A 56397-nucleotide genomic window follows, 5' to 3' on the forward strand; every position below is an offset into this window, starting at 1 on the left:
GTTCTTCGGCTAGCCTGCGTCGACCCAAAAGGTCATCGCCATGGCTTCCAATGGGGTTGTCGCTACGCGGCATGTGCTACCTCTTCCATCATTAGCTGCGACAGGAATCGTCACTACTTCCGGCTACTTTTTGAAGTAGTCCAAATACGATTCGACTTCTTGTGATTTCTCGGGAGCACCTAAGGGTCTAGATTGAACCAATCGCTGAAGTGGAGGCCAGCCGGGTCAGCGACCCACTGAGACCCCTGCTCCGCCACGCGCGACCAGTTGCTGCAGCGCCTTGTCGTAGACGTAATCGGTGATCTCGCCGGACATGATCATTGCGACGGCCTTGTTGATGGTCTCCAGCGGAACCACGAACCACTCCGATGGGTCGTAGTCGCGTCCCTTCCGGTCGACCTGCGTCAGGTCCAGACGCACCTCGGCGAACACGCGGTGCAAGAGGTGCTCCAGCCACGACGCACGCACGTTGTAGAGCCGGTAGTCCGCCAGGACCTTCACGGGTGCCATCAGGTAGGTCGGCGACTTCGCCGCGTTTTTGATGCGGGTCTCGACCTTGGTAGTCGAGAAGCCGATCTTGTGGAGATCCTTCATCCCAGCGACAACAGGATCCTTGCTGAGCGACTGCAATACGTAGATGTGGCCGCTCTCCACGTCGGCGTCGAGGGCTTCGGTAGCATCGTGGCCTGTCCGCGCCAGGACCTGGCCCTGTGCTTCGTACATGCGGGTCATGAGGCTCTGTTTGTACATCGCCGATTCAGTGCCGTTTTCGAAGACGAGGCGGAGCCGCTGCTTCTGCCTGGGCTTGCCGCCGACAATCAGGTCCACGTCTTCACCGACCTCAGCGACAAAGCACATAACGCCACTGAGAACGAAGAACGCACCCTCACGGATAAGATCCATGCCGGTGAAAGGCACCAGACTATATGTGCCTTCGGCCAGCTCGGCGTGCTTCGCTTTGAACAAAGGTTCGAACAGGTCGAAGTCCTCGGCCTTTACCCGCTGAGCGACCGAGTCCGGAGACTCGGGCCGTTTGATCACGGGAAGATCCGATACGTCGAGGATGCCACTGTCGTCGCCGAGCAGATCGTCCAGGTCATCGCTGTCAAGAAGCTCGTCCAATGACTCTGGCGCTGCCTCTACAGCCAGGAGTTCGAACTCCGTGTCGAGGTGTTTGAGCGCTGCGATCTTTTCGTCGCTGGCCAGGATGCCCTCCAGGCGGGCCCCAAGCTTCCGCTCGGCGATCTCCCTCGTCGCCGAGCTCGGCAGACGCTCGTGTGTCCGGCGGAACTCTACGATCTCCAGGAAAGCCCGCTCAAGGCGGTCAGACGAGGTGACCTTCTTGGCTTTCTCAGGCACGTTGAGCAGGCCATCGAGGTCGTTGTCGATGAGGTCTTGCAGGGAAGCCGGTGCTTCCTCGAAAATTTCGTCGTTATCGATCATTCGTCCGTTGCCATTTCAGTCGCACGCTTTTGGGCTTCGAGTTTCTGCTTGGCCCGCTGGAGCCAGAGCAGCGCGTCGGCGTATCGTTTCTCAGTCGGTTCCTCGGCACGGGAGTCTGGCCGTCGATTGTTGACCTTGATCCAGTTCTTGATCCGGGGAACAAGAGCCAGAGCCTCTTCCTCAGTGAACTCGACACGGGTAGCCGTGATCTGGTCCTGGATGATCCGCAGTACCGAGGGAGTCACCGACTTGGACATGACCTCAAAGGCGCGCTGGAAGGGGTTCACCGAGTCGATGAGGTTGATGGTGAGCTCGTCGATGTTGACGAACTTCTCGGCCATCTTAATGAACCTTTTGTCTGCGACTTCGCGCACCTCACCGTTCTTGACCACCGAGTCCACGACGACCTGCTGCCGCACCTCCTCGACCTGCGATTCGTCAAGGTCCGGGTACTTTTCCCGGATGATCTTCGGGATCAGGACCTTGTTGGCGGTCTCAGCGTCTATCGAGCCGGCAGCTGCGCGAGCGAAGGTGTCGTCTTGCAAGATCGTAGCTTTCAGATCGTTCAGGTCCGTCTCGACGATCTGCTTGACACGCTCCGTCGAGGGCTCCTTAAAGCCCTTGATCTTCAGCTGACCGGGGATCTTCGAGTCGTCCGAATCGAACTTCTTAGTTTTGAAAGTGAAATTCTGTGCGAGTACCTGCTCCATAAGCAACGATGCCGTAATGGCCTTCAGCATGTTGTTCACCGAGACCTTCACTTCACCCTGAGTGGCGTCGGGCTCAGCGATCAGGTTCGTGAACTGGGCATGCTCCTTGCCGGGGCTGTCGCGGGTAACGCGGCCGATGATCTGGATGACCTCGGTCAGCGAGGCACGGTACCCGACAGTCAGGGCATGTTCGGCAAAAGGCCAGTCGAAGCCCTCCTTGGCCATGCCCAGGGCGATGATGATGTCCACAGCGTGGCGCTCTTTCGAGGCGACATGGGAGAGATAGTGGAGCGTGTCAGCACGCTTCTTCTGGTCTGTGTCGTCCACGAGGTCGGCGACGCGAAGAATCTCACCGGTGTCTTTGTGGCGAATGCTGATGATTCCGGTATCGGGGTCGGTGTCTTCGACGTGGCCGATCGCATCGATGATGAACCCCACTTCTTCGATCTTGTCCTTGGTGGACTCCCCCGAGTTGACGTTCGGAATATGAACGATGGTCTTCTTGTCCAGGTGCAGGACCTCACCGATCGCATCGGTATAGCGGCCTTGGTAGAAGTGATGCCCTATGCCGAGCGAGTGCAGGTGCTCATAACCGTTGAGCTGGTCGTAGTAGTTGAACGTGACCGGTGTGAACTGTGCCTCGTCCTCAGCAGACAGAACCGGCACTGAGTCTCCGCGGAAGTACGAGCCGGTCATTGCGACGATGTGCACATCCGAGCCGTTCATGACTTCGCGCAGCAGCGCGCCGAGGCGGTTGGCTTCAGTATCAGCGGAGACATGGTGGAACTCATCAATCGCCAGCACGGTGCCGTTGAACGCTTCCGGTGCGAGCTTCTCAAAGGCGAACCGCAGCGTTGCGTGCGTGCAAACCAGGGTGGCGTCGGGGCCTTCAAGGAACTTGATGAACGCTCCGACTTTGCCCTGCGAGGAACCAGGGTCACAGAGGTTGTGCTCGTCTTTGATTTCCCAGTCTGCGAAGAACCCGTGCGAGGTGAGGTTCGTTGAGGAGAAGGAGGCTCCGATGGATCGCTCGGGGACGGCGACGATAACCTTTTTCCGGCCCTGGTTATAGAGCTTGTCGAGCGCAACAAACATCAGAGCACGCGATTTGCCTGAGGCCGGCGGAGCCTTGACCAGGAGGTGCTGGGCATCCTTCTTGGCGAAGACGCGCTGCTGCATCTCTCGCATACCTAAGGCATCGGTGTTGACCGACGCCTTGGTGCGGGCATAGGTCACGTCGACGATGTTCATCGGCTTCTTCACTTCTTCTTGTTCCCCTTTGCAGATTCCGCTGCCATCTCTTCATACATGGCAAAGAGGTCCGACAGTCTTTGCTCATCGGTCTCGTATCCGCGCTTGGAGTAGATCGAATCCACCAACGCATCAACTTCGTCATGCGCCGTCCGCAGGTCCTCCGGCATAAAGTCCGGATCGTACAGATCTGCGAAGTTCCTCTCGCAGTGGTACTCACGTACGTCAAGCACACGCAACGCCGCAACGGTCAGCTTCTCCTTTATCGCGTCCGACAGAGGCGGCACCGGGAAGTTGTTGTAGACGATCGTATTCGAGTAGCGGATTCGGGTTTCCAGTTGCCCGCCAACAGCTCGGATCCAAACCATGTGCATCCGAGACATCAACAACGCGAAGACCCAAGGCTTCGCGTCATATACAGCGTTCGCCGAATCTCCGACAACGGTCTCGGGGCCCAGATAGCCAAAGGGTATGTACTTGCGTCGCTCGGAAGAGTGCCTAGGGACAATGATGGATTCCGTCGGTTTGTAGCTAATTTGTACAAATTTATGGGGTTGAGAGGCATACGCGGCCGTGCTGGCCGCTTTGCTCTTGCTTCGTTCCTCCGCCACGCGGGCCAGTCGGCTGGCGATTGGTGCGATGGATAAGGCAGTCGCAGCGAAGCCGTCAGGAATCCAAAGGCAGTAGCGTTCTCCATCGTTGATCACTTCGGACGTTCCCATGAATCGCTTGATGAACTGACCGCTCTGCGGGTCGTTGTCGATCATCTGCTGGCGCTCATCCGGAGACAGCAGGAGACCACCACCGTCACGCGGCATCGAGCCGAAAACCATGTCGGGCAGCTGGGCACTGAGCGGCTTCTTGCGCCGTTCCATGACGACATTGGGTCCGTCAGCGAGATAGCCGTTGATGTTGTCCGCTGAAATCTGAAGGTCTTCTGTATAAAGGTACTTTGGCTCCGTCCGAGCCATTCGCAGGCCGATCACCGCGACGGTGACGCCAGCGTTGCGCTTGGCGTTGTTCTCCCACTTGAAGGACGTGTAGGCGAATCCGATCTCTATACCCTTTGTGAAGATCATCGGGAACATCAGGCCAACGTGTTCGCCCTGAGACACCGAGTTCGTGGTGACGAACGCGAGCTCGGCTCGCGTGCCCTCGATGTAGTCGGCAGCCTTCACGAACCAGAGAGCGATGTAGTCAAGGTTCTTCGAATATGGACGGCGTCCGAACACGAAGTCATAGTCCGCCTTCTGATCCTTGGTCTGGGTCTTCGCCCCGGCGTACGGAGGGTTTCCGATGAGGTAGATCTCCGCCTGACCGTTGTTCGAGCAGACGGTGTTCCAGTCGGTACGTGCGGCGTTGCCAGCCTGGATCTGTCCGGTCTCTTTGAGCGGGATAAGTGGGATGGAAACGTTGAATTTCTCTTTGAACTCGGTGTTCATCTGGTGCTTGGCGATCCATAACGAGAGGATCGCGACCTCGACCGCGAAATCGTCGATCTCGATACCGTAAAAGCTCTCGATATTGATCTTGGACTCGGCGTACAGCACCTGGTGATTGACGTCGATGTCGGCTAGGCGCTCCAAGATCGCGTGCTCCAGACGGCGCAGTTCCTTGTAGGCAATAATGAGGAAATTGCCGGATCCACAGGCAGGGTCGAAAATCTTGATCGCACTGATGCGCTCGAGCAGTGCTTCAAGCTTCTTGACGGAGTCGAATCCCGCATCAAGCTGTTCTTTCAAATCATCCAGGAACAAAGGTTCGATGGTCTTGAGGATGTTCGGCACTGAAGTGTAGTGCTGACCCAGGTCGCTTCGCTTGCCCGGGGTGACAATGGCCTGGAACATCGAGCCGAAAATGTCCGGGTTGATGTCGCGCCAGATCAAGGTGCCGGACTCAATCAGCAGGTCGCGGGCCTTCTTCGTGAAGACCGGAACGATGTGCTCAGAGGACATTGTGAATAGGCGACCGTTGACATACGGGAATGCGGCCAGGTGCTTGGGTTTGTCCTCGACCCGTTCGGTATCGAGGGCTGTGAACAGGTCGGTCAAGAACTCTGCGACGTCTGATCCGTCGGGTTGGGTGTGGGAGCCGACGGCATTGGTGAACGCGCCCTCATCGAAGATTCCGGTGTCTTCGGCGAAGAAGCAGAACAGGAGCCGGGTGAAGAACACATTGAGTGCATGACGCCCGTGCGCCAGGTCGAACATTTCGGGGTTCGCCGCCAGCAGCTCATCGAACAGTTTGCCCATCCGCTCGGCAGCTTTGACGTCCGCGTGCGCCTCAGCGACATATTGCGCTTTCTCCATGCCGGCCCAGGGCAGGAAGAACGTGAAGTGCTGATCAATGTCCCGGATCGGGATCATCAGGTTCTCGCCGGTCTTCGTGTCGATGGCTAGCAGTTCCGTGTAATCGGTAACGATCACGAAGCGGGTGTTGTACCGAACGACCAACGGCGAAGTCTTCAGCTCATCGATGACCGCGAGAGGGTCACCGGTCGTCTCCTTGAAGTAGACGACGTTCTTCTGTGCGACCTCGCTGGCGGGGTCGTGGGCAACGTTGAGTGAGCCATTGCGCAATCTGGTCACGTTGCCCTGAGGCTTGCCGTAAGCCAGCAGCAGGCCGAAAATGAACTCGCGATCATAGGATTCGCGGTTTCCGAGTGGGGCGACACGCTCCTCGACAGCTTTCAGGTTGAGCTTCACCATGGAACGTCTTCTTCTCTCACAAACGTGGTCCCAGCAAGGTTCACCGATAGCCACGGTTCACTCAAGTGGGACTCAAATCATTGGCAGGTTAGCAGTGCTGCCTGCCAGACATTATCAGGGACTGTGCGGTGTGAGGGTTTGTCTCTTCCAGGATGAGCCCGAAGCTCCCAGGAGAGCGCCCCTCCTCCCAGCTGATCAAGCGGTACGAATCGCGATTGGTTTGGATCCTTCGGGGATTTGGGCTTCTGCGGCCGCTTTGGCTGTCTCGTACGTCGTGCTTTCAGCTTCGACCTAGCTGAGCTGCCCGTCGCCGGCCTCTACGGTCATGGTTACTTTCGCTCCCATATTTAGGCAACTGCCCTGGCTAGGGTGCTTTTCAGCGTTGACAGCAGCGCTGCCTGGTGTTGTTTCTGGCGCCGGTCCACGGGGCGTATCCCGTCCAGTGCGTGGCAGGGGGTCATCATCCAAAGGGCGAAGTAGTTGTGAGGGATCCGCAGTTGCATCGCTCGCTGGAACAGGCTCGCGATCACAGGGTTCACTGACCTGTCCGGCTGGAACTGGAATCCAGGGCAAAAGGTGCCTTCGTCGGTGAAGACGCGGACGAGCTGGCGCAGCACCGGTTCCGGATCCGGGAACCTCGTATCGAGCCGTTCCCGGACTTGATCCAGAGTGGGTTGGCCGAACTCGTATCGGATCGTGTCCCACAGCTGGGATGGAATGGGGGAGCGGTATGGGTCAGCCGGCATCGGTGATAGCGTCCAGCAGCCATTGGGTGGAGGCGGGTTCGCGGCGGAGCAGGAAGGTTCGCAGTGCCGAGTTGGACGAGAGCTTGACCTGTACCCGCCAGAATTCGATGTCAACGATGTTCCCGATACCGACAGGCGCGCTGGTACGGGTCTGCCACCAGGAGTCCCGCTCGAACCAGTGCACGGGATCTTCGGTAATCACCCACAGGCGCCCCTCATGCCGGACGGCCAGGGGCCGGCCCGTGGGGCTGAAGCGCACATCGACCGGGACCTTCAGGGATGTTTCATTGGCTGTTGCTGTCACGTTTTACGCGCTCTCCTAGGTTCCTGTTGTTTGCACCGGCGCGGCGGGTAACCGCGGACGCCCAGACCCATGTGCGATAGGTAAGGGGTCCGTCCTGCCATCTGACCTCGACGGCCTTCGCCGTCCAGGCAAACACCTCGCCCTCAACGAGCTCAGCGCAGTTCGGGAACCGAAGCCAGGCCCTGACCGGGATTCCCGGATAGACGTTGTGGACCGGGAAGTGCTTGAAATCAAGCTCTTCCAAGGTGAGCCCGAACGGCTGCGCACGCCTGGAGTACCGCGCGTGCAGCGCCTTGGCCTGCTCGGAACTCACTACCACGCTTACTAGAATATATGTTCGAACGACACCGGAAAATTTTAGCGGCATCCAATGAGTGCCGCTTCCATCAACTATGGGGTGGGGGTACGACAAAAGGCCTCGCACCCGGATACGGAGCGGGTTATGCCCATTGTGGGCAGGTGGAGACCGGAGGATGAATCTCAAAGCTGTCCACACTGGGTATAACCCGCCGCACCGCCGTAATCAGCGGTGCCTGTTGTTCAGTTCAGGGGGAACCCTGACCTCTGCAGGGTCCAGCTCCGGCCTGACACGCTTCCAAGTGACGGGGTGCCGAAAGGACGTGCCGGACCAGGCGACGTCGGCCGAGACCTCGACCACGACTGGTTCGACCAGTGTCAGCCGCACGGGGCCTTTGTCCTTGCTGAATCTGTTCAGGGAGGACTCGCTGATCTCTTCGGGCCAGGGATGCCCGGGCCCGGCCGGGTGGAGGTGCCGGCCCAGTTCACGCCCGGCCATTGTGGACAGGACGGTCGAGCGGGCGACAATCTTCAGTTCGCCGCCCATGGGCAGGCCGGCGATGATGGCCTGTGGTTGGGCCACGGACCCGATCACGGCCGCGCACACCACGTCCCAAAGATCCTTGTGCTTGAGCTTCAACCAAATCCTGGCGGCCTCGTAGGGCTGGGAGCCTTTGAATACGAGACCTTCGATTCCTGTCGCGGGAAGATCCCGCAGCCAGGTCTTTGCCAGGTTCATGTCCGTGGTGATGGGGGAGAGGTGCAATGGTGGGGCCCAGTCCCGGGCGAGCTCCTCGAGCAGCTGCCGGCGCCCGGTGAACGGCACACCCCGGGTGTCCTGCCCTGCAACGGCCAGCACATCGAAGGCCACGAACGAAGCGGGCAACTCATTGGCCACGGCCGGAAGCGCGGCCCTGGAGGTGACCATGCGCTGCTGCAGCGCATCGAAATCCAACCGGTCCCGGTTCCAAATGACGGTTTCACCATCCAGGACCACCCCGGGAGGCACTTGCTCTGCGAGGGCGGCGGCTGCGTCCGGCAGGATTCGGGTAAGTTCCTTGCCCTGTCTGGACCACAGCGTCACCTTGCCGCCGTCATTAAAGGCGGTAGTGCGGAAACCGTCCCATTTGGGTTCGGCCCATAGGCCGCCGGGCAGTGCGTTGGGGCCGGGGAAGGTCTTGACGAGTTTTGCCAGGGCAACCGCGACCGGTGGGTGCAGTGCCGGCGGAAGGGACTCGGCCATGGGCCCAGCCTAAAGGAGAAACCAGTACGAACGTCCGTGCTGGTTTTTACTTGGCTGTAGGACCTTCCGTAGCGGCGTCCTCCGCGTCGACGCGGCGGAGTAATGCCGCCATGCTCCGCACAGCTGCCGGATCTTCCTGCCAGGGCTTGCCGCCTCGTGAGCAGGCATGAAACCCGGTGGCAGCTGATTCTTTCGCTGCCTCGGCGAGTTCGGCCCACGCCGCTTTCAGGTCTGCCGCCTGCTCAGGAGTCAACGGCTCCTGTTCCTTCGGCTCAATGGTCGCTGCGAAGGCGGGGCGACCAGCAGCCGTTGCCGGCTTGCGCCGACGGGCGAACCAGCTCCACAGGCCCATCGGTTTTCCCTTCGTATCAACACTCAAATGACCGTCCAAGGCAAAGCAGAGGGCCGCAACCGGTGGGAATGGGCCCTCTGCCCTGGGTGTAAACATCCTGCTGCTTACGCCTTCGAGCATGCCACATCGGTAAGTGATGGTGCATGCTCGCGGGGCTCGCACCTGTTTGGGCGTCCGCTGGCGCGGCCGGCTGGTGGGTCCAGGTGGCGCCGTCGCAGAGCTCCGGACCCCCTGGCCCTGTGTTGTCTGCGACGCTTTTTGGCTGCTGTCCTGACGGATTGTACGTGTCCGCTCCGGCCGGTCTAGCCCCTCCTTCGTCGGGGCCTGCGGTGCAGGAAATGTCCCTGCGGCGCTCCTTCGTCGCTGATTTCCTCCGGGAATTTCCCGCCCCTTGCCCTCACGGGTAGACAGGCCTCCGTCGGCCACAGCTCCGCAAGCTTCGCCAGCAGCCAAAACAACGGAGGGAGAGGGGACGCTGGCCGGTCACCTAAGCCGCCCCACCCACCAACCCTTTCGGCAAAAAAGGAGCAACACCATGAACACAGTCACTAAGAGGGCCGTGACCACCGTCGACACCGGCGAAACGGTCCACGATGTGCCCGTGCTCGTCGATTACCACATGAACGACGGTTACGACTGGATGGACGTCATCAGCGAACACGGCTGGGCCGTGATCCCCAGCTGGGGGTGTGACGGGTGGGACCTGGGCCAGTGGCCGTACGTCATGGTTGCCGGGATCCGTACCGCCGATGAGATCGGGAACCTGTTCGGCATGGCCACCTACTGCGAAGGCGACGTGCGAACGACCTTCTATCGGACCAAGGCGAGGTTTTGGACTGCGATAAGTGAGCAGGCCTTCTTCCACTGGAAGAACGGGCAGGCCCACGGCCCGGATGACCTGCCGGAGGCCGCCGCCGAACTACCCAGCCGGTACCGGATGCCCTGCACCCTCGCGGACGTGGCCTAACCAGCACTTTCAACCGCTGCACTGCCCGGCCGGAGCCGGGCAGTGCAGCGGCCCAAGGACTTCAAAGGAGCCAGCACATGAGCAACGACACCACGGCCCCCAAGGGCATCACCGCCCTGATCTACCGCGATGCCCTGGGTACGGACTTCTCTAACCGGGGCATCTCGGCCCGCGTCATGGAAGTAACCGTCATTGGCGAGGGCATCGACCCGGTTTTCGAGGCCACCGAGGAACGGCCCGCCGTCCGGCTCGTCAAAAACGAGCACTTCCACTGTGAGACCGTGGTGCACGCCGAGCCGGTCGCCCCGGCCGGTGAACCTGCACCGTGGTTCATGTTCGGCGGCACGTTCATTTTCAGCAGTGACGCCCGGTTCCGCCGCGCCGCCGGACATTACGGAGCCGTCCCGCTGCACGACCGCCGCGAATAGGGCTGAGGGTGGCCGGTCTTTCGGGGCCGGTCACCGCGGGCGGTCCGCCGTCGTGGCCGGCTTGTCCTGGTGGTTGGCGGCGGCGGACCGCCATTTCGCCCGGAGCAGGTGCCGGGCGGCGGCCGACGGCGGCAAGCCAACCGGAGGCGGTGTCGTTGGGTTGTCCGTGGCCCGGGGTGGAAGGCAGGCTCGCGGGGCTCGCCCTGGTTTCCGCTGCGCTGCAACCAGTTGAAGGGCGTCCGCTGGCGCGGCCGGCTGTTGGGTCCAGTGCCGGCTCCGCAGGGCTCCGCCGTCCCTGGCCCTTGTGTTGTCTGCGACGCTTTTTGGCTGCTGTCCTGACGGATTGTACGTGCCCGTTCCGGCCCCTCTAGCCCCTCCTGCGTCGGGGCCTGCGACCCGCAAAAGTCTTCTCCGGCGCTCCTTCGTCGCTTATTTCCTCCGAAGATTTTCCGGGTCTTGCCCTTACGGGTAGACGGGCCTGCACGGGCACAGCTCCGCAAGCTTCGCCAGCAGCCAAAACAACGGGGGGAGAGGGGAAGCTGGCCGGTCACCTGAGCCGCCCCACCCACCAACCCTTTCGGCAAAAAAGGAGCAACACCATGAACGACTTCATCAAATTCACCGGCCCGGCCGACGTCCTGGCTTTCATTCCGCACACGCTGGGACAGACCCCCACGGAGTCCTTTGTCGCACTGACCATGCAGGGCAACAAGATAGGCGCGACCCTGCGCGTGGATGCCCCGTTCGGGCAGGATCCCGTCGGTTACGCCCAAACCATCGTCAGCTACCTGACCGCTGACGAGGCTGCCACCGGCAGCCTGCTGGTCATCTACACCGATGAGAGCACGATCGACGGCAGCAGCCCCTACGCCGGGCACGTGCAGGCACTGCGCTCCGAACTGGAAACCGCCGGAATGCCCCTGCAGGACGCATGGCTGGTGACCTCGGAATTGTGGCGGAACTACCACTGCACGGACACCGGCTGCTGCCCCGATGAGTCGCTGGACAGCATCACCACCAGCAACGGCAACGCCGCCCTGATCTACCGGGGGAGCGCCGTGACCGGCTTCATCGCACCGGCACCCTTCACCGGAGACGAGACGGCCCGCGAGACCATCACCGCGCACAAGCCTGACGGCTGGCCCGAAGACCTCGAAGCCAGCCGTGCTGCCTGGGTCAAGGTCCTGAAGGACCCCAAGAGCCTGACGACCGAGACCGCGCACCAGCTGGCAGGAGCGTTGCAGCACCCCACCATCCGGGACTACATGATGGGCGACATCGTCCCGCACGCGCCCGAGCAGTTCACCTCCGTCATGCTTGGTGTGTTCCCCACCCGCCCCGACTGGGCGCGCGTGGACACGGCACAGGAAGTCGCGTTCGAGCTGATGAAAGCCACCCCGGAAGGGCAGCGCGCCCCCATGTTGTGCCTGATCGGCTGGCTGGAATGGCTCAAAGGACAATCCAGTTTCGCTGCCCGCTACTTCAAGCTCGCACTGGAGGACGTGGCCGGGTATCGGCTGGCGGAACTGCTGGGCGAACTGGTCAACCGCGGCCTGCTGGCTGACTGCAGCCGCGACCCGAAAAGGGCCTATGACCGCCGCCTGAAGCGCTAGCTTCGATGAGGGCCGGACTCCACTACAAAGAGGGGTCCGGCCCTCCCCGCGGGATCTTCGCCAGGTGCGCGGCGGCCTCCCCCGCTTCGCTCCGCCGGCCGCGTAAACGCTGCGCGGGCACCGCGACTTCCAGCCCACGCGCAGGAACTGCCGATACTGTGAAAGGACACCGCCGTCCCGTACAGCCAAGGAGTCCCGAGCGTGGCAGATCAATTCCGCATGACCGAGGACGACACCGTCGCCCCGGACGCGAGCCCCCTTGAAGACATCCTGGAACTGAGCCTGCTCACCGCAGGCCCAGCCACCGGCCCGGTAGACCGGCCCAGGAAAGACCACCGACACTACGAGCTGTAAACCCAAGCAGCACTGACGCTGCATCACAGATTTCCTTATTGCCGAGGGAAACTCAGGAAGGCCGGCACGGACAATGCCGGCCTTCCTTCATGCGCGCAGGGATGCAGCTGTCGACCGGGGAGCGGGTGTTCGCCAGGGCTCACACCGATAAGGGCGTCCGCTGGCGCGGCCGGCTGCGGGGTCCAGGTGGCACCGTCGCAGAGCTCCGGACCCCCTGGCCCTGTCTTGTCTGCGACGCTTTTTGGCTGCTGTCCTGACGGATTGTACGTACCCGCTCCGCCCCCTCTAGCCCCTGTCGTTCCTCCCGGGGCCTGCGCCCCGCAAAAGTCTTCTCCGGCGCTCCTTCGTCGCTTATTTCCTCCGAAGATTTTCCGGGTCTTGCCCTTACGGGTAGACGGGCCTGCACGGGCACAGCTCCGCAAGCTTCGCCAGCAGCCAAAACAACGGGGGAGAGGGGACGCTGGCCGGTCACCTGAGCCGCCCCACCCACCAACCCTTTCGGCAAAAAAGGAGCAACACCATGAACGACCGCATTGCACGCGCAGCCCTGACCCGCCTGTTCGAACCAAACGACACCGTTGGGCGGACCCTCGTTGGCAGGCTCGGCGCGTACGCCGCGCTGCGTCTCGCCACCGGCGCCCAACCCGCCCACACCCTCCCGGACGTGACGGCCGAGGAACTGGCCGACGCGCTGAAGCGCTGGGCACCCCGCGTGCCCGACCTGGACCCGGAAAAGGACCTGGCTACCATCGAACGCCTCGGCGGCGGTTTCCTGATCCCCGGCGATGAGCACTGGCCCACGGGCTTGGACGACCTCCCTGACGCGCCCCTGGGCCTTTGGTACCGGGGCAACATCGGGAACGGGATCCCCGCCCCGTCCAACTGTGCTGCACTGGCAGGGTCACGGGACTGCACGAGCTACGGCGCGGCCGTCACCGGTGACCTCGCCTACAGCCTGGCCCAGCGCGGAATCTGCGTGATCGCAGGCCTCGGCTACGGCATCGATGCCCACGCCCACCGCGCTGCACTGGCTGGAAGCACCGGAGAAGGCCCGGCCACTATCGCCGTCCTGGCCGGGGGACTGGACCGGGACTACCCGTCGGGCAACGCGGACCTCGCGGCCGCGATCCGCGGCAACGGGCTGACGCTTTCCGAGCTGCCCCCGGGAGCCGCCCCTAGCCGGGCAAGATTTTTGTACAGAAATCGCATCATTGCAGCCCTTGCCGGGGTGACGTGCGTAGTGGAGGCCCGCTGGCGCTCCGGGGCCCTGAATATCGCCCACCACGCCGAAACCATAGCCCGTCATGTCGCCGCCGTCCCGGGCAGCGTCCACAGCGCCAACTCCGCAGGGTGCCACCGGCTCCTGAAAGAAGGAGGCGCGGAACTGGTGACCGACGCAGCCGAGCTGACCGAACTGCTCGCCAGCTAAACCCTCCGAGGGTGGCCGGTCCTTCGGGGCCGGTCACCGCGGGCGGTCCGCCGTCGTGGCCGGCTTGCGCTGCTGGTCGCCCCGGCGGACCGCCAAGACCGCAATAACCAGGTGCCGGGCGGCGTCCGCCGGCGGCAAGCCACAGGAGGCGGTGTCGTTGGTTGTCCGTGGCCCGGGGAGAGGCAGGCTCGCGGGGCTCGCCCTGGGTTTGCGCTGCGCTGCAACCAGTTGATGGGCGTCCGCTGGCGCGGCCGGCTGTTGGGTCCAGGTGGCGCCGTCGCAGAGCTCCGGACCCCCTGGCCTTTTGTGTCTGCGACGATGCTCCTATAGTCGTCAAATTGCTGTTGATCGTGCTTTTTAGTGGTTGGCTCGCTCAGCTGGTGCGGACGGTGGGAGGCAGGGGTTGGCTGCGTCGTAGGTGGGCGGCCGTTATTGCCAGCCAGGTCCAAGCGAGGACTACGGCTGCTGTGAAGCTAAGAACGATGACGGCTGACGTTGACCCGCTGGCAATGCCGACGAAGGCGGCGAGAAAGAGGATTCCGGTAGCAAGGGAGAATGCTCCGAGCCTCCGGTTTTCGGATGTGTAGAACCGGCGGGCCATAACGCAGCAGGCAGCGATGAAGGCGGCAAAGCCAATCCCTGCGGTAACGAAGTGAAGAAACCCGTGGAGGGACCCGGAGATAGGGGGTCCGGGAGGTGCGCCTTGAGGGAATCCGTTCATGGGATCGGCGGTGAAAATCCCCGCACCCACTAATCCGGCACCGTAGATTCCGACGAGAACCGGCCCCCAGGTGGCTCCTCGTCCGGGGTTGAGTGCGCGACGGAATCCGACGGCGGTCAGGAGGGTTAGGGCGCCGGTGAGGATCAGGTTTGTGGTTTGCATCCAGCCTAGGTCGCCGTTGGCTAGGACGCTGAGGTCGTTATGTGCCGCGTCGAAGCCCGGGCGAAGAAACGCCTGGGCATAGCTGACCAGAAGGTATAGGGGGCCGGCGGTGATGCCACAGGCCAGCAATACCCGCGTGGCAGAGGAGGCGGGCGGGCGTCGTTGGGATCCCTGATGTTCGGTCTGATAGCTGATTTTGGGCATGGTCTATTCCGGTCTGTGGGCGAAATGAATTTGGTGAGAGTGGTCAACGGGTCAGTTGGTGAAGGACCCGCGGAGTTCGGCTGCCATTGCTGCGTCTGAGACTTGGTGTGTTTGGCCCTCGAGGGTGCGGTGAAGGGCCTGGGGGATCGCGGCGGCTGTTGTTGCTTGAGCTGAGGTCATGACCGGGGCGGCTTTTCCACCGACCATGACAAGGGTCGGCACCGTGATTTTGGCGAACCGGCCGGTGGGTGCGGTGAAGTTGTTGGTAACGGCAATTTCATTGGGGAGGGTGTTGGCGGCGTCCTTTTGGCTCTTCCAGATCTTTGGCATGAGGCGCAGCATGAGGGGCACAAATGCAGGGACGCCGATCATCTTGACCAAGAAGTAGGAGACCATCGCGCCGCGCTTGTTTTGGGCGAGCAGTGAGTTCAGGTGCCCGGCGTGGTCGACGGGCGTTCCGTCGACGTTCCCGATTCCCGTGTAGGGGGCCTCGTAGGTGGCGAGCTTGCGCATCGGGATACCCGCCGCTGCTGCTTCGAGGGCGAGGGCCGCACCGGAGGAGATGCCATAGACGTAGGGGTCTCCGCCCGCATGGGTGATGACGGCGGCTAGGTCTTCGATTTCGCGTTCCACGGAGTAGGGCCGTGTATCACCGCTGTCGCCGCGGCCGCGACGGTCGTAGAAGTACACGGTGAAGGAGTCGGCCAGCGTGGTGGCCAGGGCCCGCGCCGGGCCGAAGGACCGGCCGCAGAAGGCGCCGTCAACCAGGACCAGGGAGGGGCCGGAGCCGATGTGTTCGACGGAGATGGGGGTTCCGTCCGCTGAGGTGATCTGGGTGACCTGGCTTTGGGCGGCGCTGGTTTTCATGCTGTGGGCCTTTCGAGGAGGGTGTCGAGTTTGGTGAAGGACAGTATCCATCCGGCGTGGGTCATGTCCCGGATCTCGTCGGTGAACGGGCCTTGATGGAGGGTCATGCGCGTCCGGTCGCCGTGATCGTGGAACTGAAGCCGCAGCACGACGTCGTCCACGGGCCCAGCCTCGGTCAGCGCTGTCAGTTGAATCTCGAGGGATTCCGGTGCCTGAAAGGCGGTGATGCGCCCCCGGATGGGGTGGCCGGCCCCGGTAGCGTTGTCGACCATGGTCAACTCCCACCGGCCCTGCTCCACGAGCTCCACGATGATGCTGTCCACGGGTACGTGAACTCCTTCAGGCCCGAACCATGAGGCGAGGAGTTGGGGTTCGGTCCAGAACCGCCAGACCGTGTCCCTGGGGGCGGCGAAAGAGCGGGAAATGAAAACATCGTGTTCTGTGACTTCCTGCTGGCGCCCCTCAGACATCTCGGCCCTTTCCCATAGGTGGGGTGTCGCGCTGAAACGAGGCCAGCGCGCCGTCGAGTTTGTCGAAGGACTCACCCCAAAACTTCTTGTACCGCTCCATGTACTCGCTCGCTTCCTTAAGCCGGTCGGGCTCCAGATGACTGAACCGGGCAGTCGCTACCCGGTTCCGGGAGATCAGGCCAGCATTTTCCAATACCTTCAAATGCCTCGAAATCGCCGGTTGGCTGATCCTGAAAGGCGCCGCGAGGTCGGACACCTGCGCGTCACCGTCAGCGAGCCGCTGCAGAATAGCCCGCCGAGTCGGATCGGCCAACGCCGCGAACACTGCACTCAATTCATCAACCATCAAAACCATAACCTTGTCGTTATATAACCTTGTGGTTTTAGAGTAAGTCTGGTTTGAGTAAAGCGTCAAGCCTTGAGTCTCAGCTAACGGCGCCCGGTAACGCATTTGTCCTTGCTGCAGCTGTCGTCGGAGGTGTGCGGCGTGGCATTTCGGCCTGGTCGATGAGCCATTTCCGGTAGGCGCCGGCCAGGGCATCGTTGCGGATATGTCCGCGTTCCAGACGCGAAATGATGGAAACCCATTGACCAAGTTCGCCGGCGACGGTCGTTAAGGTCATGCCGAGGTCTGTCCGCCTGCGGCGGAGGTCGGAGTTGTCGGGTGCGGGCCGGGGATTGGTGATCTGACGGTAGATTTCCCTGGCTGCGTAGCGTTTGAGGCAGCGCATGATTTCGCGTTTGCTCTTTCCCTCTGACGTGCGTTTAGCCACGTACTCCTTGGTCCGTTGGCACGAGCCCATGCGCACCAGAACAACCTGGTGCAAGGCATTATTGGCGCTGCGGTCGCCGCCCCTGCTGAGCCGGTGGCGGGTTGTCTTGCCCGATGAGGCTGGCACCGGGGCGACGCCGACGAGCGAAGCGAACTGGGCCTCGTTCCCCAGACGGTCCGGATTGTCCCCGACGGTGATCAACAACTGGCTGGCCACTTCGGTTCCGACTCCTGGGAGATCACAAAGCATCGGAGCATAGCCGTCCAGGATTTCCTTGAGGGCAGCGTCAGCAGCCGCGATTTCCGTTCCCAGCGCTTGGCATCGGGCTGCCAACGCCTTGAGCGTCAGCAGAGTCACGTACTCGGGGTCAGCCATATGCCCGGAAGGTCTCGTGCGCTGCAGGGCAGGAATCAGCGCTGAGGTGGCCAGCGCCCGGTATTTCGCCCGGATCTTGTCCGGGGCTGAAACGAGGAGCGCCTTGATCTGGTTGATGGCCGCAGTGCGGGCCTTGATGGCTGATGCGCGCCCGGAACGTACGATCCGCAGGCATTCGACGGGGCCGTCTTTGGCCTTAGGGATCGCCTTGGTCCGCCCCTCGAGCACGGACTTGGCGGCCTGGTAGGCATCCAACGGGTCTGACTTCCCTTTGAGACGACGGGCGGCCCGGTTCGGGCGGTTTACCTCCAGCACGGTGAGCCCTTCACCCCGAAGAGTTCGGGCGAGTTCGGCACCGTAGGAGCCTGTTCCTTCGACCCCGACGGCTACGACTGTGCCGTAGGAAGTGATGAAGTCGATGATTTTCCGGTATCCGGATCCCACGGCCAGGAATTCCCTGTCTGCAAGGGGTTTGCCGTGTTCGTTGATCACGGCTACGTGGTGTGTGTCGGCGTGGGTGTCGATACCCGCGATGACTTTTATTGGTTCGCTTGCCAAGATGGAAATTGCCCCTCAGTCGCGTCGAATGCTGATTGATCGGGCGCGGGCCAGGTGGGCAGACAAAACGGTAATGGGACTGGTCGTATCAGGCTCCTATGAGGTCATGTCCGCCTGGCCCGACACCCCTTTTAACGGACCTTGAGCCGGCGGACAGATCGTCGGGAAGACAGTGCCGCCTGGTACGTCAATTTTTGGCTGGGTCACGCCGGCTCAAGGACTGTTCCAGTATTACCGCTTTTTGGCTGCTGTCCTGACGGATTGTACGTGTCCGCTCCGGCCGGTCTAGCCCCTCCTTCGTCGGGGCCTGCGGGGCAGGAAATGTCCCTGCGGCGCTCCTTCGTCGCTGATTTCCTCCGGGAATTTCCCGCCCCTTGCCTTGCGGGTAGACAGGCCTCCGTCGGCCACAGCTTCGCAAGCTTCGCCAGCAGCCAAAAATCAGCGGGGGAGAGGGGATGCTGGCCGGTTACCTGAGCCGCCCCACCCACCAACCCTTTCGGCAAAAGAGGAGCAACACCACATGAACGCAGCACCCACGCTTGAAATGCTCGACCCGGCCACGCTGACGGTCGACGTCAACGTCCGTAAGGACGCCGCCCTGACCGCTGATTTCGTTGCCAGTATCAAGGAACATGGCGTGATGGAACCGGTGATCGGCCACCGCAAGGACGGCGGCGCCGTGCACGTGCTGATGGGGCAGCGCCGCACCCGCGCCGCGGTGGAAGCGCAGCGGCCCCTGATCCCGGTGATGATCATCGATTCCCCGGAGGAGGCCGAACGTATCGTGACGCAGGTGGTGGAGAACATTCAGCGCGCTGAACTGACCGAAGCGGACGAAGCCGACGCCTACCACCAGCTATCCCTGATCGGTGTCTCGGCGGCCGCGATCGCGAAGAAGACCGGGCGTACCAAGACAACGGTGGAGTCCGCATTGAAGGCCAAGTCCTCGGACGCTGGAGCCGCCGCCCTGGACAGGGGATGGAGCATCGAGGAGGCGCTGATCATGGCTGAGTTCTTTCTTATGTGGACACTGCGCGCCTTTCTGTCGAGTGGGCCAAGGGGTGTTGCACTGGAGAGGTGACGCAGATGCGGGTTGTAACGACCAAGTCATCCGGGACGGTTTCAGCCGTCATGCTTCTGGATCCGGATGGCTCAGCGGTGGTCCCAGTCTGCAGGTTTCTGCAACACATCCTGGATTCCGGAGGCAGTCCGAACACTGCTGCTGCCTACGGTTTTGACCTGAAGAACTTGTTTGAATTCCTCGAGGAGACCGGCACGGACTGGGACGATTTCCGTCCCGCTGTGGCTTTGAACTTCTTGGGCTGGTTGAGGAAGCGACCGAGCCGGCGCCCAGCCCAGCGGCTTGGTCTTGCCGTGACCGGCCCTGCGGGGCGGCTACTGGCCGCGGCCACTGTTGCCCGGGTGCTGGCGGCCGTATCGAGCTTTTATGAGTGGGCCATCGTCGCGGAGCTGTTCGACGCTGAGAACCCCATGCGCCGACAACCTGATCGGTCTTTGACCATGGTGAGTGAGCGGCACCACCCCTTTACCGGTGGTGCAAGCCGGCAGCAGCCGATGCGGCGGCAGATCAGGGTCAAGCTGCCGCTGAGACTGCCGCGTCCCTTGGCCGCACCGGAAGTTGAGGCCCTGCTGAACAGCATGACCTGCCTCCGGGATCTGGCCATGGTCTTGCTGATGCTTGACGGAGGACTGCGCCCAGGGGAAGTGTTGAGCCTGCATCTTGAGGACGTTTCGTACGGGCGCCGGCGCGTCACTATCCGCAAACGTGATGACCATCCGCGCGGGGCGAGGGGGAAATCCCGCCAGGAACGCGTTGTTGATGTGCTCGAACCCCGCACCCTGGACGCCGTCAACCGATATGTCATGCGGGAACGCCCGTCCCAATCAGAGAGCCCGTTTCTATTCTTGGTCGGCGGCCGCGGTGCCCGATCGTGTGATCCGCTGTCGTACGACGCGCTGGTGCGGATGTTCGCCCGCCGGCTGAACAGGCTCGGACTGCGGGCGCCTGAGAAGACACCGCACGCCCTGCGTCATACACACGCGACCCTGATGTGGGAAGCAGGCATGCGCGAGTTGGCACTCCAACAACGCCTGGGCCACGCATCACCGGAGTCGACCCGGATTTACACCAGGGTTTCGGATTCACAGGTCCGCGACGAGTATCGTGCTGCCCTGGGTACCTTCCAGTGAACTCCGCGGCAGGGGCAACTGCACGAATAGAGGTTCCCAGGGAACGCCGTCACGCTACCGAGGCAGAGTACGGTGCCTGGGTCAAGGCGTTTATCCCCCACTACGCGGCCCGCTACCAGCGAATGGCATCCTATCGCCGGTTTGTTCTGGCTTGGCCTGATCTGGAGGACTGGTTCCGGGCGCCTCTTCTAGTCCGTGCCGGCTTCACCGGCGGACCCCTTCGCGCCACTGGGCGGACGGATACCTTCGACGCCAGCGGCTATCTGGTCTATTTAGCCCTCGTGCACGGCGTCGGGCTGGATTACGAGTTCCTGTTCGTCCGAAAGTACGCCCGGCTTTTCAGCATCCAGGCAGGCGGCGAGGGGCTCGGGGTGGATCTGGACCTTTTTGAGGCTCACACGAAGCGTCTGACGGAGTTGGGATACGGTCCGGAGTCAGCCCGTACGAACCTCACCTGGGCGATCGGCCGTCTCCTGCTGCATCGCGGTGACCCTGATATTACGGCGATCACCGCCGAGGACCTGTTTGATATGGCTGAGCAGATACGGTCCTTTGGCAAACGGGAAGACTTCGCTCAGCTTCGGGCCGCTCTCTATCAGAGGTCCCCTTGGCAGATGACCGGCGAGAACGCCGGAGAACGCTTCGCTAGGGCTCACCTGGCGAAAGTCCATTGCCTGCACGTCTTGCTGTTTAACATCGGGCAGGTCACCGACGCCCCGCTTGTCGGCACGAGGCGCCGCAAGGGCTGGGAAGAAAACCTGCTCCCGGAACCCTGCCCACCCCGGATCCGGGCAGTCGTTGAACGCTATCTCCTCACCCGCCTTGAGGCGCAGTTCGACCGCCCACAGACGGTCAGGATCGCCAGGGAAGGCTTGCGACGCTTCGTGAACTGGCTGGGACGTGAACACCCAGACATCACATCCATGGCTCAACTGGATCGGGCCTTGATTGAGGAATACCTCCGCTGGTTGCCCACATACCTGAGTCAGAACACAGGCCAACCGCTGCATGTGACCACCCGCAAGCACGAGATTAATGCCATCGGAGCGTTCTGCCGAGATACCAGCATGTGGGGCTGGGACGATGTTCCCGGTGGGCCACTGCTCACGACCCGGGACGCACCTCGCAGGCAGGAGACAATTCCCCGATACCTCCCTCGGCACGAGCTGGACGCCCTGATGAGCGCGATAGAAGGCCTCACCGACCCGTTGCAGCGAACCGCTCTGCTGCTGCTGCGATGGTCAGGTGCAAGACGGGACGAGATCCGGCGGCTTACCTGGGACTGCCTCGACACCTATGCCAGCGGCCACCCAAGGCTGCGGATCCCCGTCGGCAAAGGCCATTCTGAACGCCTCATACCTCTGCACGCTGACGCGGCCGTTGCGCTGCAGGAGAGAATCAACCAGGCCAAAACGATGAAGGCAGTGGCGCGGCGTGATCCCACCACCGGCCGGTTGGAGAACTACATCTTCGTCCGCAAGGGCAAACTCCTGTCCTCGGCCACCCTCTTCGATGACGCTTTTGAGAAGGCCTGCACCGCCGCCGGCCTCGTCGACTCCAAGGGAACCAGGACCGTCAGCGCACACAGACTGCGTCACACTCTGGGCACACAACTCGCCGAAGGGGGAGCGAGGATTCAAACCATCATGACAATCCTCGGCCACAAGAGCGCCTCGATGTCCATGATCTACAGCAGGATCTCCGACCCGGAAGTCCGCCGCCAGTACGAGGAGGCGTTGGCCTCAGGTCACCGGATTGCCGGTCCGGCCGCGGAAGCCCTGATGAACGGGACCCTCGACGACGAGTCTGTTCACTGGCTTCAAACCAACTTCCTCAAGACCGAACTCGAACTCGGCCACTGCCTACGGCTGCCCGCCGAAGGGCCTTGCGAATGCGAGCTGATGCTCACCTGCCCGAAATTCCTCACCACGAGTGAGTACGCTCCACGGCTCCGCGCACGACTCGATCGCGAGGAAGAGCTTGTTATCGATGCGGAGACCCATGGGTGGCCGCGCGAGGTTGAACGTCATCAAGCCACTCAGCGGCGCATCAAAGAGTTACTCAGCGATCTTGATGAAGACTTCATATCAAACTCTGGCTAGGCACCGTTGCCGCCGATTATGCTGTCGCAATGGCACCCCAGCGGATCGGCATATTCCTTCTCTGCGTGGGTGCCCTGAATGTGCTCATCGGGAGTATGCTCGCCATTCAAATCGCACCGGAGCGAGTTGGCGTCATGCCATACATAATCGTTGTTTGTGGCTTAGTTCTGATGTTTGCCGGTTACTACACAGGGAAGCGCAAAGCTTAGAGCCCGACACGCTTGGCCGGCCACGGATGACATCGGCAGGGCCACCAGCAGCCACACTTTTTGAACCGTCGGTTTCCTCCCGACGAAGGACTTTGCTTTCGAGCTGGAACCTGAGCACTGCAAGAGCGCCGGCCATATATCGTGGCGATCTTGCAATCCGAGGTTCCTGCTTAGACCCTTGACGACCACGAGTTGTCCACATAATTGAGTCGGATGAAGAGGCCACGGAGGAGCTCGAGTCGGTCATCATGGACGAACCTGATCAGCTTCTGCACGTCGCGCAGCGGCTGCGGGACCGGCGCGAAAGCGCTGCTGCCCTCGCCGTGCTGATCGCCAAACTGGAAGCCCAGGGCAAGACCGTCGTGGAGGACGCCGGACACTACGCGGACGACGACAACCTCTACGTTACCGCCGCCAAAAGGGAGGACGGGGAACCGGCCACCGAGGATGACGCCAACGCCGTTCTGATCACCACGGACTATCGGGGCCAGCACCGGACCCACGACGTGATCGCGGGGTGGAAGGAGACGGGTTTCGCCCCGAAGTACGAACGCTACGACGGCGGCCGCCCAGCGCAGAAAGGCCCCATGACCGAGGAGCAAAAGGCCGAGCGCAAAACCCTGATTGAGAACAATAAGGCGATGCTGTCCGCGCAGGTGGTGCGCCGTGAATTCGTGACCGGCCTGCTGGCGAAGAAGCAGCCACCCAAGGGCTGGCAGTACTTCACCGTCCACGCGATCACCCACCACCCCGAGACGGCCAGCGGCTACGACGGCGAGGTGGCTGCCGGCATGGTTGGGGCGAAGGTTGACGAGGCGAAGACCTGGGCGTGGAACCCGCTCCGGACGTACGTGGCGAAGTCCACGACACGGCCCGAATTTTCTTTGATCGCGCTGGTCTGCGCGGGGTATGAGAAGACGATCGCGAAGGACTCGTGGCGGTCCCCGTCCCAGACTCACAGGGACTACCTGAACCAACTGGTTCTTTGGGGGTACAAGCCCTCAACTGTTGAAGGGCTGATCATCGACAGCGGCAAGCCAGTCGAGGAAGAAACCCAAGCGGCCTAAATCAACCCTTGCCGGGCGGAACACCACCGCCCGGCAAGGGTTCCCGCCAATCACCACGGCCGGGCCGGGAACCTCGCAAACGTCGGGCGGTCCGCCGCCCGGGGGCGAACCACGGCAGCCACTCACCAGCGGCGGACCGCCGTTAGGCGCGGCCTGGGCAGAAGCACACCAGGGGTGCCGCGTATACCAACGTGACGGGTACCTGGTGTCGTCCTGGTCGCGGTGTTCAAAGGCCGCCGCCAACACACGGTTCCTACGCAGTGCACCCTCCATGGGTGCGCTAGAGTGAATGAAAGATTTCCTTTTGCCGAAGGACAAAAAAGGACCGGAATGTTCCGGTCCTTTTTTGTCTGCAGCGACCTTTCAGGGGTGTCAGCGCTGCGGCTTGGGTTTCACAACAGCGTGGGTTTTAGGCTCACTCTTCGCTGAAGGACGTGCCGGATTCCTGGGCGGCATCCTGGTCGGATCCGGCGGAGCGCTTTGCTGTCCGCCGGCGCTTTACCGCGGAGGGTTCAAGGCCAAGTTTCTTCAGTTCCTCCGCGCTCCATCCGTCCCGGGTGGCCTGCACGTAGGCGCGCTTGTCATCGCGTTCAGCGGCAACAAGCTGGTCCCGTAATTCAGTGATCCGATGGCGGCTCTTCACCAGGGCAGTGACGGATTCAATGCGGGAGTCCAGCAGCGCGCGGGCTTGGTTTCGTGTCTGTTCAATGTCGAGGGTAGCCATGGATCCAGCCTAACGATCATCCCGACGCCGGCCCCGCCGGACGCGCCCATCCTGGCATGACATGTTCACGTTCACCGGGGGCTCCTCCATCAGAAGGTCAGCGTTGCGTGGATCGTTGAACCAGTCCCGCAGATAGTCGTCCGAGTAGCTGACGGTTCGTGCTGTGAACTGGAAGTATTCGGGGCCGATGCCGCGCCGCCGCCACTGCCGCAGCTGCATCGGGGAGACTCCGTATTGCCTGGCCACTGTGGTAGGTGAGATGAGAGCCAAAACTGTACCTTTCGCTTGCCCTATGCCGCGTTCCTTTCGGCACGCTTGCCGAAACTTGGCCGGTGAAGGAATTGGCCAGTTGGAGCGGCCGGACCGTGGAATACCGGAGCGGAGCGAGGATATGCCGCGAAAGCCGGCTGTGGAGACTTGCCAAGGAAGGACCGGGCAGTAGCCTCAATCAGCCGAAACGGAACGACGCAGTCGTTTTGAATAAGTCAGACGCGAAGCGTCCAGCAGGGCAGTTCCCAAGCAGCATGGTTTGGGGAGCCGGCCGCACGCGTTGCCTCGTGTGGACTGGCCCGTTGGTGGGTGCGCACTGATCGAGGCTGTGCATATTCACCGGTCACGGTGGTGCGGTTCGTGCGGGTGGTGTCCTGGCGATTGTGTGCAGCCGGGCAGGTGGGTCCCGTCGTGCAGGTGTGTGCGGGAAAAGCCCGAAGGTCTGTCGCTTTTGCCGTGCACAGGTGTGCGAGGGGCTTAAGAGTTTCAGGGATCCCGATGCTATTTGCATGGGTTTTCGTCGTGCGGTTAGCGGTCAAAGGCACGGCCCGTGCTGATGCCGGCGTGAGTCCTTGCAGGTGAGGACGCCACAGCGGGAGAGGCGGTCCTGACCGCTTCGGCGGCGTGGCGGGGGAAGTCGAGCTGCGCAGTTTTCACAGCTTGCTGGTACTCGGGCGGGAGCTGTTGGGGTTGGCTTTCCTGGTGGTATTCGGCGAGGACTTCCGGGACTGATGTCCGCTGGTAGGCGTGCAGCAGGTCTGCCTGTGAGGGGATCTCCTGGGCGACCAGGTGGGCGATGTCATCGACGTGGGGCTGCAGTGCGGTGGGGACTATATCGCGGACTGATTCGATGACCGTCGGGAGGATCCCTTCCTGATAGGACGTCAGCTCCCTGGGCTTTGTGTAGTCCAGATACTTTGCCGCCTGCCCGTACCTGCCGGAGACGGGTTTCGACTCATAGACGGGCGCGAACAACTGCGCGTACGGACGCTCGAGGAGGGGAGTGGGCAGGAAGACAGGAGCAGTGAGTCGTTCTGCACCCTGCCGGATGTACGCGTTTGATCTGGTGGCGTTTCGGAGGTGGTGAGTTGCGACTTTGTCGAGGCAGTGCTCGATGTTTTCTGGCCGTTCGTCGAACCATTCGTCCGGCCAGTCATCGGAGGCTTCGATGGGCAGGCGTTCGTACGCCGCCTTGAACAGATGCTGACGCGGGGCCGGCGGATCGACCGGAAGGTCAATCGTGATCGTCCCGCCCCAGAATGACTCGGGATCGGGCTCGTAGGTGAGGCTGCCCGAAGGCAGCCAGTCGGTGTGCGTTTCCTGTGGACGCATTGTCTCCCCCTGGAAAAGTGTCGTGCCGGTGCCTCGACCCTAGCCCGATGTCTGGATGACCACCGACGCAACACGCCGCGGCGGTCCCAACTGAAAAAGCCGGAGCAAGCTAGGCGGTTATGTGCCATAACCCGCGTGTTGATCCACGGCCTGCGGTCCTGGATGCGGCACACTCGTGAGTGTGGCCCGGAGATTCCGGGGCGCTGCGCTGGGCATTGGGGGAGGGGGATCGGGATGACTGAAGAGGCGAAGTCGCCGCGCCGGTTCTCCCGCCGCCGCCGCGCGAACATTGACGGTGACACCCAGTACGTGCGGGTGTCGATGTCGGAGTTCGAGCGTGCTCAGTTGAAGGTGCTGGAGGAGCGGACGGGGCGCAGCCCGTCGGAGATTCTTGTCAGCGCTGCTTTGTACGCGGAGAACTCGGAGTCGCTGGCTGAGCGGCGGGCGATGGCTGTGGAATTCATCGCGGCCCGCCGCTATCTTGCTGCCCTGTCGAACAACGTCAACCAGCTCGCCCGTCACGCGAACGCCAAGGACGAATTCCCGGAAGCGGCCCGCACCGTTTTGACTCGGGTGCGTGCGGTCGCTGACCGGATCAATACGATGCTGGATTCGATGGTGCGCTGATGATTCCCAACATCACCAAGGGCACCCGCATGCATGGGCTCATCGCGTACCTTGCCGGTCCCGGCCGGGCGAACGAACACACCGACCCGCACCTTGTTGCGGGCTCACCGTCGATCATGGCCTGGCACAACGATGACGAACTGAACGCCGATGCCGCGCAGGCCATTGCCAAGGAATTGGACCGGGCCAGGAGCGTTCTGGGCGTGGAGATTCCTGGCGGGCATGTCTGGCACTGCTCCCTGTCACTGCGCGCCGAGGAAGGCGACCTGAGCGATGCGCGGTGGGCTGAAATTGCGCAGGACTTCATGGACGAGATGGGGTTCACCGAGACCAGCGGACGGGCCCCGGCCCAGTGGGTCGCGATCCGTCACGGCCACAGCAAAGCCGGAAACGACCACATCCATATCGCCGCCTCCATGGCCCGTGAGGACGGCACGAAGTGGAGCAGCTGGCGGGACTTCCCCCGGGCACAACAAGCCGCCCGGGAGCTTGAGAAGAAGTACGGCCTGGAAGAACTTTCACCCACGCATTCCACCCGTGGCCTCCGGCCCGGTGAACGTGAAGCCTCCGAGCGGCGGGGAGCCCCGGAACCGGAACGCCGGTCCCTGGAACGCAAAGTCCGTGCCTGCGCGACTTCCGCCCAGGATGAGGCCGAATTCATTCGACGCCTGCGCCGCACCGGTGCCCTGGTCAGGCCGCGGTACGCGTCCGGACGTGACGACGTCGTGGTCGGCTACAGCGTGGCAGAACGTCCCCCCAAAGGTGGCCGGCCCGTTTGGTTCGGAGGCGGTCACCTCGCCAAAGACCTTGCCCTGCCCAAGCTCCGTGCCGAGTGGCCAGACAGCCCACAAGGTGCCGCCGAAGCGGTCGCAGAATGGCAGGCAGCTGCACGTGGACGCCGCCCCGTCACCATCGGCCGCGAAGCACACGAACCGGACCCGCAAATGTGGGAGCAATACAGCGACGAAGTTGCACGGCTCCGCGAAACGCTGCGCTCGGTCCCATTGGATGATCACGCGACCTGGGCGCACGTTGCACGCGAGACATCCGGCGCCTTCGCAGCCTGGTCCACGGCAACTGAGGCAACGCCCGGACCACTCGCAGCAGCAGCTGACGAGCTGTCCAAGACAGCACAACTGCGGCGGTACCCCGTCCGGCCCATCCGCAGCGCAGGACCATCTGCCCGCGGAGCCTCGCTCATGCTCATGGCAGCTTCGATGGGCGGCACCGGAACCGCCGGGCAGGCAGTCATGCTGCGCCAGCTGCTCAACGTCGCCAAGGCCGTCCACGACTTGCACAAGGCATCAAATGATCTGCGCCGAGCACGCCAGATCAGCCACATGGTGAAGCACCACCTGAGCCAGGTCGCGGCCGCACTACCCAGTGTCCCTGCGGCCACACCCGCAGCGGATAGCGAAGCGGCCGCCGCGGTACGCGCGAGTACAGTCGGCCAGGTTGCCGGTCGGTCCGCTGGCTCGGTGCTACCGCCGAAATACGTGCAGGCACGCACCCACGCGAGCACCCGAAGCGGGAGTACCCGCCCGGACATTGAGAGATAACACCAAGGAGGGGAACTATGAGCGAATCTGACGGCATTGATGAGGCTCTTGAGGGAATGTCGCGCGTTGCGCTGACTGTCGCTGGCCGGCTCGGTGAGCAGGTTGCCAGGGCACGCGAGCAGGAGCTGCGCCGCGCCCAAGCGGCCGAGGAACAGCAGGCCCGCGAACTGCAGGCCCGGTTCGACGCGGAGCGGGTGGCGGCCCGTGCACAGCTCGCCCCGGTCATGGACAACCGGTGGTGGGACACGGCCACCGGCCGCGACGTCGAAAGGGCACATGAAGCGGCCACCGCGTGGAAGGACCACGACCCCGCGGCGCGCAACGCGGCCGAGCTGATCCGCGACCAGGTGCAGCGCCGCTACGGCTTGGACGTGGACAACCTCGGTGCCAATGAAGCAACGGTGGCGGAGGCCCTGGCTAAAGCTGAACGGGACCGCGAACAGGCAGAACAGGAACGCCGTACCGGCCGTGATGAAAACGCCCAAGCTGTGCAACTGCTGGCCGAGGCCGACCGGGAAGATCGCAACCGCGAACGAGACGTCACCGAAGACAACCAGCACCCTGAGGCGCTGCGCGAAGAGGCCGGCACCAAACACGACTCAGCCGAACGGCGCCAGGACTTAGCCGCCAGCCTGGAAGGCATATCCGACCACGAAGCCGTACAGGCACGGCTCAGCGCCGACCAGGACCAGGGCACCCCGCCCAGCGCCGCCGTGGCCAAGGGACCAAGGCGTAATCCGAAGGCCCGCAAGACACGCGGAACCAACGGCCAGACCAAGCTCCTGCAAAAAGGCATGGCCCGCTGAAGACGCGCACAAGAGGGTGATCCCTGTACGGGACCGCCGCGGCCGAGGAACAGCAGGCACCTAAGGCTGCAAAACCAAAGGCGCATCGGAGGCAAGACAGGCTAAAGGACCTCAGCCGATAAAAAGCGGCAAGTCAGTGCCGCCCGGCACGTCCGGTTGTGAAATCGCGGCGGCGGCCGCGTGGCCGGCCCTCGCGCCACCCCGGCAGGACTCCATCCAGCCGCGACTTCTTCTCCCGCGCCAGCTTGCCGTGGTGGTAGTTGATGCGCTGGCCGTGCAGCCACACCCCGAGAGTGCGCTCGACCGGATCATCAGTCTTCTGGTGCCGCGGCAATTCACCACTGGCCTTACGAAACGCTTCTACTTCCCTCAGCCGCCGCTGCCACCGGGCCTCGTCCTCCGCCCTACGAGGCGAGGCTTGATCCCAGCCGGGGATGACGCCCAGACCTTCGCGAAGGGCGTGGGAGAGGGTTCCCGCTGCTGATTCCCGCCGCCGACGGTACAACCAGTCGGCCAGGGTTTGCTCACTGGAGCATTTCGCGTGGGCTGCCGGCAAACGCCCTTCCGTCCGGTAGAACGAGAGCAGGTCATACATCCGTTGCAAAGCCGTATCGGACGGGACCTTTGCAGGCCTGGCCGCGGCATACTCGTCGCGAAGACCAGGATCTCTCTTCGCCGCGATCTGCAGGTGATAGCGGACAGTTGTCACTGCAGCACCGCAGACGTCAGCGATTTTCGTTGGCTCGATGCCCCGCCGGTACATCTCCACCCACTCCCAATACGGAGCAGAGCGCCGCGCATGCGGCACCGTTTCCTTCGTCTGAGCCACGGTCACCCCCCAACGGTTCTGCCCTTCACGGTAGCCTACGGACACATCGTCCGACACGGCCCGGCAGCCGACAAACGCGGGGGAGAGACCTCACCAGGTGGACCGCCGCGAGGGGCGGTGGCCCATGGACGGAAGGATGGTTTGTGCAGACAGTGTCTGCACGTTCTTCTTAGTCGTTCTCCCATTGGATGCCGAGGAGGTCGAATGCGGTGAGGAGCGCCGGGCTATCGTGCTGCAGATCCTCGACCTCCACGTCCTGAATGTTGGGAGTGACAGCTGGGTCTCCCGGGCGTTCGAACACTGCCCAGAGCTGCAGATCATCCCCGTGCCGGGACGCGAACGTCACACCGTCGAAGTCCGTCGTCTCGTAGAGCCAGGAGGCAACCGCCTGGGTCAGGCGCCGCGGCCGTGCGTCCTTCAGCGCCGCGGCGTCAAAATCATCGAGCCCCAGGCTCAGTGCCAGGCCAATGAAGTGTGGGTGCAGGGCAGCGATAGTGCTGGAGGCTGTCACCGCGCAATACCGGCCGGACAGTGCCGCGGAAGCTGCCGTGCGTTCATCAAGCCATTCCTTGGGAACGCTGCCCGGTGCGATGGTGGGATGCAGGACGTTGTCCTCATCGTCCTCGACGATGTCATCGAGTTCCTGGCTGAGCCTGGTGTCCTTGCGGAAATGCGCCAGAACCTCCAGCAGGCAGGCCAGCAGACTCGAGCCGGCGTAGACGGTGCGGAAGTTGCCGTGCAGATCGTCCCAACGGCCCGGGAACCGGCCGTCGGTGGCCCATTCCCAGCCGCTCCATGCCCACGGTTCGGGGCGGAATCCGACACGCCAAACCCGTCCCGCGGCTGCCAGCGCGGTCAATTCTCCAGAAACCACCCGATCAGCCCGCCGCGGCAAATGCCCGGGCGGCGGCGAGGACCAGCGGGCCTGCGTCCTCGAGTTGTCCTTCGCGGAGCAACCGCGCCGGCGGGGTATCGTCCAGCTGCGGGTTCATCCCCTGGAACCAGGCCTGCACGACAGCCCTTGAATCGCGCTCGGCGAGTAGGGCAGCCACATGGTAGGCGGCCCGAAGCCGCTGCATGACCTCCGCGGAGGGTTTCCGTTCCCCGTCCGCCCACTGCCGTACGGCGCGCGTTTCCTTCACGGAACCGATGTAGGCGACGAGCTTCGCTCCCAACAGATCCCGCAAATCGCGGACCAGCTCCGGCTCGGGTAACCGGATCGAGTCCTGATGGGCCTTTAGCCCGCCCCGGGCTCCTGTCACTGCAGTCATACTTCATTCTCACTTGCACAACACCAAATATCAATGGTGCAAACACAAGCAGGATCACATGGCAGATCCCAATTTGCGGGGGTATTCAGTTGTCTTTGGACCGACCGGTCGCAGCGGCGGACATAGTTTCCCAGCGCTTCTGGGCTCCTTGCCGGCTGATCCCGAACGCTCGCCCGATCTTGTCCCATGAGACGCCCGCCGCCCTGGCGGAGGCGACGGCGTCGTCGAGCTGGGCTTCGAGATCCTTCAGGCTCCGGCTCAGGGTGCCGATGGTGTGCAGCGACAGGTCCGGGGCGACATGCCGGTGCCACACATCCAGGAACACGGGCTCCAAGTCCTCCCGGTCACTGATATCAGCGGCGTCGGCGCTGGCCGGCGGTCCCGCGTAGATGCGCCCCGCGGCGACGTCCTCGTCAGCCGGATCCCAAACCCGCGTCCACAACGGGTCCAGGATGACGTGTTCCCGGAACGGAACACAGCTGCAGGCAACCCTCCAGCCAACCACCTGCGACGGCGGCCGCCACGCCTCGCGGGTCGGATCCTCCTCATGCCCAACCGGCCGGCCGTCGGGCGTCATCAGGTTGATCTCCATCCACCTGCCACCCGACCCGTACATACCGTCCGCGAAGACAGAAACCACATAGCCTTCATGCTCGCTGCCTTCAGTAAACCAGCCCATTCGCGCTTCCCTTCACCGCCCGCCAATTGCTACAGTGACAGTATGAACGCTAGCAACTTTTGTTGACAAGAGTAATAGCTATAGCAACTTTAGTTGACATAATCACAATTATCGGCGCTTTAGAAAGCGTGGGGGAGCGGCTCAAGAGGGGTTGCAGTCAGCGACATTTATATTGGTCCTTGTAACCAGAAAGGCGCACAACGACGTTGCTGCGGACCGAAGGGCTGGCCGACCAAGCCAAAGGCGATCTGAAGCAGGCCGGCGAGAAGGTCAAGGACGCCTTCAAGAAGGATTGACCAGACCACCGCGAAGGACGCGCCCAGCGAATGAACTGCTCCCCGAAAGTTGGACTGATAAATTCAGTTCCGACTTCCGGGGAGCAGTTTTATGCGTCCATCTAGTTCATTGTCCGAGGAGCAGCGCGAGGCAGCTGTAGCGTGGTTTGAGAAGGGCATCGCGGACAAGGCCACGGCCAGCTTGCTGGGCGTTGCCCGCTCGCCGGTAGATCGTCTTTATCGGCGGTGGAGGATCCATGGCCGGGGAGCGTTGATGACCAAGCCGACAAAGCGTGCGTACTCGTTTGATTTCAAGCTCGCATTGGTCGAACGCTTCGCCGCAGGCGAGAGTGCGCAAGATCTCGCCTCAGAAGCTGGCTTATCATCGCCCAAACTTCTCGAAACGTGGGCTCGGGCATACCGCCGAGAAGGGCCGGATGTTCTGCGCCCAAGGGCCAAAGGCAGACCCAGGAGGCCCGACGCCTCGCCACCAGTGGAGCTATCCGAACTGGAACGACTGCGGCGGGAGAACGAACGCTTGCGGGCGGAAGTGGCTTACCTGGGAAAATTGCGGGCCTTGAGGGCGCAGGAACGACGGTGAAGGTTCAAGCCCTCATCGCCCTCAAGGCTGACTTTCCCCTCCCGATACTTCTTCAGATCACGGGTATTGCCAGGTCAACATTCTTCTACCACCAGGCCCGCCTCCAAGCTCCCGACCCCCGGGAGGAACTCAAGGCCAAAGTCATAGAGATATTCGAGAAGAACCACGGCCGGTACGGGCACAGACGTGTTCATACCGAACTGGTCAAGCAAGGGTGGACGATCGCCAAGAAGACGGTGCTGAAGCTGATGCGTTCTTTGCGGCTCGTCTGCAAAGTCCGGCGGAAGAAGCGTTACAGCTCCTACAAGGGTGATCAGGGAAAGGTTGCCCCGAACGTCCTGAATCGGGAGTTTGAGGCCGATGGGCCCAACCGGAAGTGGGTGACGGACGTGACGGAATTCAGCGTCGGCGACCGGAAGCTTTACCTCTCACCGATCATGGATCTCTTCGATCGGCAGATCATCGCCTACTCCGTTGGCTTGTCACCAAACCTGGAGCTAACAAACACCTCGCTTCGGGAGGCGCTGAACATCCTTCAACCCGGGCAAAACGTGCTGGTGCACTCAGATCAGGGCTTCCAGTACCAGCACGTCTCATGGCGGAACCTGCTCAAGAAAGCCGGCGCAGTTCAGTCCATGTCGCGCAAAGGCAACTGCTACGACAACGCCGTGATGGAAAACTTTTTCGGACACCTCAAGGAAGAATTGTTCCACCACGTCCGATTTATCAACACCGACGCACTGGCCGCAGCACTTCACGAGTACATCCACTGGTACAACACCGAAAGAATCTCAACAAGGCTCAAGGGCCTGAGCCCGGTGCAATACCGTGCTCAGGCCCTTGCAGTTTAGGCTCTTACTAAGCCAGTCCAACTTTCGGGGACCAGTTCAATTTCTTTGGAGTCCCGATTCTTGGACTATTTCGATGAGTCGCGGGCTACCGCACCCCGGTTCCCTGCCCTCCGACTGTCAGGGTGAAATCTGAGAACATGATGAGCCACTGTCTATAAAACGGAATTCCGCGCTGTTCTGACACCAACGAGATCTCCTATAATTTCTGCTCCCGTTGGCATAACTCGATGGCTACTTGACCGAATATCCATTATCGGCGTCCGGCACCGGAGCATAGGTAGCTGCAATAGCTTCCTATTCATGGATGAATTGGACGCCATGGTAGCTCGAGCGCTGTTACGCCAACGATTGGTTCGCCCTGATATCGACGGCGGCGTTTCCGAGGGGCAGGTGCCCGGCACACTGTACGGACGCCTTACGTTGGTTGCCCACCAGCGGAAGAGGCGCGGCCTGGCTAACCGGTTAGTACTCGTTGGAGAGGCGGATGACGGAAACCCCGAGTGCGGTTGGCGGCATCCGAGAGAAGGTAGACCGCGATGGCCGCGGGTTCATTCATGCCGAAGCCAGAGTTCTCGGCAACTGCTTCGAGCGCAGCCTCCCCGTCCGGCAGGCGCGTYCCATCCGTGCTACGTAGGTGAGTTGGACAGCTGGAATCCTTTGGACAGGAGAACTGTAGGCTCCAGCGATCTGCGCGCGGTAGTTTCAACCGCTCTTGCCACTGCACGCGTTACGCCGCTGTCCTGCCAGTCCGGAAATACCTGATCACGCTCTAGGTCCTTCTCCGCGACGATGTCGGCTATGGCGCGCGCCGCCGCGACCTTCATGTCCAGGGTGATGCACTTGGAACCGCCGTCCAGGGCACCCTGAAATGTGCCTGGGAACGCGAGGAACTTGTTGATCCGGGTGGAGATCGCGGGCCTCCCAGCCCCAGCGGTCGGCTCCGTGGCGGGAACAAACAAGGGGTGTGACGGAACGAGTTCAAGAGCAACGGCGTCCGGGGCTAGCCCGTCAAGGTGCAGGTCAGTGATCACCTCACCGCCCGATGCGATAATGGCGTCTGCCCCGTTGACCGCTTCCTGCAATCCGCCTATCCGATTACCTGGGTTGGTGAGCCATGCTAGATCATCCTTCACGGCATTCAACTCACTACGTTCCCGGGAAACAATGCCTTGGGAGTCTACGAGAATGATGTCTGCGATGCCCTGGGCGAGGAGAAGTTCGGCTATTCCGGTGCAGGCGGGGCCATCTCCTGCTATGACCACTTTGAGTTGCCCAACCTTTCGGCCCCTTAGCCGAGCAGCATTAATCAGCGCAGCAAAGACAACGATGGCAGATCCGTGTTGCTCATTGTGCATAACGGGAATTTGCAGCTCATCATTCAAGATGGTTTCTATCTCATAGCATTGCAAGGTTGAAATACTGTCGAGGCAAACGGCATCAACGTAGCAGCTGACCTGCTTCACACTTTCGACAAACTCAACCAGGTTTTGACTCCCCAAAGTTATCGGGATCAGTTCCAGCTGATCACAGACCCGAGAGCGGGCTTGCGTTGCTTCCTTACCGGGCCGGGAATCGCCGCTCCGTGCGCTGGGCTCAATGATCCGTGATGACATGCCACTGACCACCGCCACCTTTCGCAGGTTGCTATGTCGGTCGAGGTGGCGGCGCCGCGATACAGCCGAGCCGTTCTCAAGAAGGGCCGGCCCCGCCTCCACCCTCATGGAGGGTTTAGGAATGCCTCGAGGGTGTCCATGCTTGGCCCATGATTCTTTCACTTTTCTCGGCTTTCACTTTGTTCTCAAGGGTTATCGGTAGTCCTACCTCCGGACGGCGGAAGATATAGGACTTCTGTTCAGAAGGCCGTTTGGACTTCGTTGACCGTTTCTTCTCGCTGCGGCGCCCTCTTCATTGCTGGCACTTGAAGGTCATCGACGAATTTTGTCCGCACCTGGAGTGAGTTTCTTTGGTTGCGTCAAAGAGCTAAAGAATCGAGGAATTGCTCGATCATGGCAACTACTTCGGTACTTTTTTGCTCCATAAGAGGGATGCGGCCACCTTCAATTTCCACTATCTGAACAGATTTTGAGTTTGTATATGCGGCCGCGATCTTGGATGTGTGCGGGTAAGAGACCGGGTCTTCAGTGGGGGCGAGCAACAGGATTGGAGCGGTGACGAGCCCAACACGGTTTTCCATGACATACCGTGCGCAAGCACGGTGGCCCTCGGCTGGGTCGACGCCGGGCGTCAGCGCATCCCTGATGAAGCGGTCCAGGAGATCGGGCCGCCCCTCCGGATAGAAGGAGTACCGCTTCGCCCACAGTTCCTTGAGATGCTCACCGTCCTCCTGCCCGGTGACCACGTCTACGCCTTTGCCCGGGGACGTGCTTTCGCTCATTTGGCGGGTGGTGCGAAAAAGCGAATCGGCGAAGGCCCCGGCTGACAGGACTGACGCCGAGACGCGGTCAGGCAAGGCGGCAGCGACCTCGGAGGCCACAAACATTCCTGTGTGATGACCGACTAAAGCGAAGCGCTCCAATTGAAGGGCGTCAGCGAGTGCGATCACACCAGCTGCGTACTGCTCAATGGTCTGAGGGCAGCCTGGCGCGGGTTTGGCGGACATGCCGAATCCGTACATGTCCATCGCTATCACCCTGCGTTTCGCCGCCAGCAGTGGGTGCACCTCGCGGAACTCATCAAGAGAACGCGGCGTCTGGTGAAGCAGGATCACAGCTTCACCTTCACCTGCCTCGGCGTAATGCAACTGACCGAGTGGCGTCTCGGCGTACCCGTAGCGGAGTGTTACTTCGGACATGGATTTCCCTTCGATGTTTGCTGTCAAGCATCGCCCTGCTGTTACTGCTCTACACAGCGAGTGGTCCGCTCACCGGACCGCTCGCGTAGGATCCGTGGTTAAATAATGAACAATCTGGATAGCGGCTCGAACCGCTGCGCCACCATGGACTAGGAGAATGCAAGTGAGTACTGTGCAGCGAAACGTCCAAGCACCGGGACGGCCGGACGTCAGTCAGCCCGACTCTGTACTCTCCAAGGCGCATCTGTTGCTGAGCGCATTTAGGCAGGGTGTTTCGACGCTGGGGTTAACGGAGCTTAGCCGCCGTTCCGGCGTCTCTAAAGCCAGCGCGCACCGGCTTGCTAAGGAACTGGTGGAACTGGGCTATCTCACGCGGACTCTTGGCGGCTACCAGTTGGGTTTGCAAGTGTTCGAATTGGGTCGAATGGTCCCCGGTCCAGCGATCCTCCGCGATGTAGCGCGGCCAGCAATGCAGGATCTCCGGGTTGTGACTCGTGGAATCGTGCACCTCGCGGTCCCTGAGGGTGGCGAGTGTGTGTATCTCGACCGGATCGCTGGACGGAACGAAGTCGTGGTCATCAGTTCCGTAGGTGATCGTGTCCCGTTTCATACGACCGCGTCAGGTCGTATCTTCCTGGCACACTCGGATCCGGACACGATCGATCAGCTTGACCCCGCCGGCCTGGCGGCACTCGGTTCGCGCAACCACGCTGAGGCCACCGCGGTACTAGCCGGGATCAGGACCCGTCGCTATGCGGAAGAACGATCGACATGCTTCCGGGGGGCCAAGGCGCTGGCAGTTCCGGTTGTCTACCCGGACTCGGAGCAGGTGGTTGCAGCAATCTCTGTCACTGTGCCTCTTGAGCGTCGTGACGAGCAGCATTTGTTGCGCGCTCTGTGGGCAACGTCGAGCGATATCAGGGGGGGTCTCCTGCGGACGTACGACGACAGCATGCCGTATCAGTCAACGAAAAGCCACCACTAGCTGTCAGGCGAAATCAAAGGCCAATCCGCCCAACGGACCAGGCACTTCCGTTCGACCCACACGGTAGGGAGAGTGGGGGCATGGACGAAAAAGCCACCACCATCGACACCCTCGTTAAGCGCATCGAGATCCTTGAGGCTGAAGCGGAAATCCGCCGGATACAGGCCCGCTACATGTTCCTCTGCGACACGCCATGTCCGGAGTTCGGAGTGGAAAGCGATCAGGAGCGTATCGAACTAATACTCGACCTGTACACCGAGGATGCGGTGTGGGAGGGGGTAGGCGAATACTACGAAAACCAGTTCGGCCGTTGCGTCGGGAAGGAAGAGCTGCGCGCTCATCTGAACCGGTTCTGGGCATCCGACCAGGACCCGAAACTCCTGCTGAACGCGCACTTTCTGACCTCAGAGCAGATCCACGTTCACGGCGACGAAGCGGACGGGCAGTGGATCCACTTTCAACCGTGGCTCTTCACAGACGGAACGTCTCTGATCCGGAGCAGTCGACTCAACAACGCCTTCCGCAAGGTCGACGGCGTGTGGAAGATCGCCCGAACCCGTACAGAGAACGTCGCGATCGTCGACCTTCCGAAGTTCTTCGCCACGAGCTACCCCGGCAAGTCTGTGCTCATGAAGCCTGCGGAAACGAACCAAAGCACCAACCACGTCCAAGTAGACGCATAACCGGTTGCACCTCTACCGGAGCTGGGCGAAAAACGGCCAACAAGCGCCGATATAGGCCAGCAGCCGCTCAGACCTTCATGGTTCCCGCGACGATGAAGGCAGCTTGACCCAGGAAACGTGCACCCTTCTCTAACCGTATCGGCGACGACGAGGTGTTCCGGCCGTGGACACCCGCCCTGGTCCCGGTGCCCCTGATGCCAGTGAGCCGGCAGACGACGGCTGAGCCTGCGTGCTGGCGCTGCTGCAGGACCAACCGCAGACGGAGTTCGACAATGATGTCTCATTACTGGTGAAGAGGGTTCGCAACAATGGCCGCCAGGTTTGTCTGGAAGGGACGAGTCTTAGAGGTGCCGCTCAGCCCACGCCGCTGCACGCAGCGCCTGGATTTCGGTTGCGGCAACAACCTGGAATCCCAGGGGAAGGCCGCTGGCGTTGCGGAGGCCCGGGACGGCGACGGCAGCCAACCCCAAAGCCTGCCAGGCGCGGCTCAGGACAGGATCTCCGGTGTTTGTGGTTCCGAGCGGTGCAGACCCAGGGGCGGCGGGACCGATAATGGCATCGTGATGCGCAAGTACACGGTCAACGTTCCGGCGCGCGTCGGTCACCAATCGTCTTGCTTCCGTGTAATGTGCCTCGGGCATCGAGGATCCGGTCGTGAGGAGGGTAGCAAGGGGTTCACTGAGCTGGTCGATGTGTTCAAGTTCCGCGGCGCGTTCCCGCGAAGCTTCATAAGCCATGACAACCCGGTGGGCGGCCGTCACGTCGGCGATCAGCGCCTCATCCGGAAAGGGGTGGATTTGTGCTCCATTGTCGGAGAACGAAGCGCACGTGGCGGACATGGCCGTGCTCATCTCATCGGTGACCACCCCTAGCGGGTCGGCGGTCCAGAAGGCAATCCGTGGTGCCATCATTTTCCCCGGCAGATCTGGTTCCCCGCTGAGGGCCGACCACGCCAGTGAAAGGTCGGACGCAGTGGCGGCGAATATGCCATGTGCATCCAGGCTCGAGCTGAGGCCAACCACGCCAGTGAGTGGAAACTGCCCATTTTTCATCACCAGTGAGGCCACGCCGCAGTATGACGCGGGTCGGGTGACCGATCCGGCGGTTTGTGATCCGATTGCGATCGGTACCTGGCCTGCAGCCACCGCCGCTGCAGAGCCGCTGGAGGATCCCCCTGGTGTGTGATCGAGATTGGCCGGATTCCGGGTGGGGCCGGGCTTAAAATAGGCAAACTCGGTAGTTACCGTCTTGCCCACTGGGATGGCCCCTGCAGACCGCCAGGCTTCGACGATCGTTGCGTCCTTCAGTGCCGGCTTGGCCGCTGTGCGTAGGACTGAGCCGCACCGGGTGGGCATGCCGGCGAGATCGATGATGTCTTTCACCCCCATGGGGACACCTCGGAGCGGCCCGACGCCGGTAATTGCGGGGGTCGGCACTAGATCGACCCAAGCCTGCACAGCGGAGTCAGTCTCACGGATGCGGTTCAGTGCCCGTTGCGTTCCTTCTTCGGGACTTGTACGGTGCGCCGCCAAGTCCGCCACGAATTCTCGAAGGGACCACGGCTGCAGTAGGTTCATTCGTCACCCCAGGCTGCGTCCGCTTCCCAGTAGTCCATGCCATTGGCGCTCTTCAGGTGACGCCACTCCGAGGTCCGTAGGAGGGTGGGCTCAACAGTTGCTGTCACCTCGTCCGCAGCATCGGGACCATCAGCCGGCACCCCCCAGTGAACCCAGTTCAGTTCGAGGCCGCTTGCCTCCCGCACGAAGAGGTCAACATGTTTCCACCCGTAGCCGTAGGTGTCGTTGTAGCAAGTGAGGGTCATATGAGGTCGCGGATCAGCCATAGACCCATGCCATCGCAAATCTGCTTGCTGCACGAGCCAGTGGTTCGCTCAGCGGTCCAACCCCTGCGCTTGATCGGCCCTGATGCCTAACCATGGGGTTATCAGATTGCGAACGAGGAGGACCACCATGGGCAGCATGCGTACATCGTCGAAGGAGGAGATGTGGGATGCGGTTCTTGCAGAGCTCGCAGAGCGTCGTCAGGAATTCCATGTTCTTGGCTACGTACCACGCGATTTCATCGAGAAGTTTTTTCCGCTGGGGCTCTACCGTGCCGCGACTCCAATACAATTCGGCGGGGTCGTTATGCCTCCTGCGGACTTCCTGAGGAGCATCGAACGCATAGGCCGGATTGACGGCTCTACTGCCTGGGTCGTGGCGTTTGCGTCGAGCAACACCTATTGCGGGGCCCTTCCGCTCGAAACGCAGGCCGAAATCTACAAGAACGGCCCTGACGTTGTCTTCACTGGCGGCCTGTTCCCCATGCAGAAGGCTGAACGCACTCCTGGAGGTTTCCGGGCCACTGGTCGCTGGAAATTTGCCAGCGGATCCATGGCTGCGGACTACATCAGCGTAGGGCTGCTTGACGATTCCGCAGGGGGCAAACCTCGAGCTGCGGTGCTTCCCGCCGACAAGGTCAAAATCGTTCAGGACTGGGACGTGAGCGGTATGCGCGCCTCCGGCTCGTTCGACACCGTCGTCGAAGACCTTGAGATTCCCCTGGAATGGACCTTCATCCGCGGGGGCGAGTCACTCATTGACGAGCCGCTTTTCCGTTACCCGCTCATCGGATACCAGGCTCAATGCCATGCGGCCATTGGTCTCGGAGTCGCCCAGGGTGCTCTTGATTACGCGCAGTCTGCCGGCTCATACCGGGGAATCACAGGGGCCCCGCCGGTGGGGGAACGCGCCTACTATCGCGTCGAGTTCGCTAAGGCATTCGTTGCTCTCCAGTCAGCACGTTCCTACCTCCTTGATGTCGCGGAGGAAGTGTGGGAAACGGTGAGCAAAGGGCAGGAAGTGACCGACGATCAGAAGGCCCGCGTCCGGCTTAGCGCCGTCAACGTGTCAGATACCGCGAGCCAGGTGGTGCACGACGTAGCGAAGGTCTCCGGCGCTGCAGTCATCAACAACTGGCATCCACTGCACCCGATACGGATGGATGCCCAAGTCCCGCAGCTGCACGCATCACTCAGCCAGCACATGTACGACGACGCAGGCGCCGTACTACTGGGTTTGCAGGCCACCACTCCCGGATTCCTGTGACATCAAATCCTGTTGCCCACCACCCATCAACACTGGAGCACTAAGACCATGACCATTGAATTCACCTCAGAGAACATTCATGACGTACATCCAGCAGACCTTGTCCAGGCTGACCGTGTGGCCGCACGGGTCTATACCGACCCGGAAATCTTTGAACTCGAGATGAAAAACATCTTCGAGAAGACTTGGATCTGGGTCGCGCATGAGAGCGAGCTTCCCAGTCCCGGCAGCTTCAAATCGACTTACGTCGGCCGGAACCCGGTCATCGTCACCCGGGACCGCAAGGGGACCTTCAACACTTTGGTCAACCGGTGCCGCCACCGTGGCGCCAGCCTCTGCGAACAGCGCACAGGAAAGTCCAATGGATTCACCTGTCCCTACCACGCCTGGTCTTACGGCCTTGACGGAAAGCTTCGTGGCATCCCATACCCCGAGGGATACGAGGGAGTTATCAAAAAGGAGGAGATGAGCCTGCAGAAGCTCCGTACCGAGAGCTACCGCGGCATCATCTTCGCGACATTCAATGCCGAAGCAGAGCCCCTCGAGGAGTTCCTCGGCGACGCCAAGGTCTGGATAGACCGCTTCCTGCAACAGGGTGGCGACTACCCGATCAAGGTCATTGGAACCCACCGCTTCAAATACAGCGGCAACTGGAAGATCCAGCTGGAGAACACGAGCGACGGATACCATTTCCCCATCGTGCACCGATCCTGGATGGCCACGGTTGACGCGGAAACAGCCAACATGCTCAGCTTCATGACCGACCCCGCCTCGACATGCCACGACCTGGGAAATGGCCACTCCGTCATGCACATGGTGCCCGAGCACATGGATCTGGGCGCCGACGACGGAACCGAACCGCTCCAACCGCGCTTTGACGACCTGGTCGCCGAACTGAAAGCGGCCGGCGTTGACGACAGTCAGATTCGAAAACAAGTACACGCCATGCACGGCACAGGTTCGAACCTCGTTCTCTTTCCCAACATCGGGCTCTCTTCAGCGTTTTTCCGCGTGCTGCGGCCAATCAGCGCGAACGAGACGATCATCGAACACCTTGCCATCGGCCCCGACGCGCCACCTGAAATCGCCGGCCCGGTGAGCCGTGAACGGCTGCGCGTCCACGAACATTTCCAAGGCCCGTTCGGCTTCGGTACCCCCGATGATGCAGAGGGATGGGACCGCGTGCAGCGAGGAGCGCAAGCATCTCCGGAGATGCCGATCTTGGTCAACCGAGGGCTGAACCGTGAGGTCAGCACTTCCGAAGGCTGGCCCACCTCACACAGCACCGACGAAACCGGCATGCGAGCCGCCTACCAGATGTGGAAGAAGATGATGAGCAATGACTGAAGCCGTAACGATTTCAACCCCGCTGAACACCCCAATCGACGACGCCCGGGTCGTGCGGGCGATCCAGCTGATTTGGCGCGAAGCCGACCTGCTTGACCGCAAGGATTACATCACCTGGAACGAGCTGTACGCCGACGAAGGCATCTACGTCATCCCCGTGGATTCAGAGACTGATGATTTCGACAACAACCTCAACATGGTTTATGACGATGCCCGCATGCGAGCTCTCCGTGTGCAGCGTCTGGTGGAGGGTTATGCGATTTCAGCAGTGGACTCAGCGCGGACAGTTCGTACGGTGTCGAGGTTCGTCCCCGGGGAGGTAAGCGAAGATATCGTTTCCCTTCGCGCCGGCCAAGTGCTGGTGGCACACAAGCGGGGCAACTATGACCTGTGGGCCGCCGATGTCGACTACGTTATCCGGCTGGGACAGACTCCCGTTGATGACCGCATCGTCCGCAAAGCCATCCGCCTTATCGACGCCGGGGACGTGGTGCCGGCTGCCGGATTCCTCCTATGAGGGACGTACTGGTCGTTGAGGTCGCGGAGATCCTCCACGAAGCCGAGGAGATCCGCTCACTGCGGTTGAGAAAGCTCAACGGGGCTCCCTTTACGGCCTTTGAAGCCGGGGCCCATGTCGACGTCGCCGGCCCGACCGGGATTGTGCGCCAATATTCGCTGGCCTCCGACCCTCGCGACTCCTCTTCAATCATGATCGCCATCAAGCGCGAGCCAGCTTCGCGAGGCGGGTCCGAGGCGCTGCACCAACTTCGGGTAGGCGATCACCTCAGGATTGGCAAGCCCCGGAATCTGCTCTCGATCGCCCCCAACGCTGACCGCCACCTGCTCGTTGCAGGGGGCATCGGTGTCACTCCCCTACTCAGCATGTCCTATGAGTTGCACAGCCGCGGCGAAGAGTTTGCCCTCCACTACTTTGCACGGTCAAGGGACCAGCTTGCCTTCGCAGACTTCCTGGAGAACCGTGCGGAGTTCCGTGACCGAGTCACGATTCACCTCGGCACTCCGCGCACGCAGCTTCCTGCAACACTGTCCTCTATAGGGGAAGGCCTCACGGGATCCAGCCACGTGTACACGTGTGGCCCCACCGGTTTCATGGCCAAGGTGGCCGAAACCTTCACGCCGGTGGTCGGCACCGACCACGTCCACATCGAACACTTCGCTGCCGAGGAGACTGAGACTTCGAGCAACCGGGCCTTCGATGTCCAGCTCGATACTGGTGAGTCCTTTGAGATACCGGCGGATCGTTCGATTCTGTCTGTCCTTGAGGAAAACGGGATCGAAGTTTTCAAGTCGTGTGGAGAAGGTGTCTGCGGATCGTGCGTATCCGGGCTGCTGGAAGGAGTTCCCGACCACCGCGACCACTGTCTTTCCGAGGCGGATAAAGCGGCGGGGAAGGACATTGCGCTCTGCGTCTCCCGCGCACTGTCGGACAAGCTTGTCATCGAACTCTATTAAGCCTGAACAAAGAAGGACAGTCAGAATGCGCAGCCAGAAAGAGCGGACAGATACTCCTCCAAGGGATCACCCGGAGCGGAAGTCGCAGTGGCGTCAGGTTCTCGGAAAGTACCCCACCGGCGTCACGATCATCACAACGGTCGATGAGGCCGGACAACCAGTCGGGATGATTGTCGGGACGTTTACGTCGGTCTCCGAAGATCCTCCTCTGGTCGGTTTCCTGCCTCAAAAAACCTCATTTACCTATGCCAAAATTGAGAGTGCTGGTCGCTTCCGCGCGTCGGTCCTCGGGGCTGGACATGAAGAGCTGTGCCGCGCATTTTTCCGCGCGGCACCCAATGACCGTTTCGCCGGCGAGGAGTGGGAATTCGACGAGGGCGGCATCCCCAGGCTGAAGGACGCTGTTGCCTGGTTTGACGCCACCGTCCACAACATCCACCCTGCCGGTGACCACGTGATGGTTCTTGGCGAGGTAATGGACTTCGGGCTGGGTCCTCGAACAGGTGGACTGCCATTGGTCTTCCTCAACGGCGGGTATGGTTCATTCACGATCCCCCGGCAGGATTTCAACCTCGACAACCTGGGCGGCCAGTTGCGCCTCGCGACAAGCCTCGGGGATGAGGTTGAGGAGTTATCTCACAGCTTGGGACTGGAGTGCTCCATCTCAACGGTAGTTCAGGACACTGTGGTCGTGCTGACGGCATCTGATAGCCGATCACCGTACGTCGGCACTTACTTTCCCTTCGTCGCTCCAATCGATCCCGGCTTCGCGGCCTGGTCAACGCCCGCACTGCACCGCACGTGGACCGAAGGCTCCCGACATCTGAGAGGGCGGGTAGATGCGGCGCTGATCGAGGAAATCCTGACGCTCGTGCGGAAAAACGGCTATGCAATTTCCTTTGGACATACGAGAAGTGAGCAATTCAGCGCAGCCTTTTCGTCAGCTAAAGGCGACTGGGGCACGCTTTCGCCCGTTTGGGATTCCCTCGTGTCCGCCTATGAGGAATACTGCCGGCACCCCGAACATGCAGCCCATGCAACCCTGATCCAGGTACCAGTCTTTGGACAAGACCAATGCGTGGCCTTCGAAATCGTGGTGAGCGGATTCGGACCTGGCGCCACCAGGGAACGCTTCCGGGAAATCGTATCGCGCACCCTTGATTGCGCGGCCCGGCTAACGGATAAGATCGGCGGGCGCGCCCCTAGCGATTACTCTATCCAGTTGCCCTAAAGGCAATGAACCGCACAAGCATAGGCCCCGGTCCGCACCAATACGGCGGCTTTCCACTAGGCCTTGGAGTCAAGTAGCAGTCGCTAGTGCTGGGCAGGTTTCGGGGTCATCGTGCTCCTGCGTAAACGAATACTTACCTGCCCACACCCCGCTCCTTCCCATGCGCGGGTTGCCGGAGCTGCTCAACGCCATGTGGACGTGGTGGCCACAGACCTTCACTCCACTTTCAGACGAACGATTTGCGAGGAAGCACCATGACCGCTCTGCACTCCATTCCCCTGACCCTCATCGACGGATCGGCCACTGATTTCGGCCGCTTCAAGGGCGAGGTGGTGCTGGTGGTAAACGTCGCCTCCCGGTGTGGTTTCACCCCGCAGTACGCCGGGATGGAGGCGCTGCACAACAAGTTCCGGGAGCAGGGCTTCACTGTCCTTGGAGTTCCTTGTAACCAGTTTGCCGGGCAGGAACCAGCCGCCGACACCGAAATCGCCGAATTCTGCGAACGCAACTTCGGTGTGACGTTTCCGCTGACCACCAAGGCCGATGTCCATGGCGGGAATCAGCACCCGCTCTATGCTGAGCTGACAAAATTCCGGTCCACTGGACTCCCGGAGCAGGTGCAATGGAACTTTGAGAAGTTTCTGGTCACTCGCGACGGGGCCGTCGCGGCACGTTTTGCCTCCGCTGTGCCGCCGGATTCCCCCGAGATCATCGAAGCTGTCCGGGCCGCGTTGAACGAGCCAGGGCAGAACCCCAGTGCAGGCTCCTATAGCTCTTGAGGAAAGAACCCGCATCCGGCGGCGAGACTCGCGGCGTTCCATTATGAGCCTCTACGAAGGCCTCACTTGGAACGGGTAAAGGTTCCCCGGGCACGGGCTACGCCCCCCCTTCTCACGCCGGCCTGAAACTGTGGAGTGGATGGGCCCAGCAGCAGCACTGGGAGGGCTCCCAAAACGCAGGCAAAACAGTCCGTTAGGAAACTCGTCAAGCAATCACGTGGGTAATGAACCGGTACCGGCCGGGGTCAACGATGAGCAGCTGTAGTAAAAGCAAAAACAATCGGGGACCCCGGCTGCATCGGGTTCTCCCGCGCTGTATAAATTGTCGGCTCGGCCAGCTCCCCCTACGTGGTGTTAGATCCGGACCCAAAGAGCGTCAGAACAGGGCCCATCACCATTCCAGGACCCTGCCAAGGCCAAGACGCAGATCCCGCACAGAGGCGCCAATGCCAACGGTCACTCGCGTTTGTCCGCTCCCACTACCGGCTTCATTCGTTCACCCAGCGTCTACTCGATGTGATCCGTGTGTTCGTGGCGACATGGCGGGGGTCGGGACTCCAGCATCCACTACTTCCTCGTGAAGCCGGGCAACATTCGGCTGGATGGCGATGTGGGCGGAGGTGCGGTAATGGACACCGGCTGTTGTGGGTGAACGACCCCGCATCGATCTGCAAACCGTCTTCGTGCCGTCGTTCTCCCCGGTGGTGCCAAGGGCACCCTGGTTTCCGTCTCCGGGACCGAATCCGCCAAAGTGTGGCCCCTCTATCAGGGTGAATCCCATTCGTTTGTATGTGCAGTAGGCGACGGAGCGGTCCCGGATCTCTATGCGGGAACCACGGGTTTAGAAGGTTTCTCCAACTCGGCAGGGCGTCCAAGGCATGCAACAGACAGTTGCGTGAAGGTTTACCGCACCGGCGACGACGAGCGGGGAGCGACCGTCCGGCAAGAGTCGGGGTACGTGGCTGCTGCCGAGCTCTGGTCGGCAGACAGATAACTGAGGGAGCCGCTGCTATACCGGAAAAGGAAATCCGCTTTCGGGGTGATCTGGCTGCCTCACTTCGGCCAGGCCTAACCTGACTGATGCAGGTAGACTCCGGCCTATTTGACGTCCGATGGGTGCTTTGCGAGCGGCACCACCGTGATGTCCATATAGGGGAACAGCGGAAGATTTTGCAGGACCTCGTGGAGTTCATCGTTCGAATCGACGTCGAAGATGGAGTAGTTGGCGTACTCCCCCACTACGCGCCAGATTTCCGGCCACTTGCCGGTGCGCTGCAGATCCTGGGAATAGGCCTTTTCCCGGGCCTTAACTTCGGCGGCTTCGGCCGGCGCCAGGTTCTCGGGCAGTTTGACGTCCATGTGGACTAGGTACTTCATGGTGTCCTCCCAATGGTTAGCGGTCAGTGCGGTAATGGTCCAGCTTGTCCTCGTCAATGGCAGTGCCTACGCCCGGTTCCTCGGGAACGCGGATGCGTCCGCCGGTGATGGCCAACGGCTCGGCCAGAAGATCGTCGGACATGTCCAGGTAGTTGGACAGTTCTGCTGCGCGTTTTGCCGTATGTGCGAAGGCTGCGCCGAAGGCAACGGACGCGACCGTACCCACTTGGGTGTCGATCTGGTTCCCAATGTAGACATCGATACCCATGCCCTCAGCCATCCCGACGATTTTGGCGGCCTCCGTAAAACCGGAGCGCGCTGTCTTCACTGCCAGGAGGTTTGCGCCGCCGGTCAGGATTTCCCGCGCTGCTTCACCGAGGTTGGCAGCGGATTCATCAGCAGCGATGGGAATGGGCGCATTTTCCACCAGGCGGCGGCGGCCCAGCACTTCGCGGGCGTCGTCAGGTTCCTCGAGGAACTGCAGGCCCAGATCGGCCGTGCGCCGCAATACCTCGGCCGCCTCGTTGGCGGACCAGCCGCGGTTGGCGTCCATGTAGAGCTCGGCGTCCGCGCCGAGCCCTTCCCTAAGGACTCGGGCGGCTTCGATGTCAAGGTGGAGCGGGTTGCGTCCGGTTTTAAGCTTGAATGTGTTGATGCCATATGTCCCACGAAATTCCAAGGCCAATGCCAGCAGTTCCTCCGCTGGTTTGAAGCCGAGCATGTGAGAAACCCGCAACGAGTCGGAGTAGCCGCCCAGGAGTTTCGTCACGGGCTGTCCAAGCGTTTTGCCGATAGCGTCCCAGACCGCGATATCAACGGCGCCCTTGGCTGTCTGGTTGTGGACCGTCCGGTGAAGTGTTGTCTGCATCTTCTCGCGGTCGAAAATGTCCACGCCGACCAGCTGAGGGGCGAAAACGTCTTCCACGATGGCAACAATCGATTTTTGCGTTTCACCGTACGTGTAGGGGCGCGGCGGCGTGTCCGCGGTGCCCACTGCCCCGTCGTCCGTGCGCAGCCGGATCAGGACATGGTCTGCCTCGTGCACGGAACCGGATGCGAAGTGCAGCGGTTGGAGGTACGGGATTGAGTAGGGTATCGCCTCAATGGATGCGATCTTCATCGTTCAGGAAGCCTTTCATCAGGCAACAGATGTGGACCCTGGCAGGCGGAAACGGGTGCACCGCGGGATCGGCGTCTTGGGGAAACCACATTCGCGGGCGCCAAAGAAGTTCCGTTTGGCGGGTACGACAAGGTGAAGCCTCGCGAGGAGGCTTCACCTTGTCAGGAGCGTTTTGGTCTTCCCTGTCTATCAGTCCTCAGGGTCGAGGATGAAGTCGTAGGTCACTTCGCGGCCGTTTCCTCCAGCGCGTTCCGTCGGGACAAGGATCAGCTCGGGCTTTACGGCCGAAGCGATGTCGTCATCAACATGTTGATCACCCGGGAAGTACAGCTGTGTGGTGATGAGCTGGTGTCCCGGCGCCGAAACCTTGACGTGGAGGTGGGCTGGGCGCCACGCATGCCAGCCCGCTGCTGAGATGAGTGCTCCGCAGGCGCCGTCGGTGGGAATCTGGTAGGGCGCTGGCTGCACAGTGCTGATCTGAAAGTTGCCCTGTTCATCCGCAACGATAGAGCCGCGAAGGTTCCACTCCGGCAGGCCGGGGGCGAACTGGGAGTAGAAGCCGCGGTCATCGGCATGCCACAGCTCGATCAGGGCACCAAGGAGCGGTTCGCCGGCCGTATTACGCACCTGTCCCTGCAACAACAGCGCGGTGCCCGGCTCATCTTCTCGCATCGGAAGGGTTGCCGGTGTGCGCAGGGTCGGCGCGTTGGGAATGTAGTAGGGACCCTCGATAGTGCCCTTCGAGCCGTGGCGATTGGCGTTGGCTACTTCCTCCACCGAATGCTCGACCCAGACATCCAAGAACAGCGGCCACTCGCCGTCTTCCCCCACCTGGATAAGCCAAGCCTTGAATGCGTTGTATTCGTCGTAGCTCACTCTTTCTTCAAGGACCGTTTCATTAATCGCTTTAATGACGCGCCCTGCGAGAGTAGCAACGCGTTCTTGGCTTGCGTCAGCCGCGAACTTCTTATTTTCTCTGAAGCGCGCGGTTGCTCCAGCTCCCGAAGCTGCTGCGGTCGCTTGGGTTTCGGTCGTCATGTTGACTCCTTTGTCGCTGCACGCTCGGCGTGCCTTTTTCGATGCCCGCCAACTCAATTCTGGCGGCGGATAGAGGATAGATCTGACATTTTGCGCGCTGGCATACCTGCGCGGTTTATTCAGCACGCGGGACGGGATTACTTGGATAGGAACACCACGAAATGCCGGTCCCGCAGCGCCGACTGACTTGATTTGCAGCCAAACACAAGCGGACTGGTGCAGCGATTAGATCTTTGCCTTATACTTCGCGAGAGGATTGACCAGCAACCGCAGGGCACGGTCGAAGAAGAATCCCAGGACTCCCAGAGTGATGATGCCGACAAATGTCCAATCGATACGGCCGTAGTTGCGGGAGGTCCATATCAGGACGCCGAGCCCTTGATCAGCAGCGACCATTTCAGCGGAAACGATGGTCAGGAAGCTGTTTCCCAGTGCCAGGCGCGCGCCCGTGACGATATGCGGAACAGCGGACGGAAGGACAATGGAATAAAGCGTCTGGAAACGGCTTGCACCCAAACTGGCTGCCGCCCGGAGCTTCGTCCCATCCGTTGCTACTGCGCCAGCCATTGTATTAATAACCACAACGAATACGGAAGTATAGAAAATCAGGAGAATCTGAGATATGTCGCCGAGACCGAACCAAACGACGGCAAGCGTCACGAACGCGATCGGAGGGATAAAGCGAAAGAACTCAATATAAGGCTCGGCGAATTCGCGAATTATTCTCACACGTCCCATAAGCAGCCCCAACGGTGCGCCAACGGCAACGCCGAGCAGCCATCCGAGGATAATCCGATAGCTTGAAGCGGTGATTGCCCCCCAGAGCGTCCCATCAGTCAGGAGCTCCAAAGCTGCTTCTGCCGTCTTGACGGGGGAAGCAACCAGAGCCGGCCCGAACTGCAGAGACAGAAGTTGCCAAATGACCAACCCGGCCAAGATAGACATACAAGGGATTGCAAGCTTGCGAAATTGAAAACCATACCGCGCACTCGGTCGTGCGATCGGCGGCGTAGCCCGTTGGGCCACCTGTACCTGCGTCATGAATTCTCCTTAGCGAGCCCCTGGTTGCGGAGCGCTGCTCGCACTTCTTCGCCAATATCTGAACGGAGCTTCTTGTGCAACTCGATTGCCCCTGCCGAGGTCTCGTCCCTCGGGCGGGGAAGATCCACCTCATAGCTGGACTTGATTTTCGCTTTCGGTCCCGCAGACATAACCAGGATCCGGTCGGCGAGTAAAATTGCCTCGTCAATATCGTGCGTGACGAAAACTATGGTGCAACCGCTTTGCTGCCATATCCGATCCAATTCGGTCTGCATAATGTGACGCGTTTGGGCGTCCAACGCGCCGAAAGGTTCGTCCATAAGGACCACTCGTGGTTCGTTGGCGAGGACCCGGGCGATCTGCGCTCTTTGGCGCATCCCTCCGGAAAGCTGCGAAGGAAATTTATCCGAGGCTCCCGTCAAACCCACCAACTCAAGGTGCCGCTCTGATATTCGACGCCGTTCCGAAGAAGCCACGCCCCGCATCTTGGCGCCGTACTCGACATTCTGCCGGATGGTGAGCCAGTCGAATAGCGCCTCGGTCCCCTGAAAGACCATGCCCGTTTCCGGGCTCGGTCCATTAACCGGTTGGCCGTCAATGAGGAGGGAACCACCCTTGATCTTGTCAAAACCGGCCACAGCGGTAATGAGCGTCGACTTCCCACACCCACTTGGACCGAGAAGGCAGATAAACTCGCCGGGCGCCGCGGCAAAATCAACGCCATCAACCACCATGAAGTTTCCGAAGCCTAGTTGGACTCCTTCGGCGGCAAGGGCCGCTCCTGCCTTCGTCGGAAGGGTTTCTGTTTCGGGCATCATACTGACCTCAATCACTTCACATTTTCCGAATACCAGGACGGGATGAAGATTGTCTTCAACGCTGGTGCTTGTTTCAAGGTTCCGGCCTTGACGAAGAAGTCGGCCTGCTGTGCTACGGCGCTGTAATCTGATTCTTTGTAAGCTCGGGCGCCATAGTTCACAATCGCCATATCCTTTTCGCTCTGGTTTTTATCGCCCCCGGTCGCTTTAGCAATAGCAGCAGAGGCCTTTTCAGGTTCGCTCCGAATGAAGTCCGAAGCCTGTTGCAGGACCTTCGCGATCGTTACCACTTCGGTTGCATTCTGGTCAATCCACCCCTGGCTGCCTGCCATGACCTGCATGATCGGCTGACCAAAGGATCCGCTGTCCTTCAGGACTGTCAGCCCCATCGCGACTCCTCGGCTAGGCCAGGGCTCCCAAAGCACGAACGCGTCCACATCGCCTTTCTGGGCGAGGCTGGGAAGGGTCGCCGGGTCGCTGGAAACGAACTTAATATTCGCGGGATCGATGCCTTCAGATTGCAGATAAGCGTGGGCGAGAAAAGTACTCAACCCTGGAACTACGCCGAAGGTCTTGATGTCAGCGGCCGCTTTGATGGCCGGCCGTGCGACTACCTTCGTGTAGGAACCTGAATCCAAGTAAACAAATGGGGCGCGCAGATCCGGGTTTTCCGCTGCAACCGAAAGAAGCGTCGTCGGACTGGAGCCCGCGAGCTGGACCTCTTTGCCGGCAATTGCTTGGATCGCGTCGCCGCCAGCGGCGAATTTCCTGATCTTGACGTTCAGGCCGGCCTTCTTGAAGAGCCCCTGGGCATCCGCTACAAAAAACTGCCCATAAGTGGCATCGGCACCTACGCCGATAGTAATTTGGTTGGTCGAGCCGGATGTGCCAGAGCTAGCCCCATCCGCACCACTGGCGCACCCGGCAAGCAAAAATATGGCAAGAGCACCAAAGAGCATCTTTAGCACCCAACGATGACGTGTCTGCATGGGTTCAATTCCTTTGTCTGGGCCAGCCCAGCGCTGACCTGAGCGGGGCATAGGAATCAAGGTCCTCCTCGATCCCTGTTGAACTCAACACACAGGTTCGCTGAGCGGACCAAACAGCTGGGCCGGAGCCTTTTGTGACGGGGATAACCACTCAGAGGCGGCTGGTGGCAGTCACCCGGAGATGGCGGGTCCGCTCAACGAACCGAGGCGCCCAATCCTTCAGTCGGACGATGCAGGCTATGAGAACCCTTAGTCCTAGCGTGAGAGGCTTTTCCATGCGCGCCGCCCTGATTCACGAGTGGAACACTCCCCCCCTCATTAGCGATGTTGCCGAACCGCACCGTCTTCCCGGCGAGACTCTCGTCCAAATTGATGCTGCAGCGGTAGGCCACCTTGACATCACCGTGGCAACCGGCGAGTTCACCCTGCAGCCGCCACTGCCCTATGTCCCAGGCGTGGAGGGATCAGGGACTGTGCTTGAATCGGACACGTTCGAGCCCGGGACTCAAGTAATTCTCCGGGACGGAACGATAGGCGTGGACCGTAACGGCACCTGGCGCGAACGGGCCGCTGTTCCTGACGCTGCGCTGACTCCACTCAGAATTCGTGTAAATCCGAGCGTCGCGGCGACCTTCTTTGTCCCGACTGCAACTGCTTACATCGCCCTGCACGACCTCGGAAGCCTCAAAAACGGCCAGACCGTCATCATTTCTGGCGCTACCGGAGCCGTGGGCTCAATGGCCGTCCAACTCGCGCTTCAAGCGGGCGCAAACGTGATCGCACTCGTCTCACGGTCCTCACGTCTGGCGCACCTGCCCGACGGCGTACGTGGGATAACAGCAGATGATGCGGCAGCGTCCGCCCTTCTCGCAGCCGAACGACCGGCCGACCTGCTCTTAGACACTATCGGCGGCTCCAACCTAAGCCAACGAATCAAATGGGTAAGGACAGGAGGAAGGGCAATTTGCGTGGGATACACAGCCGGCGCGAAATTCACTATCGATCTACCAAACTGGTTACTCACTGACGTCAGCATCGTGCCCCTGAGTCTGATAAGCAAGCAAGCACGCGCCAAGGAAGTCATAGCGCAGCTGTTACCCAAGATCGCCGATGGAACTATCCGCGTCGATTTCACCGAGTTCCCGTTCGAACAGACAGCAGACGCACTCCACCTGCTCATGAGCAGGGAAATTCGTGGACGGGCTGTAATCCGCTTTTAACCATGGGCCGGCCTGCCAGGCCCGGTACCAGTACTTACCCTCGGAGGAGCCACAGGTCGCCTGCCCCATGCGGAATCATTCGTCCAGATTCTTTGGACCTTTTCGACTGTTCTCAATGACCGCACCGCCGGTTACGTCCGACGCCGCTATGCGTAGGGCCCATAACTTGAAAGGAAGTAAGCCATCTTGGACCTACCAAAATACCTTGCCCTCTTGTTCGATCAGCAGACTTTGGACTTCGCGGCTTGGGAGAAGGAACTCTCACGCAGTAGGGTCACGTTGACATCGTCAGCATGGGCTGGCTGGTATGACGAAGACAGTTAGCGCAACTCCTGCAGTGCGGCCTCTCCGTGGGGAAACAGCGATTCGATGTAGCTCCCGCCAGCCCACCTGTTAAGCCGGGGTTTCAGAATCTACCCGTCCCGCTTTGATGTGATGCCTCCGGCGTTTCGCGGCTGAGCATTCGATGGTGAGGGCGGCAGCACTACAGCGGCGTATGGCTGACCTACACCCCAACCTGGCGTCAGGCAGCCCACCAAAACCCACCAGAGTAGGGTCCCTTTTCTGCTTTGCTGACAACAACGCATAGAGTTCCTAGGTCCCAACCTGATAGATCGAGCGCCTGCTAACAGGAAATACGAACAGGGGACCCCACCACCACCTGGTGGTTTCCCCTGTTCGTATGCGCGGTGTTTTAGGTAGCTGGCCCTGTGGCGATAGCAGCACCAGCGTCAGTTGCTCTCTTCACTCGATCTTCTGTTCCGCGAGCCAAACCCTCAGGTTTCCGAGTGAATGACAGCCACTACTCGACGGTTCGCGGCCCCTTGGGCGTCGGTCGTTGGCCTGGGGTAGACGGGGTCCGCAGCTCCCTGCCCGATGACGGTCATGCGCTTGTCATCCACGCCGTGAGCGATGAGCCAGTCCCTAACAGCGGTGGCCCGCTGCAGGCTCAGAGTCCGATTCATCTCGGGGTCGGCGCGATCGACCGGGTTTACGTACCCGGTGATTACGATCGTCCCGGGGTATTTAGTGATCAGATCCAGCAGTTCCGCGAGGGCCGGCTCCGCCGAGTCGAGCAGGGTCGCGCTGTAGGCGCCGAAGAGGACATCGGAGCCGAGCGTTCCGGTGATCTCCTTGGCAGTGCGCTCTACCGTGATTTGGCTGGTGTCGGCCGAAACGATGGAGTTGGTGGCCGGGAACGTCGCAAGATGGTCCGTCCAGGCAACGAGCGTCCCACCGCATTTTCGGGTGTAGCGGATCCAGAATTCCTTGAGCTGGGCCGCCATCTGGTCACTGAGACCGGTAGAGGGAGAGACGCCATAGATGCGCCAGTTTTCGCATCGCGGGATGAGGCCCTTGGCGGCTAGGGTGTTGATCGCGCTGACGGGATCGGCTAGCGTCTTGGAGTCCGTAAGGCTGATGCCGCCACCTTGGGCGACCAGGGGCGTCAGAAGCACCACGTCAACGGGCTGCTTGGAAGGGTTCCCAGACAGAGTTCCCGAGAGGGCGTTCAGCGCGTCGAAGACGTTCAGGCGTTCCGCAGTCTTGCCTCGTTCAAGGGTATCTAGAGCCTCGCCGACCTTTGCTGCTTTGCAGTTTAGGTCCTTGGTGCGGGCGAGGTTATTATCGCCCTCGCCCTCCAAAATGACGTTGCTGAGGAGGTTCAGGGCCTCAGAGCCGCCGGATACTCCATTGACGATGACGCGGGCTTTGGTGGTCTTGGCGGTGCTGATGACGACGTCGGTGTCTTGGGCGTAGGGCTGGAGCGCCGCACCTTCCGCACCCAGGATGGCGATCGTCGGAGTGTCGGACTTGATTGTCGGTTGCGGGAGCTGGCAGTTCAAGGTGCTGGCCCTGGCAGTGCTGGCTCCAGACTCGTTGTCGGCGTTTCCGCACGCCGCGAGCGAGAGAGACAGGATGACGACACCGATGGCAATGGCGGCACGCAAGCTGTAGGTGTGCATTATTTCCTTCTTTCAGACGGTGTGGGGTGTTGCAATTCCAAGATGCAAACCGATGGCGGCGGCGCAGAGCTCCGCGATTGTGGTGGCGACGTTCTTCACGGACAGCTGGTCGATACGGGTGACCGACCCGAATGGCACGGAGCGCCAGTCGTCCTCCATCTCGGGGTTGCAGCCGCGGAGGGGGTCGATGAGGATGAGATGGACCGACCCGGGCGGAAGGGCGTTTACGGCATCGTGCGTGGAGGAGGTCACGCTCTCGATGCCGTCCGTCGGGATCCAGTAGAAGGGGACCGTGCCAGTGGGAAGCCCGGAGGTCCGACTTGCCGAGAGGCGTAGTGCCGCGGGGAGGTCGTTACCGCCGAGGTTGACGCGGTTGCGGATGGCTGCCTTGAGCGGCCGGAGGTTTTTCTTAACCGACAGCGGACCGACGGCCAAGTGGGTAGCGGGGGTGGTCCCCCAAGGGACGACACCCGCTGTGCCGCCGCCGTACCGTCGCAACCACAGGAAGACGGAGATGGTTACGGCGCCGATAACGTCGTTTGGGTCCCCGCCCCAGACACTGAAGGTGGAGCCGCTCCAATCGGGGGCAGTCTCGAAGTGCAGGTGGCGCACACGAGTTCGGATTTCGGCTGGGTCTGCTCCCGAGAGGGCGGGGAGTGCGATGGGCTGAGCAACACCGGTCTGTCGAGGCGGTCCAGGGATGTGGACGCCGCTGGTCGCGGGGCGGACCATCTCAAGACGAGGGGTGCTGCCCACAGGGCGGCACCCGATCCCCCTGCTCACGCGGTCTCCTCGGCAATGTCATCGTCCTCTTCGGTTTCGTTGACGGGCGAAGTCTCCCTCACGGGCCGCAGCGGGGTGGCCGTGGCCTCGGTAGACTTCTCCGCCGTAGCCGACTTGGTGAGGTCTGGATCCTCGTCGAGCTGCGGCAAGTCGAGCTTGTTGATCTCGAACTGGTCGATGCGGGCTCTGAGCTTGTCGAGATTAATGCGGGTCGTCTCTCGTGCGTCCATGACCTTGGTGGT

General features: G+C 61.4%; 54 protein-coding genes and 3 pseudogenes (1 of these 57 only partly in view). 24 read left to right on the plus strand and 33 right to left on the minus strand.

The window, feature by feature from the left end:
- Positions 1-225: 225 nt before the first annotated feature.
- The 8 genes from AC1DDG_RS15145 to AC1DDG_RS15180 all read right to left on the minus strand — a co-directional run bounded on the left by AC1DDG_RS15145 (position 226) and on the right by AC1DDG_RS15180 (position 9054).
- Entirely contained in the window at positions 226-1443 is a 1218-nt protein-coding gene (locus AC1DDG_RS15145) for a GIY-YIG nuclease family protein (RefSeq protein WP_476876698.1), read from the minus strand.
- Complete coding sequence (locus AC1DDG_RS15150) at positions 1440-3416, minus strand: DEAD/DEAH box helicase (RefSeq protein ID WP_476876699.1); 1977 nt, start codon at positions 3414-3416, stop codon at positions 1440-1442. Before AC1DDG_RS15150 ends, AC1DDG_RS15145 begins: the two co-directional genes overlap by 4 nt.
- The gene (locus AC1DDG_RS15155) at positions 3413-6112 is read right to left on the minus strand and encodes a DNA methyltransferase (RefSeq protein ID WP_476876700.1); all 2700 of its coding nucleotides are present in this window, start codon (positions 6110-6112) and stop codon (positions 3413-3415) included. The genes AC1DDG_RS15150 and AC1DDG_RS15155 overlap by 4 nt, the downstream gene beginning before the upstream one ends.
- Positions 6113-6459: 347 nt before the next feature.
- Complete coding sequence (locus tag AC1DDG_RS15160) at positions 6460-6858, minus strand: hypothetical protein (RefSeq protein WP_476876701.1); 399 nt, start codon at positions 6856-6858, stop codon at positions 6460-6462.
- Positions 6848-7162, minus strand: a complete 315-nt coding sequence (locus AC1DDG_RS15165) for a hypothetical protein (protein ID WP_476876702.1) — start codon at positions 7160-7162, stop codon at positions 6848-6850. Before AC1DDG_RS15165 ends, AC1DDG_RS15160 begins: the two co-directional genes overlap by 11 nt.
- A complete protein-coding gene (locus AC1DDG_RS15170; protein ID WP_476876703.1) occupies positions 7143-7475 on the minus strand; it encodes a hypothetical protein in 333 nt (110 codons plus the stop codon). Before AC1DDG_RS15170 ends, AC1DDG_RS15165 begins: the two co-directional genes overlap by 20 nt.
- Before the next feature lie 210 nt (positions 7476-7685).
- Positions 7686-8702 (minus strand): ATP-dependent DNA ligase, encoded by a 1017-nt coding sequence (locus AC1DDG_RS15175; protein WP_476876704.1) that lies wholly within the window; start codon positions 8700-8702, stop codon positions 7686-7688.
- Between the two features lie 46 nt (positions 8703-8748).
- Complete coding sequence (locus AC1DDG_RS15180) at positions 8749-9054, minus strand: hypothetical protein (protein ID WP_476876705.1); 306 nt, start codon at positions 9052-9054, stop codon at positions 8749-8751.
- Positions 9055-9589: 535 nt separating this feature from the next.
- Between AC1DDG_RS15180 and AC1DDG_RS15185 the strand changes: the two genes are divergently transcribed.
- From AC1DDG_RS15185 to AC1DDG_RS15205, 5 genes are all read left to right on the plus strand, one after another.
- Complete coding sequence (locus AC1DDG_RS15185; RefSeq protein WP_476876706.1) at positions 9590-10021, plus strand: hypothetical protein; 432 nt, start codon at positions 9590-9592, stop codon at positions 10019-10021.
- Positions 10022-10098: 77 nt separating this feature from the next.
- Positions 10099-10449, plus strand: coding sequence for a hypothetical protein (locus tag AC1DDG_RS15190; protein ID WP_476876707.1), 351 nt, complete (start codon positions 10099-10101; stop codon positions 10447-10449).
- Between the two features lie 599 nt (positions 10450-11048).
- The gene (locus AC1DDG_RS15195) at positions 11049-12062 is read left to right on the plus strand and encodes a DUF4192 domain-containing protein (protein ID WP_476876708.1); all 1014 of its coding nucleotides are present in this window, start codon (positions 11049-11051) and stop codon (positions 12060-12062) included.
- Between the two features lie 201 nt (positions 12063-12263).
- Positions 12264-12416, plus strand: coding sequence for a hypothetical protein (locus tag AC1DDG_RS15200; protein ID WP_015061970.1), 153 nt, complete (start codon positions 12264-12266; stop codon positions 12414-12416).
- A 520-nt stretch (positions 12417-12936) separates the two neighbouring features.
- The gene (locus tag AC1DDG_RS15205) at positions 12937-13845 is read left to right on the plus strand and encodes a DNA-processing protein DprA (RefSeq protein WP_476876709.1); all 909 of its coding nucleotides are present in this window, start codon (positions 12937-12939) and stop codon (positions 13843-13845) included.
- Between the two features lie 373 nt (positions 13846-14218).
- On the opposite strand, the gene AC1DDG_RS15210 is transcribed toward AC1DDG_RS15205, so the two are convergent.
- Genes AC1DDG_RS15210 through AC1DDG_RS15230 form a run of 5 tightly spaced genes read right to left on the minus strand, consistent with a single transcriptional unit; the run spans position 14219 to position 17975 of the window.
- A complete protein-coding gene (locus AC1DDG_RS15210) occupies positions 14219-14932 on the minus strand; it encodes a DUF998 domain-containing protein (protein ID WP_285242556.1) in 714 nt (237 codons plus the stop codon).
- Positions 14933-14983: 51 nt separating this feature from the next.
- Complete coding sequence (locus AC1DDG_RS15215) at positions 14984-15799, minus strand: alpha/beta fold hydrolase (RefSeq protein ID WP_476876710.1); 816 nt, start codon at positions 15797-15799, stop codon at positions 14984-14986.
- Entirely contained in the window at positions 15796-16269 is a 474-nt protein-coding gene (locus AC1DDG_RS15220; protein ID WP_284987857.1) for an SRPBCC family protein, read from the minus strand. The genes AC1DDG_RS15215 and AC1DDG_RS15220 overlap by 4 nt, the downstream gene beginning before the upstream one ends.
- The gene (locus AC1DDG_RS15225) at positions 16262-16684 is read right to left on the minus strand and encodes an ArsR/SmtB family transcription factor (protein WP_285242558.1); all 423 of its coding nucleotides are present in this window, start codon (positions 16682-16684) and stop codon (positions 16262-16264) included. Before AC1DDG_RS15225 ends, AC1DDG_RS15220 begins: the two co-directional genes overlap by 8 nt.
- Positions 16685-16694: 10 nt before the next feature.
- Positions 16695-17975 (minus strand): IS110 family RNA-guided transposase, encoded by a 1281-nt coding sequence (locus AC1DDG_RS15230; protein ID WP_441410707.1) that lies wholly within the window; start codon positions 17973-17975, stop codon positions 16695-16697.
- 520 nt (positions 17976-18495) lie between these two features.
- Between AC1DDG_RS15230 and AC1DDG_RS15235 the strand changes: the two are divergent.
- The 4 genes and pseudogenes from AC1DDG_RS15235 to AC1DDG_RS15250 form a co-directional block, all read left to right on the plus strand.
- A pseudogene (locus AC1DDG_RS15235) lies at positions 18496-18990 on the plus strand (ParB/RepB/Spo0J family partition protein); the annotation flags it as partial.
- A gap of 116 nt (positions 18991-19106) precedes the next feature.
- The gene (locus AC1DDG_RS15240; protein ID WP_476876760.1) at positions 19107-20186 is read left to right on the plus strand and encodes a tyrosine-type recombinase/integrase; all 1080 of its coding nucleotides are present in this window, start codon (positions 19107-19109) and stop codon (positions 20184-20186) included.
- Positions 20183-22288, plus strand: coding sequence for a tyrosine-type recombinase/integrase (locus AC1DDG_RS15245; RefSeq protein ID WP_476876711.1), 2106 nt, complete (start codon positions 20183-20185; stop codon positions 22286-22288). Before AC1DDG_RS15240 ends, AC1DDG_RS15245 begins: the two co-directional genes overlap by 4 nt.
- 415 nt (positions 22289-22703) lie before the next feature.
- Positions 22704-23564 (plus strand): annotated as a pseudogene (locus AC1DDG_RS15250) (ParB/RepB/Spo0J family partition protein); the annotation flags it as partial.
- A gap of 415 nt (positions 23565-23979) precedes the next feature.
- Here AC1DDG_RS15250 and AC1DDG_RS15255 read toward each other — a convergent pair.
- From AC1DDG_RS15255 to AC1DDG_RS15265, 3 genes are all read right to left on the minus strand, one after another.
- The gene (locus tag AC1DDG_RS15255) at positions 23980-24288 is read right to left on the minus strand and encodes a hypothetical protein (RefSeq protein WP_476876712.1); all 309 of its coding nucleotides are present in this window, start codon (positions 24286-24288) and stop codon (positions 23980-23982) included.
- A 9-nt stretch (positions 24289-24297) separates the two neighbouring features.
- Entirely contained in the window at positions 24298-24558 is a 261-nt protein-coding gene (locus AC1DDG_RS15260; protein WP_476876713.1) for a helix-turn-helix transcriptional regulator, read from the minus strand.
- A gap of 528 nt (positions 24559-25086) precedes the next feature.
- Positions 25087-25890, minus strand: a complete 804-nt coding sequence (locus AC1DDG_RS15265; RefSeq protein WP_476876714.1) for a hypothetical protein — start codon at positions 25888-25890, stop codon at positions 25087-25089.
- A gap of 234 nt (positions 25891-26124) precedes the next feature.
- Here AC1DDG_RS15265 and mobC point away from each other — a divergent pair, with 234 nt between their 5' ends.
- Genes mobC through AC1DDG_RS15280 form a run of 3 tightly spaced genes read left to right on the plus strand, consistent with a single transcriptional unit; the run spans position 26125 to position 28882 of the window.
- On the plus strand, positions 26125-26517 hold the full coding sequence (gene mobC / locus AC1DDG_RS15270; RefSeq protein ID WP_476876715.1) for a plasmid mobilization relaxosome protein MobC: 393 nt from the start codon (positions 26125-26127) through the stop codon (positions 26515-26517).
- Complete coding sequence (locus tag AC1DDG_RS15275; protein ID WP_476876716.1) at positions 26517-28076, plus strand: relaxase/mobilization nuclease domain-containing protein; 1560 nt, start codon at positions 26517-26519, stop codon at positions 28074-28076. The genes mobC and AC1DDG_RS15275 overlap by 1 nt, the downstream gene beginning before the upstream one ends.
- Positions 28077-28093: 17 nt before the next feature.
- Positions 28094-28882 carry a hypothetical protein gene (locus tag AC1DDG_RS15280; RefSeq protein WP_476876717.1) on the plus strand — a complete coding sequence of 263 codons (789 nt, stop codon included), beginning with the start codon at positions 28094-28096 and terminating at the stop codon, positions 28880-28882.
- A gap of 133 nt (positions 28883-29015) precedes the next feature.
- Here AC1DDG_RS15280 and AC1DDG_RS15285 read toward each other — a convergent pair whose 3' ends face one another.
- From AC1DDG_RS15285 to AC1DDG_RS15300, 4 genes are all read right to left on the minus strand, one after another.
- On the minus strand, positions 29016-29717 hold the full coding sequence (locus AC1DDG_RS15285; protein ID WP_476876718.1) for a helicase associated domain-containing protein: 702 nt from the start codon (positions 29715-29717) through the stop codon (positions 29016-29018).
- A 163-nt stretch (positions 29718-29880) separates the two neighbouring features.
- Entirely contained in the window at positions 29881-30570 is a 690-nt protein-coding gene (locus AC1DDG_RS15290; protein WP_476876719.1) for an RES domain-containing protein, read from the minus strand.
- 19 nt (positions 30571-30589) lie between these two features.
- Entirely contained in the window at positions 30590-30982 is a 393-nt protein-coding gene (locus AC1DDG_RS15295; protein WP_476876720.1) for a hypothetical protein, read from the minus strand.
- Between the two features lie 85 nt (positions 30983-31067).
- Positions 31068-31661: a hypothetical protein gene (locus AC1DDG_RS15300; protein WP_476876721.1), complete on the minus strand. Its 594-nt coding sequence runs from the start codon at positions 31659-31661 to the stop codon at positions 31068-31070.
- Positions 31662-31870: 209 nt separating this feature from the next.
- Here AC1DDG_RS15300 and AC1DDG_RS15305 point away from each other — a divergent pair.
- The 3 genes and pseudogenes from AC1DDG_RS15305 to AC1DDG_RS15315 form a co-directional block, all read left to right on the plus strand.
- Positions 31871-31957: pseudogene (locus AC1DDG_RS15305) on the plus strand (CsbD family protein); the annotation flags it as partial.
- A 253-nt stretch (positions 31958-32210) separates the two neighbouring features.
- The gene (locus tag AC1DDG_RS15310; protein WP_476876722.1) at positions 32211-32537 is read left to right on the plus strand and encodes a helix-turn-helix domain-containing protein; all 327 of its coding nucleotides are present in this window, start codon (positions 32211-32213) and stop codon (positions 32535-32537) included.
- Positions 32504-33388: an IS3 family transposase gene (locus AC1DDG_RS15315; RefSeq protein ID WP_476876761.1), complete on the plus strand. Its 885-nt coding sequence runs from the start codon at positions 32504-32506 to the stop codon at positions 33386-33388. The genes AC1DDG_RS15310 and AC1DDG_RS15315 overlap by 34 nt, the downstream gene beginning before the upstream one ends.
- Positions 33389-34014: 626 nt before the next feature.
- Here the strand turns inward: AC1DDG_RS15315 and AC1DDG_RS15320 are convergent.
- Together AC1DDG_RS15320 and AC1DDG_RS15325 are read right to left on the minus strand one after the other, a co-directional pair.
- Complete coding sequence (locus AC1DDG_RS15320) at positions 34015-35001, minus strand: malic enzyme-like NAD(P)-binding protein (protein WP_476876723.1); 987 nt, start codon at positions 34999-35001, stop codon at positions 34015-34017.
- A gap of 359 nt (positions 35002-35360) precedes the next feature.
- Positions 35361-36200: an alpha/beta fold hydrolase gene (locus AC1DDG_RS15325; protein WP_476876724.1), complete on the minus strand. Its 840-nt coding sequence runs from the start codon at positions 36198-36200 to the stop codon at positions 35361-35363.
- A gap of 163 nt (positions 36201-36363) precedes the next feature.
- On the opposite strand from AC1DDG_RS15325, the gene AC1DDG_RS15330 reads away from it, so the two are divergent.
- Together AC1DDG_RS15330 and AC1DDG_RS15335 are read left to right on the plus strand one after the other, a co-directional pair.
- Positions 36364-37185 (plus strand): IclR family transcriptional regulator, encoded by an 822-nt coding sequence (locus AC1DDG_RS15330; RefSeq protein ID WP_476876725.1) that lies wholly within the window; start codon positions 36364-36366, stop codon positions 37183-37185.
- 80 nt (positions 37186-37265) lie between these two features.
- Complete coding sequence (locus AC1DDG_RS15335; protein ID WP_441860054.1) at positions 37266-37868, plus strand: nuclear transport factor 2 family protein; 603 nt, start codon at positions 37266-37268, stop codon at positions 37866-37868.
- A 341-nt stretch (positions 37869-38209) separates the two neighbouring features.
- On the opposite strand, the gene AC1DDG_RS15340 is transcribed toward AC1DDG_RS15335, so the two are convergent.
- Positions 38210-39445: an amidase gene (locus AC1DDG_RS15340; protein ID WP_441860052.1), complete on the minus strand. Its 1236-nt coding sequence runs from the start codon at positions 39443-39445 to the stop codon at positions 38210-38212.
- Positions 39442-39711 (minus strand): hypothetical protein, encoded by a 270-nt coding sequence (locus AC1DDG_RS15345; RefSeq protein ID WP_142061211.1) that lies wholly within the window; start codon positions 39709-39711, stop codon positions 39442-39444. Before AC1DDG_RS15345 ends, AC1DDG_RS15340 begins: the two co-directional genes overlap by 4 nt.
- 127 nt (positions 39712-39838) lie before the next feature.
- Here AC1DDG_RS15345 and AC1DDG_RS15350 point away from each other — a divergent pair, with 127 nt between their 5' ends.
- From AC1DDG_RS15350 to AC1DDG_RS15375, 6 genes are all read left to right on the plus strand, one after another.
- Positions 39839-40975 (plus strand): acyl-CoA dehydrogenase family protein, encoded by a 1137-nt coding sequence (locus AC1DDG_RS15350; RefSeq protein ID WP_476876726.1) that lies wholly within the window; start codon positions 39839-39841, stop codon positions 40973-40975.
- Positions 40976-41023: 48 nt separating this feature from the next.
- The gene (locus AC1DDG_RS15355; protein WP_441860050.1) at positions 41024-42322 is read left to right on the plus strand and encodes an aromatic ring-hydroxylating oxygenase subunit alpha; all 1299 of its coding nucleotides are present in this window, start codon (positions 41024-41026) and stop codon (positions 42320-42322) included.
- Positions 42315-42839, plus strand: a complete 525-nt coding sequence (locus AC1DDG_RS15360) for an aromatic-ring-hydroxylating dioxygenase subunit beta (protein ID WP_142061215.1) — start codon at positions 42315-42317, stop codon at positions 42837-42839. The genes AC1DDG_RS15355 and AC1DDG_RS15360 overlap by 8 nt, the downstream gene beginning before the upstream one ends.
- A complete protein-coding gene (locus AC1DDG_RS15365) occupies positions 42836-43795 on the plus strand; it encodes a PDR/VanB family oxidoreductase (RefSeq protein ID WP_441860047.1) in 960 nt (319 codons plus the stop codon). Before AC1DDG_RS15360 ends, AC1DDG_RS15365 begins: the two co-directional genes overlap by 4 nt.
- Positions 43796-43820: 25 nt before the next feature.
- On the plus strand, positions 43821-45026 hold the full coding sequence (locus AC1DDG_RS15370; RefSeq protein ID WP_476876727.1) for a flavin reductase: 1206 nt from the start codon (positions 43821-43823) through the stop codon (positions 45024-45026).
- Positions 45027-45280: 254 nt separating this feature from the next.
- A complete protein-coding gene (locus tag AC1DDG_RS15375) occupies positions 45281-45805 on the plus strand; it encodes a glutathione peroxidase (protein WP_476876728.1) in 525 nt (174 codons plus the stop codon).
- A gap of 1098 nt (positions 45806-46903) precedes the next feature.
- Here the strand turns inward: AC1DDG_RS15375 and catC are convergent.
- The 6 genes from catC to AC1DDG_RS15405 all read right to left on the minus strand — a co-directional run bounded on the left by catC (position 46904) and on the right by AC1DDG_RS15405 (position 52188).
- Positions 46904-47182 carry a muconolactone Delta-isomerase gene (catC, locus tag AC1DDG_RS15380; protein ID WP_142061347.1) on the minus strand — a complete coding sequence of 93 codons (279 nt, stop codon included), beginning with the start codon at positions 47180-47182 and terminating at the stop codon, positions 46904-46906.
- A 16-nt stretch (positions 47183-47198) separates the two neighbouring features.
- Entirely contained in the window at positions 47199-48302 is a 1104-nt protein-coding gene (locus AC1DDG_RS15385; protein WP_142061223.1) for a mandelate racemase/muconate lactonizing enzyme family protein, read from the minus strand.
- A 189-nt stretch (positions 48303-48491) separates the two neighbouring features.
- Positions 48492-49340: a catechol 1,2-dioxygenase gene (gene catA / locus AC1DDG_RS15390; RefSeq protein ID WP_441860040.1), complete on the minus strand. Its 849-nt coding sequence runs from the start codon at positions 49338-49340 to the stop codon at positions 48492-48494.
- A gap of 225 nt (positions 49341-49565) precedes the next feature.
- The gene (locus tag AC1DDG_RS15395; RefSeq protein ID WP_476876729.1) at positions 49566-50381 is read right to left on the minus strand and encodes an ABC transporter permease; all 816 of its coding nucleotides are present in this window, start codon (positions 50379-50381) and stop codon (positions 49566-49568) included.
- Positions 50378-51196, minus strand: coding sequence for an ABC transporter ATP-binding protein (locus AC1DDG_RS15400; RefSeq protein ID WP_142061349.1), 819 nt, complete (start codon positions 51194-51196; stop codon positions 50378-50380). The genes AC1DDG_RS15395 and AC1DDG_RS15400 overlap by 4 nt, the downstream gene beginning before the upstream one ends.
- Before the next feature lie 14 nt (positions 51197-51210).
- The gene (locus AC1DDG_RS15405) at positions 51211-52188 is read right to left on the minus strand and encodes an ABC transporter substrate-binding protein (protein ID WP_181762655.1); all 978 of its coding nucleotides are present in this window, start codon (positions 52186-52188) and stop codon (positions 51211-51213) included.
- Positions 52189-52463: 275 nt separating this feature from the next.
- On the opposite strand from AC1DDG_RS15405, the gene AC1DDG_RS15410 reads away from it, so the two are divergent.
- A complete protein-coding gene (locus AC1DDG_RS15410; RefSeq protein ID WP_476876730.1) occupies positions 52464-53408 on the plus strand; it encodes a quinone oxidoreductase family protein in 945 nt (314 codons plus the stop codon).
- A gap of 776 nt (positions 53409-54184) precedes the next feature.
- Here the strand turns inward: AC1DDG_RS15410 and AC1DDG_RS15415 are convergent.
- The 3 genes in view from AC1DDG_RS15415 to AC1DDG_RS15425 are tightly spaced (at most 12 nt apart) and all read right to left on the minus strand, a layout consistent with a single transcriptional unit that may run on beyond the window.
- Positions 54185-55372: an OmpA family protein gene (locus tag AC1DDG_RS15415; RefSeq protein ID WP_476876731.1), complete on the minus strand. Its 1188-nt coding sequence runs from the start codon at positions 55370-55372 to the stop codon at positions 54185-54187.
- Positions 55373-55384: 12 nt separating this feature from the next.
- Positions 55385-56155 (minus strand): hypothetical protein, encoded by a 771-nt coding sequence (locus AC1DDG_RS15420; RefSeq protein WP_476876732.1) that lies wholly within the window; start codon positions 56153-56155, stop codon positions 55385-55387.
- Positions 56152-56397, minus strand: the 3' end of a protein-coding gene (locus tag AC1DDG_RS15425; protein ID WP_476876733.1) for a hypothetical protein. 1215 nt of this gene lie beyond the right edge of the window; only the last 246 of its 1461 coding nucleotides appear in the window; its start codon lies beyond the right edge, outside the window — the gene reads right to left on this strand; it ends in the stop codon at positions 56152-56154. Before AC1DDG_RS15425 ends, AC1DDG_RS15420 begins: the two co-directional genes overlap by 4 nt.

Source organism: Arthrobacter sp. 10L430, from assembly GCF_056395245.1.

What these genes read in the sequence shown, in the direction of transcription:
- AC1DDG_RS15145 (WP_476876698.1), bottom strand. Translation starts at nt 1,443, where the DNA reads ATGATCGATAACGACGAAATTTTCGAGGAAGCACCGGCTTCCCTGCAA.
- AC1DDG_RS15155 (WP_476876700.1), bottom strand. Translation starts at nt 6,112, where the DNA reads ATGGTGAAGCTCAACCTGAAAGCTGTCGAGGAGCGTGTCGCCCCACTC.
- AC1DDG_RS15160 (WP_476876701.1), bottom strand. Translation starts at nt 6,858, where the DNA reads ATGCCGGCTGACCCATACCGCTCCCCCATTCCATCCCAGCTGTGGGAC.
- AC1DDG_RS15175 (WP_476876704.1), bottom strand. Translation starts at nt 8,702, where the DNA reads ATGGCCGAGTCCCTTCCGCCGGCACTGCACCCACCGGTCGCGGTTGCC.
- AC1DDG_RS15180 (WP_476876705.1), bottom strand. Translation starts at nt 9,054, where the DNA reads ATGGGCCTGTGGAGCTGGTTCGCCCGTCGGCGCAAGCCGGCAACGGCT.
- AC1DDG_RS15185 (WP_476876706.1), top strand. Translation starts at nt 9,590, where the DNA reads ATGAACACAGTCACTAAGAGGGCCGTGACCACCGTCGACACCGGCGAA.
- AC1DDG_RS15190 (WP_476876707.1), top strand. Translation starts at nt 10,099, where the DNA reads ATGAGCAACGACACCACGGCCCCCAAGGGCATCACCGCCCTGATCTAC.
- AC1DDG_RS15195 (WP_476876708.1), top strand. Translation starts at nt 11,049, where the DNA reads ATGAACGACTTCATCAAATTCACCGGCCCGGCCGACGTCCTGGCTTTC.
- AC1DDG_RS15205 (WP_476876709.1), top strand. Translation starts at nt 12,937, where the DNA reads ATGAACGACCGCATTGCACGCGCAGCCCTGACCCGCCTGTTCGAACCA.
- AC1DDG_RS15210 (WP_285242556.1), bottom strand. Translation starts at nt 14,932, where the DNA reads ATGCCCAAAATCAGCTATCAGACCGAACATCAGGGATCCCAACGACGC.
- AC1DDG_RS15215 (WP_476876710.1), bottom strand. Translation starts at nt 15,799, where the DNA reads ATGAAAACCAGCGCCGCCCAAAGCCAGGTCACCCAGATCACCTCAGCG.
- AC1DDG_RS15220 (WP_284987857.1), bottom strand. Translation starts at nt 16,269, where the DNA reads ATGTCTGAGGGGCGCCAGCAGGAAGTCACAGAACACGATGTTTTCATT.
- AC1DDG_RS15240 (WP_476876760.1), top strand. Translation starts at nt 19,107, where the DNA reads ATGCTTCTGGATCCGGATGGCTCAGCGGTGGTCCCAGTCTGCAGGTTT.
- AC1DDG_RS15255 (WP_476876712.1), bottom strand. Translation starts at nt 24,288, where the DNA reads ATGGCTACCCTCGACATTGAACAGACACGAAACCAAGCCCGCGCGCTG.
- AC1DDG_RS15265 (WP_476876714.1), bottom strand. Translation starts at nt 25,890, where the DNA reads ATGCGTCCACAGGAAACGCACACCGACTGGCTGCCTTCGGGCAGCCTC.
- mobC (WP_476876715.1), top strand. Translation starts at nt 26,125, where the DNA reads ATGACTGAAGAGGCGAAGTCGCCGCGCCGGTTCTCCCGCCGCCGCCGC.
- AC1DDG_RS15275 (WP_476876716.1), top strand. Translation starts at nt 26,517, where the DNA reads ATGATTCCCAACATCACCAAGGGCACCCGCATGCATGGGCTCATCGCG.
- AC1DDG_RS15280 (WP_476876717.1), top strand. Translation starts at nt 28,094, where the DNA reads ATGAGCGAATCTGACGGCATTGATGAGGCTCTTGAGGGAATGTCGCGC.
- AC1DDG_RS15295 (WP_476876720.1), bottom strand. Translation starts at nt 30,982, where the DNA reads ATGACTGCAGTGACAGGAGCCCGGGGCGGGCTAAAGGCCCATCAGGAC.
- AC1DDG_RS15300 (WP_476876721.1), bottom strand. Translation starts at nt 31,661, where the DNA reads ATGGGCTGGTTTACTGAAGGCAGCGAGCATGAAGGCTATGTGGTTTCT.
- AC1DDG_RS15310 (WP_476876722.1), top strand. Translation starts at nt 32,211, where the DNA reads ATGACCAAGCCGACAAAGCGTGCGTACTCGTTTGATTTCAAGCTCGCA.
- AC1DDG_RS15320 (WP_476876723.1), bottom strand. Translation starts at nt 35,001, where the DNA reads ATGTCATCACGGATCATTGAGCCCAGCGCACGGAGCGGCGATTCCCGG.
- AC1DDG_RS15325 (WP_476876724.1), bottom strand. Translation starts at nt 36,200, where the DNA reads ATGTCCGAAGTAACACTCCGCTACGGGTACGCCGAGACGCCACTCGGT.
- AC1DDG_RS15335 (WP_441860054.1), top strand. Translation starts at nt 37,266, where the DNA reads ATGGACGAAAAAGCCACCACCATCGACACCCTCGTTAAGCGCATCGAG.
- AC1DDG_RS15340 (WP_441860052.1), bottom strand. Translation starts at nt 39,445, where the DNA reads ATGAACCTACTGCAGCCGTGGTCCCTTCGAGAATTCGTGGCGGACTTG.
- AC1DDG_RS15345 (WP_142061211.1), bottom strand. Translation starts at nt 39,711, where the DNA reads ATGGCTGATCCGCGACCTCATATGACCCTCACTTGCTACAACGACACC.
- AC1DDG_RS15350 (WP_476876726.1), top strand. Translation starts at nt 39,839, where the DNA reads ATGGGCAGCATGCGTACATCGTCGAAGGAGGAGATGTGGGATGCGGTT.
- AC1DDG_RS15355 (WP_441860050.1), top strand. Translation starts at nt 41,024, where the DNA reads ATGACCATTGAATTCACCTCAGAGAACATTCATGACGTACATCCAGCA.
- AC1DDG_RS15360 (WP_142061215.1), top strand. Translation starts at nt 42,315, where the DNA reads ATGACTGAAGCCGTAACGATTTCAACCCCGCTGAACACCCCAATCGAC.
- AC1DDG_RS15365 (WP_441860047.1), top strand. Translation starts at nt 42,836, where the DNA reads ATGAGGGACGTACTGGTCGTTGAGGTCGCGGAGATCCTCCACGAAGCC.
- AC1DDG_RS15370 (WP_476876727.1), top strand. Translation starts at nt 43,821, where the DNA reads ATGCGCAGCCAGAAAGAGCGGACAGATACTCCTCCAAGGGATCACCCG.
- AC1DDG_RS15375 (WP_476876728.1), top strand. Translation starts at nt 45,281, where the DNA reads ATGACCGCTCTGCACTCCATTCCCCTGACCCTCATCGACGGATCGGCC.
- catC (WP_142061347.1), bottom strand. Translation starts at nt 47,182, where the DNA reads ATGAAGTACCTAGTCCACATGGACGTCAAACTGCCCGAGAACCTGGCG.
- AC1DDG_RS15385 (WP_142061223.1), bottom strand. Translation starts at nt 48,302, where the DNA reads ATGAAGATCGCATCCATTGAGGCGATACCCTACTCAATCCCGTACCTC.
- catA (WP_441860040.1), bottom strand. Translation starts at nt 49,340, where the DNA reads ATGACGACCGAAACCCAAGCGACCGCAGCAGCTTCGGGAGCTGGAGCA.
- AC1DDG_RS15395 (WP_476876729.1), bottom strand. Translation starts at nt 50,381, where the DNA reads ATGACGCAGGTACAGGTGGCCCAACGGGCTACGCCGCCGATCGCACGA.
- AC1DDG_RS15400 (WP_142061349.1), bottom strand. Translation starts at nt 51,196, where the DNA reads ATGCCCGAAACAGAAACCCTTCCGACGAAGGCAGGAGCGGCCCTTGCC.
- AC1DDG_RS15405 (WP_181762655.1), bottom strand. Translation starts at nt 52,188, where the DNA reads ATGCAGACACGTCATCGTTGGGTGCTAAAGATGCTCTTTGGTGCTCTT.
- AC1DDG_RS15410 (WP_476876730.1), top strand. Translation starts at nt 52,464, where the DNA reads ATGCGCGCCGCCCTGATTCACGAGTGGAACACTCCCCCCCTCATTAGC.
- AC1DDG_RS15415 (WP_476876731.1), bottom strand. Translation starts at nt 55,372, where the DNA reads ATGCACACCTACAGCTTGCGTGCCGCCATTGCCATCGGTGTCGTCATC.